We start from the raw sequence: 57,671 nt of genomic DNA on the forward strand, positions 1-57,671 counted from the left end.
ATTTATATATATTTTTTTTTATTTATTGATGAAATTAGGTGGCACCGCAGGAGATTAGATTTCTTGTCCTAATGTTTGTAGGATAAGGAATTTTTTTTATGTCCTGTGGTTTTTTTATTTTCATAAGGAGGGACCCGCATAAGCGGGAGGAATCCTTGTGAAGCACGCAGACGCCGCGCGAAGCGCCTTTCATGCGTCTGCTCATAATGGATTAATTGGCAAGGAGGATGAGACATGATAAGACCAGAACTTAGCGAGGCAAAGAAATATGCGGCAGACGGATATAGGATGGTTCCGGTGTGCTGCGAGATGTTATCGGATGTGATCACACCTATCAACTTACTCAGAAAGCTGAAAGCGGCAAATGAGCACTGTTACATACTTGAGAGCGTGGAGAATCAGGAGGTGTGGGGACGGTACACATTTCTTGGTTACAATCCGAAGCTTGATGTCACATGCATGAATGGGCACATACAGCTCAAGGATATAGATGGAAATGTGATAAAGAAAGCGGATGACATTCATCCTGAGGGATTCATAAGAGAGATACTTAAGGATTACAAGAGTCCGAAGATAGAAGGACTTCCAACATTTACAGGCGGGTTTGTCGGTTACTTCTCATATGATTATATAAAGTACAGTGAGAAGAAGCTTGTGATCGATGCCGATGACGATGAGGGATTTCAGGATCTGGATCTGATGTTATTTGACAAGGTCATAGCATTTGACAATTTCAAGTCAAAGCTGATCCTCATTGCAAATGCTGACACGTCCGATATAGAAACCGGATATGCAAAGGCACTTGCTGACATAGAAGATATGAAGAAGCTAATCCTCGATGGAGAGATGGCTGAGATAGAGCCGGTTAAGATGAAGAGTGATTTCAAGCCTCTGTTCAATAAAGAAAAATATTGCAGCATGGTCGAGAGGGCAAAGAAGTACATATTCGAGGGAGATATCTTCCAGGTGGTTCTGTCCAACAGACTTGAGGCTGAGATGGAGGGTTCACTGTTCAATACATACAGGGTTCTCAGAAGCACAAATCCTTCTCCGTATATGTTCTACTTCAGCGGCGACCAGATAGAGGTTGCGGGCGCATCACCTGAGACACTGGTAAAGCTTGAGAATGGCGTGCTCCACACATTTCCTCTTGCTGGAACGAGACCGAGGGGAAAGACAAAGGAAGAGGATATGAGACTTGAGGCCGGACTTATGGCGGATGAGAAGGAGCTGGCGGAGCACAACATGCTGGTGGATCTCGGAAGAAATGATCTTGGTAAGATAAGCAAGTTCGGAACTGTTGAGGTTGAGCAGTACATGAAGGTTCAGAGGTACTCACATGTAATGCATATCGGGTCAACGGTCAAAGGAGAGATCGATGACAGCAGGTATGATGAGCTGTCAGCCGTGGATGCGGTACTTCCAGCAGGAACCCTCTCGGGAGCACCGAAGATCAGAGCGTGTCAGATCATCAACGAGCTGGAGAACAACAAGAGAGGAATATATGGTGGAGCCATAGGATACATAGATTTCACAGGGAATCTTGATACATGTATAGCCATAAGGATCGCATACAAAAAGGGTGACAAGGTATTTGTCAGATCCGGAGCGGGAATCGTGGCGGACAGTGTTCCGGCAAATGAGTTCCAGGAATGTATCAACAAGGCAAAGGCAGTTACAACAGCACTCACAATGAGCGCTTTTCATGCGCATGCACAATACATATAAGGAGGACAAAATAAATGACAATACTTATAGACAATTACGACAGCTTCTCCTACAACCTGTATCAGCTTGTGGGGGCAATAAATCCGGATATAAAGGTCATAAGAAATGATGAGTTCACCTGTGAGGAGATTGAAGCGATGAATCCTGATCACATAATCATTTCACCGGGACCCGGAAGACCTTCGGATGCGGGAATGTGTGAGGAAGCGGTGAGATATTTTGCAGGAAAAGTACCAATCCTCGGCGTGTGTCTCGGACATCAGGCGATTTGTGAGACATATGGTGCGACAGTCACATATGCAAAGAAACTTATGCATGGAAAGATGTCGCTGGTTGATGTGGATCTGAACTGCAGATTGTTCAGGGGACTTCAGAGCAAGATACAGGTTGCCAGATATCATTCACTGGCAGCAGCAGATGAGAATTTCCCTGAATGTCTGGAGGTCACAGCCAGGACGGAGGATGGAGAGATCATGGCAGTAAAACACAGGAATTATGAGGTATATGGAGTTCAGTTCCATCCGGAGTCTATACTGACACCGAAGGGCAAGATAATGCTCAGAAATTTTTTAGAGATATAAAATGATATAAAATAAGGAGGATATGGCGATGATACAGGAAACTCTTAAGAAGGTAGCAGCAGGACAGGATCTTACATACGATGAGGCATATGCCAGCATGGATGAGATATTCAGTGGTCAGGTGCCGGGAGAGACAACGGCGGGATATCTCACAGCGCTTCACATGAAGGGCGAGACGCTTGACGAGATAACAGCCAGTGCAAATGGAATGAGAGACCATGCGGAGTCTCTTCCACATGACGGAATAGATGTTCTTGAGATCGTGGGAACAGGCGGAGATTGTGCGAATTCATTTAACATATCGACAACGAGTGGTATAGTTGCAGCGGCGGCCGGAGTACCGATCGCAAAGCACGGCAACAGAAGCGTATCAAGCAAGAGTGGAGCAGCGGATGTACTTGAGGCTCTTGGTGTAAATATCTCCATATCACCTGAAAAGATGGGCAAGGTTCTTGCTGAGTGCAACATGAGCTTTATGTTTGCCCAGGTTTATCACAAGGCGATGAAATATGCAGGTCCGGTCAGAAAGGCACTTGGAATACCGACAGTATTCAATATCCTTGGACCTCTCACCAACCCGGCAAAGGCTCAGATGCAGATCATGGGAGTATACAAGGAGGAGCTTGTTGATCAGATGGCTCCTGTACTTGTTGGTCTTGGTGTAAAACGGGGACTTGTCGTATACGGACAGGATTGTCTGGATGAGATATCCATGAGCGCACCTACAACAGTTGCAGAGATCAAAGATGGCGAGATTACAAAGTACGAGATCAAGCCAGAGAATTTCGGATTTGAGAGATGCAGCAAGGAGGATCTGGTGGGCGGCGATCCTGAGGAAAACGCGCAGATTACTCGCGATATCCTGTCAGGCAAGATCAAAGGAGCCAAGAGAAATGCAGTTGTACTGAACGCAGCAGCTTGTATCTACATCGCAGGCAAGGCAGATTCCATAGCGGATGGAATCAAGGTTGCAGAGGACGTGATCGACAGTGGCAAGGCTGCTGAGACGCTTGATGCATTTGTAAGACTGACAAATGAGTAGATAAGTTTCATCGCAGACTATGATAGAAAGTTGTATAGAGAGGTAAGAGATGATATTAGATGAGATAGCTGCAAAGACAAAGGAACGTGTGGCGGAGCAGAAGAAAAAAGTTCCTCTTGAGGAGATGAAGAGACAGGCACTTGATATAGTTGCCAAAGAGACGGATAACGGCAGCAGCCCATATAGTAAGTTCCCATTTAGAGATAATCTGGCAGCGGATGGAATATCGTTTATCTGTGAGGTCAAGAAGGCATCGCCTTCCAAGGGGCTTATCGCACCGGACTTTCCTTATGTTGAGATCGCAAAGGAATATGAGGCGGCTGGTGCTTCAGCCATATCGGTGCTCACTGAGCCGTTTTATTTCCAGGGAAGCAATCAGTTCCTGATGGATATAAAGAAGGAGGTAAATATACCGCTGCTGAGGAAGGATTTTACAGTTGACGAGTATATGATATATGAGGCAAAGGTCATAGGAGCCTCGGCGGTGCTTTTGATTTGCGCAATACTGGATGACGAGCAGCTTGCCTCATATCTTCGGCTTGCGCATGAACTTGGGATGTCGGCTCTGGTTGAGGCTCACGATGAGGATGAGGTCAGACGGGCGATAGCCTGCGGAGCCGGCATCATCGGAGTGAACAACAGAGATCTCAGAACATTTACGGTGGATATCATGAACAGCGTTCGTCTTAGAAAGCTGATACCGGATACGGTGCCAGCCACCCATATGGGGACGGAGGTACCTGTCACTGGTACAGGAGCTGCGGCTGACACTTTAGCACCCCAGAAGATGGTGTATGTGTCTGAGAGTGGAATCAAGGCAAAAGAGGACATAGACAGGCTCAAGGCAAATGGAACTGATGCGGTGCTCATAGGTGAGACATTTATGAGAAGTCCCGACAAGAAGAAGTTGTTTGCGGAACTTAGAGGCGAGTAACACATTATATAGAAGAAACACAATACAAAAGTGTAGAAATTACATTTGAAAATATATCTGAGAAGACAAAAACAGGAGGAAAAACATATGTCAAAAGGCAGATTTGGCGTTCACGGCGGCCAGTACATTCCAGAGACTCTGATGAATGCGATGCTGGAGCTGGAGGAGGCTTACAAGAAATATAAAGATGATCCGGAGTTCAACAGAGAACTCACAGAGATGCTCAACGAGTATGCGGGAAGACCTAGCAGACTTTACTATGCGGAGAGAATGACAAAGGATCTGGGCGGTGCAAAGATCTACCTTAAGAGAGAGGATCTGAACCACACAGGAGCACACAAGATCAACAACGTAATCGGACAGATGCTCCTTGCCAAGAGAATGGGCAAGACAAGAGTTATCGCGGAGACCGGTGCCGGACAGCACGGTGTTGCAACAGCTACAGTTGCAGCCATGATGGGCATGGAGTGTGAGATATACATGGGCGAGGAGGACACGATCAGACAGGCTCTCAACGTGTACAGAATGAGACTTCTGGGTGCAAAGGTTCATCCGGTAAAGACTGGAACAGCCACACTGAAGGATGCGGTATCTGAGGCATTCCGTGAGTGGACAAGCAGGATCGATGACACACACTATGTACTCGGCTCAGTCATGGGACCATATCCTTTCCCTGAGATCGTCCGTGATTTCCAGGCTGTGATCAGTAAAGAGATCAAGGCACAGCTCATGGAGAAGGAGGGAAGACTTCCTGATGTCGTCATGGCATGTGTGGGCGGTGGTTCAAATGCCATCGGAGCTTTCTACGATTTCATACCTGACGAGAGTGTCAGATTGATCGGCTGTGAGGCAGCAGGCAGAGGTGTTGATACATTTGAGACAGCGGCAACTATTGCGACTGGAAAGCTTGGTATATTCCACGGCATGAAGTCCTACTTCTGTCAGGATGAATTTGGCCAGATCGCACCTGTATATTCGATCTCAGCGGGACTTGACTACCCGGGAATCGGACCTGAGCACGCATATCTTCACGACATCGGACGTGCAGAGTATGTGGCGATCACAGATGACGAGGCAGTTGATGCATTTGAGTATCTGTCAAGGATCGAGGGAATCATCCCTGCGATAGAGAGCGCCCACGCTGTGGCTTATGCCATGAAGCTGGCACCTACAATGGACAAGGATAAGATAATAGTGATCAATGTATCAGGACGTGGCGACAAGGACGTTGCAGCCATCGCAAGATACAGAGGGGAGGATCTTCATGAGTAATATAGCAAAAGCATTTGAGCATGGAAAAGCATTTATACCATTTGTGACATGTGGCGATCCGTCGCTGGATGTGACAGAGGAGGTAGTATACGCAATGGTGGAGGCCGGTGCAGACCTTATAGAGCTGGGAATCCCATTCTCAGACCCGACAGCCGAGGGTCCGGTCATTCAGGGCGCAAATATAAGAGCGCTTGCAGGCGGCGTGACGACAGACAAGGTATTTGACCTTGTGAGAAAGCTACGCAAGAAAGTGACAATACCTATGGTGTTCATGACATATGCAAATGTCGTGTTCTCGTACGGTTCGGAGAGATTCATCAGCACATGCAAGGAGATTGGCATAGACGGTCTGATCCTTCCTGACATTCCTTACGAGGAGAAGGACGAGTTTGATGGAATCTGTAAGCAGTATGATGTGGATCTCATTTCACTCATCGCACCTACATCCCATGAGAGAATATCCATGATCGCAAATGATGCGAGTGGATTTGTATACTGCGTGTCATCACTCGGTGTAACCGGAACCAGAACCAAGATTACCACAGACATAGGAGCAATGGTCGATCTGGTGAAGAAGGCGAAGGACATCCCTTGCGCTGTAGGTTTCGGAATATCCACACCTGAGCAGGCAAAGCAGATGGCGGAAAAGTCAGACGGTGTCATCGTCGGTTCAGCCATCGTCAAGCTGTGTGCCCAGTACGGCAAGGACTGTGTGCCTTATGTGACAGATTATGTGAAGAGCATGAAGGATGCGATAAGGTAGGAAATTATAGATACTAATTGGGGTATGCATTTGTGGATGCATATTTAAGAGAGTCGGAGAAATCTGGCTCTCTTGTGTTTTATAGATATATTTATAAATATGTTGACACCACAATTAGTTTTTGATATAACATATACATCAGCGATTGCTGATATCCATAATGAAAATTGAATAAATCATATTTTAAGTAGAAGAGTTTGAAAACATGATGAGTAGCAAGTGCTACAAGTCTGCGATCATGACTCTTTTTTTGTTGCCTTTTGGGCATGGGGCAGATTTCAAATGAAAACTGAATATGCATCTGCCCGGTATCCGGGGCAGCAAAGAATACGGACACAGCGACTGTCGTCGGCTGAAAAATGACAGACCGGGGAGCGGGCACCATGGAGGTGTGAGCTGGTGAAGCTTCAGATAACACATTGACAACATTTTGTAGATTTATTTTAGGTTTATTTTTTCATTATGGAGGTAACGATTATGAGATATTCATTTACAGAAAAGACATCACACAGACAGCAGGAGACAGCATACATGCTTTACATGATCATCGGCAGCTATTTTCACAGATGCAGCTGCAGATCAAAGGCGTTGGAGGAGAATCTCTTCCTTTATTATAAAGAGCTTGGAGAACGCAGACAGATAGATAAAGAGAGACAGATCATCAGAGTCAGCGAGGGTGTGCTGAAAGACAATATGACAGATCTGGCGGAGATGAATGCTGAGGTGGTTATCTCAAGGGCAGATGATCTGTATATATTAAGATTTTACACAGGATTTGAGAGGGTCGTGGTGACTGTCGATGAGAAAGGCTGCTATGAGATAAGCCTGGGTAGGGATGAACTAGCGGCATAGAAGGTGTTGTGAGCAAACAGATGAAGTATAGTGGCAGTTGTTCAGGGGATAAATAAACTTGAGCAACTGCCGTGTTTTTACTTGATATGGGAACTAATGTTCGATATAATAGATGTAGGCTTTAGCCTAGAGTAGGAGACTTTTATGGATCATTTTGAATTGGTATCGGAATACAAGCCTACCGGAGATCAGCCGGAGGCTATTGAAAAATTGGTAAAGGGTTTTCAGGAAGGTAATCAGTTTGAGACGCTGCTGGGTGTAACCGGATCTGGTAAGACTTTTACCATGGCGAATGTCATACAGCAGCTGAATAAGCCCACGCTTATACTTGCACATAACAAGACTCTGGCGGCGCAGCTTTATGGGGAGATGAAGGAGTTTTTTCCGAACAATGCGGTGGAGTATTTTGTATCATACTACGATTATTATCAGCCGGAAGCATATGTGGCGTCTACGGATACTTATATTGCAAAGGATTCGTCTATCAATGACGATATTGACCGGATGAGACATAGCGCCACAGCAGCACTCATAGACAGAAAAGATGTCATAGTGGTTGCATCTGTGTCGTGTATATATGGTATCGGTGATCCGGACGAGTACAGGAATCAGATGCTGTCATTCAGAGTCGGAATGATAAAGGACAGAGATCAGGTCATCGATGAACTGACAGATATACAGTATGATAGGAATGACATGGATCTGCAGAGAGGTACGTTCAGAGTGCGCGGGGATGTACTTGAGATAATTCCTGTGTCAACATTTGACGATGGAATAAGGATAGAATTCTTCGGGGATGAGATAGACAGGATCACAGAGTTTGATCCGCTCACCGGAGAGGGAAAGAGAGATCTGACATATACATGCCTGTTTCCGGCATCCCACTATGTAGTTGGACAGGAGAAGATGGAGAAGGCGCTGAAGAGGATAGAGGCGGAGCTCAAGGACAGAGTTGCTTACTTCAAGTCAAAGGATAAACTCATCGAGGCACAGCGTATAGAGGAGAGAACTAACTTTGATATGGAGATGATGAGAGAGACTGGATTTTGCTCTGGTATAGAGAACTATTCCGGTCCGCTGGCTGGAAGATCAGCCGGAGAGACGCCGAGCACACTGCTGGATTTCTTTGATGATGACTTTCTTCTTATTATAGATGAGTCACATATGACGGTGCCTCAGGTCGGTGCGATGTATTCTGGAGACCGTTCCCGTAAAATGAATCTGGTGGACTATGGATTCAGATTGCCATCGGCACTTGACAACAGACCACTCAACTTCTCGGAATTTGAGCAGAAGCTTGATCAGGTCATGTTTGTATCAGCCACACCGGGCAAATACGAGGAGGAGCACCAGATGCTTATGGCTGAACAGATCATCAGACCTACAGGACTTCTTGATCCGCCGGTTGAGGTCAGACCGGTGGAAGGTCAGATAGATGATCTGCTGAAAGAGGTCCGCAAGGAGACCGAGCAGGGACACAAGGTACTTGTGACAACACTTACCAAGCGTATGGCTGAAGATCTCACCAGCTATATGAGGGACAATGATATAAAGGTAAAATATCTGCACTCGGATATAGACACCATGGAGAGAGTTGAGATAGTGAGAGATCTCCGCCTTGGAGTATTTGATGTGCTTGTTGGAATCAACCTTCTGAGAGAGGGTCTTGATATACCGGAGATCACACTGGTAGCCATACTTGACGCTGATAAGGAAGGTTTCCTGCGATCGGAGACATCACTCATCCAGACCATAGGAAGAGCAGCCCGAAATGTGGATGGACATGTCATCATGTATGCGGATACTATCACGGGCTCCATGAAGTATGCCCTCGATGAGACGAGCAGACGTCGTGAGATACAGCAGAAGTATAATGAGGAACATGGAATAACCCCTAAGACTATAGAGAAGAGCATAAGGGATCTCATAACCATAGAGGTGAAGAAGGAGGAACTTCCAGAGGAGGATAAGGACGCTGAGTCCATGACGAAGAAGGAGCTTCAGAAGGTTATCGCCAAGCTGACCAAGAAGATGAATATGGCGGCAGCAGACCTCAACTTTGAGGTGGCGGCAGAGATCAGGGATCAGCTCAAGGTGTATAAGGCGGCACTGAGAGATTATGATAAAGAATAGATGGATGCAGGGTAGATAATTAGGATATAACAAATATAAATAATAAAGAGAAAAGGTTAGATCAAGATGGAAGACAATAAGAATTATGAACGTGGTGAGCATCTGGAGAATATAACGGATGCGAGCATGAAAGATGATGATTATTTCAACGCCAGCAGGAATATTGACAGGAAGTATATTACTATTGAGGGCGCACGTGAAAATAATCTGAAGAATATCAATGTCAAGATTCCAAGGGACAAATTTGTTGTCGTGACAGGACTTTCGGGATCAGGTAAGTCTTCACTGGCATTTGACACGATATATGCGGAGGGACAGAGACGATACATGGAGTCGCTGTCCTCCTATGCGAGACAGTTCCTTGGACAGGCTGAGAAGCCGGACGTGGACAAGATAGAGGGACTTTCCCCTGCAATCTCCATAGATCAGAAGTCAACAAACAGAAATCCTCGATCCACAGTTGGCACTGTCACTGAGATATACGACTATTTCAGACTTCTCTATGCCAGAGTGGGAATACCACACTGCCCGAACTGTGGTAAGGTCATAAGCAGACAGACGGTTGACCAGATGGTGGATGAGATCATGAAACTACCTGAGAGGACAAAGTTCATGGTGCTTGCGCCTGTGGTCAGAGGCCGAAAGGGAGAGCATGTAAAGCTGCTGGAGAAGGCAAAGAAGAGCGGATTTGTCAGAGTGGTTGTCGATGGCAGCATGTATGAGCTGTCGGAGGAGATAAAGCTCGATAAGAACAAGAAGCACAGTATAGATATAGTTGTCGATCGTCTGGTTGTAAGACAGGATGTGGAGAGGCGACTCACAGATTCCATAGAGACCGCACTTCAGCTTGCAGAGGGGCTTATGAAGATTGAGGTGATCGGGGAGAGGGATGAGAATGGTGTTCAGAAGGAGAATACCATTATCAATTTCTCAGACAGCTTTTCATGCCCGGATTGCGGAATCAGCATAGATGAGATAGAGCCGAGAAGCTTTTCGTTCAACAATCCATTTGGCGCATGCCCGACATGTGCAGGTCTTGGCTTCAAGATGGAATTTGATCCGGATCTTATGATACCCGATCAGAGTTTGTCGATAAATGATGGAGCCATAGTGGTTCTGGGATGGCAGTCATGCAATGATGGCAAGAGCTATTCAAATGCAATACTCAAGGCACTCAGTGCGGAGTATGGATTCTCTCTTGATACGCCATTTCAGGATTATCCACAGGATATAAAAGATCTCTTATTATATGGAAAGAACTCTCGCCCGGTTAAGGTGCATTATAAGGGACAGCGCGGGGAGGGAGTGTATGATATAACATTTGAGGGACTCATAAAGAGTGTTGCCAGAAGATACAGGGAGACATCTGCGGAGTCCACAAAGGCCGAGTATGAGACATTCATGACGATAACTCCGTGTGAGGTCTGTGGTGGCAAGAGACTTAAGCCGACAGCCCTTGCTGTTACAGTTGGAGATAAGAATATTGCCGAACTTACAGAGCTTCCTATCACAGAACTTGCAAAGTTTATGAAGAATCTGGAACTCACTGACAGACAGAAGATGATAGGTGCGGCCATACTCAAGGAGATCAGGTCGAGACTGCATTTCCTTATAGATGTGGGACTTGACTATCTGTGTCTGAGTAGAGGTACAAGCACGCTCTCAGGTGGAGAGGCACAGAGAATAAGACTTGCCACGCAGATAGGTTCAGGTCTGGTCGGAGTTGCATATATTCTGGATGAGCCAAGTATCGGACTTCATCAGAGAGACAATGACAAGTTGATCGCAGCGCTCAAGAATCTGAGAGACCTTGGAAATACACTGATAGTTGTAGAGCACGACGAGGATACCATGAGGGCGGCGGATCACATCATAGATATAGGACCGGGAGCCGGTGCAAATGGTGGATATGTGGTAGCTGAGGGTACGGCTGAAGACATTATGAAATGTGAGAATTCTATCACCGGTGACTACTTAAGTGGCAGGAAGAAGATAGAGGTTCCGGATGTGAGGAGAAAGCCAACCGGATGGCTCACTGTCAAGAATGCTTATGAGAACAATCTCAAGCATATAGATGTGGACATACCACTTGGAATCATGACATGTGTGACGGGTGTGTCTGGTTCAGGAAAGAGTTCTCTGGTAAATGAGATCTTGTACAAGAAGCTGGCGAGAAGACTCAACAAGAGCAGGATTAAAGCAGGAAAGCACGACCATATCATTGGCTATGATGCTTTGGATAAGATTATCAATATAGACCAGTCACCTATAGGTAGAACGCCGAGATCCAATCCGGCTACTTATACAGGTACATTTGATCTGATAAGGGATTTGTTTGCTGGAACCAAGGATGCCAAGGCAAGAGGTTACGGCAAGGGAAGATTCAGCTTCAATGTATCCGGAGGACGATGCGAGGCATGTCGTGGAGACGGAATAATCAAGATAGAGATGCATTTCCTGCCAGATATATATGTGCCATGTGAGGTGTGTGGAGGAAAGAGATACAACAGAGAGACTTTGGAGGTCAAGTACAAGGGCAAGAGTATCAATGAAGTTCTCGATATGACAGTTGATGAGGCGTGCGAGTTCTTTGCAAATGTTCCAAGGATACTGAGGAAGATAGAGACTCTCCGTGATGTGGGACTCGGATATATCAAGCTGGGTCAGCCATCCACCACTCTGTCGGGCGGAGAGGCGCAGAGAATCAAGCTTGCAACAGAGCTTTCGAGACGAGGAACAGGAAAGACGATATATGTGCTTGATGAGCCAACCACGGGACTTCATTTTGCTGATGTGCACAGACTTGTGGATATACTCAGAAGGCTCAGCGAGGGCGGCAACACAGTTGTGGTTATCGAACATAATCTTGACGTTATCAAGACCGCAGATTATATTATTGACATGGGACCTGAAGGAGGCGCTGGCGGTGGAACGGTCATTGCCAGAGGAACTCCTGAGGAAGTTGCGAAGATACCTCAGTCCTATACAGGACAGTATCTGAAGAGGTATCTCGATATGTAAGGGATGTGTCGAATAATTACATCGGAGGTAGATGACGAACATGGATGAACAGAATAGAGTAGAAGATATTGACAGAGTTGATGGCGGGTCGACTTCTGAGCAGAATCTGGAGCAGGAAAAGGCTATGATGGCTGAGAATAGTCAGGCACAGAATGGTCAGGGTGTGCAGTCAGTTCAAGCACCATATAGTCAGGTAGCACAGCCAGCTCAGTCACTGTATCAGCAGATGCCACAGTATGGCCAGCCGGTGCAGCAGTCATACCAGCCACAGTCGCAGTACGGTCAGCCAGCCCAGCAGCCATATCAGCCACAGTCACAGTATATCCAGGGAGCACAGCCAATGCAGACACCATACCAGCAGATGCCGCAGTATGGCCAGCCAACCCAGCATCCATACCAGCCACAGTCGCAGTATGGCCAGCCAACCCAGCAGCCATACCAGCCACAGTCGCAGTACGGCCAGCCGGTACAGCCAACGCCATACAACAACCCTATGGGTTATATGGGATATGAGAACAGGCAGAACATACCTGATGATGTGAAGAAGGGATCCACACATGTACCTAATATGTTAAACCTGATCGGCATTATCATGGCTGTTGTATCAGTATTTATTCCTTATGCTTATATGGGGACAGATGCCAGAAGCATAGTTGGAGTGTTTGGGATAAATGTACTGTCAATGCTTGTTGTGGCGGTAGTTATCATAGCAGACGTGATCTGTGCATTTATCAACAAGGCAGGCTGTTATATAGCAGACCTTGTTATATCTATAGTTGTTGGCGGAATATTGATATTTGAATTTGTTCTGTCATTGATAGATCTTGGAAAGCTAGATGCAGCGGCAAATGCAAGACTCGGAGTCGGTGCATGGATCAGCGTGGCAGCGGCACTTTTCATGCTGATATCAGTTCCTATATGGTGGACAATCAGCAGAAAAAAGGATAAGGCAGAGAAGCAAGATTAGAATTTAGAAATTTATATTAGTGAAGATAAAAAATAATATAAAAGAAAAATAAGTAAGAATAAGAACCCCATCATGGCTTGTACAAGCTGTGATGGGGTTCCTTTAAGTTTACGTGAGCGATACTTGTCCGAAAGCTGTCGAACAGTTTATCGTTACATTTGTTAATTGTTCTGTTAAAGATCTGTTAATTAGTCGTTAGCCTTACCAACTGATCCGAAGAGTTCCATCTTCTCCTTAACAGTAGCCTTGATAGCCTCGAAACCAGGAGCGAGAAGCTTTCTAGGATCAAATCCCTTGCCCTCAAGATCCTTACCAGCCTCGATGTACTTTCTTGTAGCATCTGCGAATGATAACTGGCACTCTGTGTTAACGTTGATCTTTGAAACGCCAAGTGAAATAGCCTTCTTGATCATGTCAGCTGGGATACCTGTACCACCGTGAAGAACTAATGGCATAACGCCTGTCTTCTGCTGGATAGCATCAAGTGTCTCAAAGCTAAGTCCCTTCCAGTTAGCTGGGTACTTACCATGGATGTTACCGATACCAGCAGCAAGCATATCTACACCAAGATCAGCGATAGTCTTACACTCATCTGGATCAGCGCACTCGCCCATACCAATAACTCCGTCTTCCTCACCACCGATGGAACCAACCTCACACTCGATTGAGAGGCCAAGCTGATGAGCTACGTTAACGAGCTCTGTTGACTTAGCAAGGTTCTCCTCGAATGGATAGTGTGAACCATCAAACATGATAGAAGTGAAACCAGCCTTAACACACTTGTAGCATCCTTCGTATGTTCCGTGATCAAGGTGAAGAGCTACAGGAACTGTGATTCCAAGTGAATCATGCATAGCCTTAACCATTGCTGCAACTGTCTCAAATCCTGTCATATACTTTCCAGCGCCCTCTGAAACACCAAGGATAACAGGTGACTGAAGCTCCTGAGCTGTGAGGAGAACAGCCTTTGTCCACTCAAGGTTGTTGATGTTGAACTGACCTACTGCGTAGTGACCAGCCTTAGCTTTCTTTAACATTTCTGTTGCTGAAACTAACATTTGTAAAATCCTCCGTAAAATTATATTTGGATACAACGTACCCACTTACGCTGATTATACCCCATATAATAAGAAAATAAAAGAATTTTTAGCCAAAAGTTCAACATATAGTTAGTTTGAACTTATCGATAGAAATGAAAAAAATAAAACATTTATAAAGAATAGCCCGCCTTAATTGCATTGAAAAAAATTAAATGCTATGATTTGCCAGTAATAATGACAAAACTATCAAAGTGTAATGCATATAGAACATAATACGTTATGTGTATGCACACAGACGTGGCGCAAAGCACCTTACTATGCTTTTGCACAATATAATCTTAAAAAGGGAGGACGTAATGCTTCAGCTTAAGAACATCGTGAAGGATTACCATACTGGTGATGAAGTTGTTCAGGCGCTCAAGGGTGTATCTGTGAACTTCAGAAGAAATGAGTTCGTGTCCATACTTGGTCAGTCGGGTTGTGGAAAGACAACGCTTCTGAACATAGTGGGCGGACTGGATCAGTACACCAGTGGAGATCTGGTTATCAATGGCAAGTCGACAAAGGATTTCAAGTCAAGAGACTGGGATTCATATAGAAACAATTCAGTCGGATTCGTATTCCAGAGCTACAATCTGATACCGCACCAGTCGGTATTGTCAAATGTAGAGCTTGCTCTTACTTTGTCTGGAGTATCAAAGGCAGAGAGAAGAAAGAGAGCGAAGGAGGTTTTGGAGAAGGTTGGTCTGGGAAATCAGATTCACAAGAAACCAAACCAGATGTCCGGTGGACAGATGCAAAGAGTTGCCATCGCCAGAGCACTCATAAACGATCCGGATATTCTGTTGGCTGATGAGCCAACGGGTGCACTTGACACAGAGACAAGTGTTCAGATCATGGAACTGCTCAAGGAGATAGCCAAGGACAAGCTGGTTATTATGGTCACGCACAACCCGGAGTTGGCACAGCAGTATTCAACAAGAATCGTAAAGCTCCTCGATGGAAATATAATAGATGACTCCAATCCATTCTCAGATGAGGATGAAGCAAAGGAGGATGACGGAAGTTATGAACCTAGAAAGACATCCATGAGTATGTTCACAGCGTTCTCGCTGAGTCTGAACAACCTCATGACCAAGAAAGGAAGGACATTCTTAACAGCATTTGCCGGAAGTATAGGAATCATAGGAATAGCGCTTATCTTGTCGCTTTCATCCGGATTTCAGAAGTATATCAACGATGTGCAGGAGGAGACGCTTGCCACGTATCCGGTGCAGATAACGAAGAAAGCGATGGATTACGATGAGCTGCTCTCAAAGATGGTAGGTAACAACGAGGAGGATTCAGATCACAATCACGCTGGCGAGGACAAGGTATATTCGGGAGATATCATGGGAGACATGCTCGTGTCCATGGTGTCAGATGTGAAGGAGAACGACCTTGAGTCATTTAAGAATTATATAGAAGACGATGCAAACGGTTTCACCAAGTATACAAGTGATATAACATACACATATGATACACCATTATATGTGTTTAACGAGAACAGTGCAAATGGCGGTGTTGCCCAGGTAAATCCAAGCACCACAATGACAGATATGGGATTTGGAGGTATGGCGGAGGCACAGGAGTCAACGGCAGATTTCATGTCGGCATTCAGCTACGGTTCATCGTCAATGGACATGTGGACACAGATGCTTGACAACGACACTCTGCTCAAGCAGCAGTACGATGTGCTGGCAGGACACTGGCCTGAGAATAAGAACGAGGTTGTACTTGTCGTCGACAAGAACAATGAGATAAGTGATTTTACACTGTATACTCTTGGACTTAGGGATTCAAAGGAACTGAGCGATATGGTTTCAACCATACTTGCTGGCGGAGAGGCACCGGAGCTTGAGCAGATGGTGTTTACATACGATGACCTTCTTAATCTCAAGTTTAAGGTTGTGCTTCCGGGCGATCTGTACAAGAAGAATGATGATGGAACATACACAGATATGAGTTCTGATGCTGATTTTCTGAAGTCTGCTGTGGCCGGGGGCCTTGAAGTAAAGGTGTCGGCAGTAATCAGGGCTTCGGATAAAGCGTATGCAACTACCATGCAGCCGGGATATATAGGTTACACATCGGAGCTTGCCAATTACATAGTTTCAGAGAACGAGAAGACAGATGTGCTTAAGGCTCAGATGGATAATCCTGATACTGACATGTTCACAGGAATGCCATTTTCAGATGGCAAGGAACTGACAGCGGATGATGTGGATATGGATTCTGTTATGCAGCAGCTTATGGCTTCAGGTCAGGTTACTGAGGACATGCAGGCACAGATGGCGTCCATGACCAAGGATCAGCTCTTCGATATGCTCAAGGGTTACGGTTTCTTCCAGGAGTCAACATCTACTTATGAGGATAACATGTCAAAGCTTGGATATGCAGAGCTTGCAAAGCCGGCTTCCATCAACCTCTACTGTGCAGAATTTGCGGATAAGGACGAGATAACAAAGCTTATAGACAAGTACAACGAGGATTATCCTGACAAGGAGATCACATACACTGATTACATCGGAATCATGCTGTCATCGGTGACAAAGATCATCAACGCGATAACCTATGTACTCATTGCATTTGTGGCAATTTCATTGATAGTTTCATCCATCATGATCGGAATAATTACATATATCTCAGTTCTTGAGAGAACAAAGGAGATTGGTATTCTGCGAAGCATAGGAGCTTCAAAGAAGGATATCTCAAGAGTGTTCAATGCGGAGACATTTATCATAGGTCTCTTCTCAGGACTCATAGGAATCGGCGTGACGATGCTGATCAATATACCAATCAGTAAGGTGATAGAGAGTTATATCAACGTTGCCGGTGTATCGGCGCTTCCTTGGAAGGGTGGAGTGATGCTGGTAATCATCAGCGTTATACTGACATTGATCGGAGGACTTATCCCATCGAGAATTGCAGCTAAGAAGGATCCTGTTATAGCGCTCAGAAGTGAGTAATTATAAATTATCTGAATACAAAAAGAAAAGGCTGCCATCTCTGGCAGCCTCTTCTTTTTGTATTAAAAGGGAGTGACTGCAACTACATTATGTGAGGGGAGGGTGTTGCAGTCGTTTATGAAAAAGGGGATGTAAACAACTCGCTTACGCTCTCGCTGTTTACATTTAATAATATACTGAGAAAATGTGTTCTAATTTTGGAGAAGTTGTGTAGAAAATGTGTTTTTCGGGTAAAAATATGAAGATGCTGTAAGAAATTTAAAGGATATAAAAACAGCATAAGGCAGACATGGCTAGAAATTAGAAAGGTAAGTAAAGGTATGAGACAAAATGTGTATTGTCCTGTTTATTTTTGCTGATTATATAATGTATAATGGTAGAAATGTATTTAGGAGGATAAACAGATGGCAGGAAGTCATATAGCAATACCAACCATTCTTAAGATCGGAAAGGGAACCCTGAATGATCTGGGCAAATATATAAGTGCTTCCGGGATGAAGAATGCTGTTATTTATTTTGGAAATGGACTCATAGACATGTTTGGACAGCAGGTCATGGATTCTCTGAAGAAGGAAAATGTGACAGTTGTGGAGTACAGAGAGCTGGATTCCACCAATATAGAGGATATAATCAAGCTGGCATTTGATATAGATGCGAAGGCCCAGGTGATCGTGGGTATCGGCGGAGGAAAGGTTATTGATGTGGCAAAGTATGCGGCATATCTCAGAAAGCTTCCTTTTATAAGTATTCCGACATCGGCATCATCGGATGGTTTCTCAAGCGCCAGCGCATCACTTATGGTAAATGGACGGCGTACATCGGTGCCGGCAAGAATGGCATATGGAATCATAGCTGACACGGAGATCATCAAGTCTGCTCCAGAGAGATTCCTTTACTCGGGAATCGGAGATATGGTATCCAAGATCACATCCCTCTATGACTGGCTCTTCGAGTCTGAACTGGGATACTCTGAGATGAACGATTTTGCAGTTATGATAGCGAAGAAGGCGGTGAACAGCTTCGTCAGAACACCATTTGAGACGATCAAGGATGACCTCTTCCTGAAGGAGCTTCTCGATTCCCTTGCCATGAGCGGTGTTGCTAATGAGATTGCAGGCGGAAGCACACCGACATCCGGAAGTGAACACCTGATCTCACATGCACTTGACAAGATGCTTGAACAGCCACAGCTCCATGGAATCCAGGTGGGAATTGCCACATATATCATGGCGGTTGTCCAGGATCACAGATATGTCAGGGTAAATGCTATATTTGAGAAGACCGGTTTCTGGGATTATGTAGCTACACTTGATCTCAAGAGAGAAGATTTCGCAAAGGCGATAGACATGGCACCACAGATAAAGCCTCACAGACACACATACCTTCATGAGGAGAAGTACAGAGAACTTGCCAAGAAGGTTCTGTATGAGGACGAGGTACTTAAGAGAGTATTCGACTAAGAAAAAAGGTGTGAAGAATGGTACTGCAAGGTGGAAAAACAGTGTATCGTGTAAAACAATGAACAGTATGTGGATGCCAGCCGTGGGGGGCATTGTCAGGAGAGTATTATATGGAAGAAAACAATTTCGGCTATGGCTTTGAACATGATGACTATGGGAGATTTGAGCAGGATATTGACCAGGACACAGCATATGTGATCAGACCTGAGCAGATGGGCGGTGGAGCTTCCCCGCAGCCACAGATAAAGAGGACGATCCCTATAGTTACGATTGCATTGATAGTGGCAAATGTCATAGCTGGCATCATGTGCATCGGTGTGGACAATTACTCCAGAACCGGTGGACTCAACTATCAGTACGTGAAGCTGAATGGCGAGTATGGACGACTTATATCGGCGATGTTCCTGCATTCTGGCTTTGATCATCTCTTTGGCAATATGTTTGCACTATATATGTTTGGCTCCACGGTGGAGAGAAAACTTGGCTCCCTGAGGACGACTATCATATACTTTGTATCAGGAATTGTTGCCGGGATCATATCCATGAATGTGTATCATATGACTGATCCTGACAGAATGCATTTCTCTATAGGAGCATCAGGGGCGGTGTTCGGAATCATATGTGCTGCTGTGTTCCTGACATTCATGGGCAACAGGAAAGCAAGCAGAAAAGATATGATGATATCCATAGTTGTTGTGGTCATATATGCTCTGTATACAAATGAGAAGAATATAGATATCTATGCGCATGTGGGTGGTGCGATCGTGGGAGGAATCCTTGCATTTGCACTGAATATCAAGCGGTGGGAGAAGTTTAGGGAGAACAAATTCTGCAAGCTTTTGGCAGTCATACTCACATTGTCCATGTGCGTGACAGGTATCGGTGAGGCGGGGATCGGCAAAGATGCAGCAGATCTTCCGGATAAGAGGATAGATTATATAAAGGAACAGAAGATATTCCCAGATGGAGACACAACCTATGGGGATGGTCTGGATGCCTATTGCAGCGATGAACACTGGCAGGCATTTGTCGCGACGGACGGAAGTCAGATAGTGCAGTTTGAAGGGAATGCCACATATAAGGGGCAGCAGGTGACGGTCACAGTCCAGTTTCAGATAGAGGGTGACTGCGAGGGCTATCAGCCGGGATATGTCGGGCTGAATGATGTGGGACAGAACAGTGAGAGTGCCACGGAATTCATGTTGACAGTGTGTGGAAGATCGATAAATGAGCTGAAGTACGGAAGATAAATATCGTTGTGTGAACAAAAGTGTCATGGTATACTAAATCTGTGTGTCCATATGCGGATAGAGAAGATATGTGTCTCAGAATATGGGCAGATATATCAGGAAAAGTATATGGTATAAGATCTATTATAATCAGGAAAGTACAGAGATAGAGAAAACATGGCACTCAAATACGTGATGATAAATGACATAATTGAAGAACATAATGCAAGAATGCAGAATCTGAGGAAATATTACCCGTTTTTTGTTCTGGCTGAGACCACATTTGCGCAGTATAAGGAAGGTCGTTATGCACAGCTGGACATGGGTTATATAACCATGGCGATTCTGCGTTTTTTTATTCAGGAGAACAGCTTCAATGAGCGTGAAGTGTCATACGATGAATATGAGGAATTCATGGGGCAGCTCCTTGACCGTGATTTCGATGTGGAGATCGCGGGAGATGACAGGGCTGACCTGATAATGTATATATTTGACAAGATCAAGAACGACGGAAGAGCATTTGAATTCACGTTCTATGATCCAGGAAAGAAGCAGCGCAAGACGGGACGAGTGAAGCTGATAGACAGCCATATAGTGGATGGCAAGGTCCTGTATTTCATTACTGCGGATGGAATCGAATTCTATCTGGACACCAAGGAGATCAAGGACGAGAGCAAGATCAACGTGCAGCAGCTTCTTCTGGAAAAGATGATCGTTGGAGAGAACTTCCGTGGCGGTATCGAGGTCGTGCGCAGGATCAATAGCGAGGTGAACAGGCTGATCCGCGAGAAGGATGAGATAGTAAATCTTCTGTCCATCGACGTGTTCAAGGGCGCGGAGGAGTACGAGAATTATATGAAGACCGTCGGCAAATGGTTCGCTGACGAGCAGAAGCTCTTTGCCAAGAACAAAGCTCTGGTGGACAAAGCGATCACTAAGGCGAGCTATGATAATATGGGCAAGGGCAACCTGAAAGCTATGGAGGAGATAAGCCAGCTTGAGCTTGAACTCAAGAGGACCATCATCAAGCACGGAAGTCTGATAAGCAGCACAATGGAGCTGCAGAACATATCGGACAATATCATACACAAGGCGAAGCTTCAGAAGCTTAGACCTGCATTTGACTTTGCAGGACAGCTTCAGAGTATCATAAAAGAGGACAGACCGGATAAGATACTCACCATACTTGCGCCTCTCTTCGCTCCGAGGATCGTGAAAACGTTCAGCATGACATCCATAGATCACATGCTCACGCTGAAGTCCGAGGACAATGCGAAGACCACAAAGGTAAAGAAGGAGCAGCTTGATCCGAACTTCCGTTACGAAGATGAACTGCTCGATGAACAGATAAGTGCCAACTTCACAAAGCTGTTCCACGAACTCCTTGACCAGCTGAACAAATGGGGACATCTGAGTCTCAAGGAATTCAATGGAATACTTGAAGTTAAGTTTGGAAAAGAAATCTACGACAACAAAGATTACTATTCCTTCCTCACACACCTGGCTCAGAAGGACAGATACAGCGTGGATGAGATACTGGCAAAGCCGGACACTATGCTGGAGGGAATGCTGGTAGATCACATAGAGAGAATAAAAACTGGCAAAGGTATTGCTATTTTGCAGAATCAGACCGATGGTGATATGGGGCATGGCGGTTCTGGTCTCTCCCGTGAGATGTATGCACCGGAACTCACACTGGATGCGTTCAGAGGCATGACATTTACACTGGAATTCCATCCAGACGAAGAGATACAGATTGGCGAGGACATGTACGTTACGGGAATTCAGTTTAACAAAACCAGCTGAGAGTGATTGTACGGAGAATAGGAGAAAAAGATGGAAAGTAAGAATCTGGACAAGGCGATAGAGATATATTCCAAGTTAATATCAGGTGAGGAGATCTGCAAGAAGCATCCCGACAACGGCCCGCTGTACGATGAATTCTACGGCAATGCCGAGGTGTACGACATCGTCATGAATATGATGAAGAAGATGAACCTGTCACTGTACGAGTACAATGACAGCTTGTATATAACAGCCGGAGAGGGCAACAGGGTATTTGGCTATACGAATGACGACATGAAGAAGCTTCTGGGACTTCGTCTGAACAAGGAGCTCTATCTGTGTTACTTCATTATGTATATGACACTTCTCTATTTTTACAAGGATTCCTCCAGCTATCAGTTCAGGGAGTATGTGAAGTCAGAGAACATTATAGATGAGACAAGCAAATATCTTGCGGACATAACGAAGAAGCTTGATGTTCTGTCAACTGATGAGGTGGAGCAGGACAGCTTCAAGGCGATAGCGCTCCTGTGGGATGAGCTCCCGGCGGTGACGGGCAATCAGGAGGGCGACAGCGCCAGGGCGTCCAAGGCATCCCGGGCGGGTTATGTGAAGCTGGTGTTCAACTTCATGTCGGCCCAGCGGTTATTTGTGGAGAATGCGGACAGGTACTATCCGACAGACAGGATGAAAGCTTTGTCGGAGAACTATTTTGAGGAATACAGAGGACGGTTGTATCAGCTGCTTGGAGGTGAAGAAGAGGATGCCTAGTATCAACAGGATAAGGGTCAACAATGTAAAATATAACTTTGGTACACAGCAGTACGATGACTTCACCATGAGAATGTATGGCAAGAACACGCTGTATGATCTGGCAAATGGAGGAGGAAAGAGTATTCTCATGCTTCTGCTCCTTCAGAACCTGATACCGAACTGTACTCTGGATGAGAAGCAGCCTGTGGAGAAGCTTTTCCGTGCGGGCGGCGGCAACACAGTCATCCATTCGCTGATCGAGTGGAAGCTTGACGAGGCGGATATAAAGGATGGCTACAGATACATGACCACCGGATTCTGTGCCAGAAAGGCGAAGGATGCTGCGGATGCCGGGGAGGTACAGAAGGACACTGCATCCATAGAGTATTTTAATTACTGCATTTTCTACAGGGAATATAACAAGAATGACATAGTGAACCTTCCTTTGTCGGAGGGTAATGAGAGGATCACATTCAACGGTTTAAAGGCATATCTCAAGGATCTCGGACACAGGGATATGAGTCTGGAGGTCAGGGTATTTGACAAGAAGGGCGAGTACCAGAGATTTATAAGCGGCTATGGTCTCCACGAGAGCCACTGGGAAATCATACGTGGAATCAACAAGACAGAGGGGCACGTAAGAACGTATTTTGAGACAAATTACAGGACCACAAGGAAGGTAGTGGAGGATCTGCTCATAGAGGAGATCATAGAGAAGGCATTTGCCACAAAGACAGGACGAAACGGTGAGGAAGACACCATGGCAGAGACTCTTCTCGACATCAAGGACAAGCTGAACGTTCTGGCGCAGAGAAAGCGTGACATAGCCAACTATGACCACCAGATAGAATTGATAAATGTGCTCGAGGGCAAGGTGAACTCATGCATAGGTCTCTACGAGGACAACGACAGGATATGTAAGGGCCTGGCCGATGTGTATGCCACAGGAAGGGCGTGTACACAGGAGGGCGACACCCATATGGAGGAGCTTGCGAAGGCAAAGGCTGACGCCGGGGAGCAGATGGAACAGCAGAACAAGCGTCTGGCAAATCTCAGGGTCACCAGGGATTATCTGCGCCTTGAGGACATGAACCGCAAGATGGATGACACTGCCACGCAGATAGAGAACAATGAGAAGAAGCTTGCGGAGCTGAAAAACCAGATCGGCTACAAGGAGAGTGTAAATGACTACCTTGTATACAGGGAGAACAAGCGACAGTACGAAGAGAGCAGACTGATAGTCGACAATATAAGAAACAACATCGGATCATCCAGTGAGAAGATGGCGGTGTATGCGTACAACAGACGCATCCGTGATGAGAAGAAGCTTGCAGAGCTCATGGCGGCAAGGGAAGAGGCCCAGACCAGCTATGATCACGCACTTGAGGAGGCGGAGTACTGCAGAAAGGTCATGAGGGAGGGCGAGATCGCCCAGGCGGTGGCGGAGAATAATATCGCTGATGCCACAGCCAAGATTGATGAGATAAGTGCCCGAATAAGTGAGCTGGCTACATCAGTCAACCTGCTCGTAGTGGGTGATGTGAAGGATATGATGAACAAGGCTCAGGAGGAGTCTGACAGGATACTTGCTGAGATGACAGAGTTGGAGATAGCCATAGCAGATGGCAGGACAAAGCTGTACGATGACAGATACAGACTGACGACTGTGCAGGCTGAGTATGATGCGCTGGAGAGAAGCTGCGAGGATGCAAGGCTTGACGCCGAGGCGTACAGGCAGTCGGGAAGTCAGCTCGACAGCATCATGGCAGTATACTCTGTGGAGAATCCACAGGATATAACAGGTGTTATAAATGACAGGATTAGGGGCACCATAACAGAGACGATCAAGCGCCAGCAGGAGATCGACAGACTGACAAAGCTTGCGAAATGCTATGAGGATGGCAGACCATTTCCGCCGTCGGAGGGTGCTGAGACTGTGATAAACTACATCTCCACCAGACATGGGCTCATGGCCATGCATGGTGCGGATTATCTGTCGGCACTCCCGGGTGATACAAAGGAGGAGCTGCTTCAGGCAAATCCATACCTGCCGTACAGTGTTGTGACAAAGGGATTTGATAGTCTGGAGGACGATATAAATCTCGGTTCGATAGACACCGGCAGTGAATGTGTAATGGTGTACGATATGGATAAGCTTTCAGACTCAGCGATAGTTCCCGCCGAGAACATGCTTATCATAGGAAGAGACAGGAAATATTTCATGTCTAAGGACTCCATAGAGGACGCCAGAAAGGCAAATGCTGATAAGATATCAGGTCTCACGGAGGAGATCAGTCTGATAAATGAGAAGCTTGCGACTTATCAGGAGGATCTTGCATTTGTCACAAGGCTTGTGGATGCGAGATATACAGGTGCCGAGGACAGGGAGAGAGAGCTGAACCAGGCACTGCTCGATAAGAATGATGAGCTTGAGGAGCTTAAGACATCGATCAAGGTTACAGAGACGGAGCTTAAGAATAACACCGAGAGATATGGAGACCTGCAGCAGAGTCAGCAGAAGGAATCTGACAGAAGACAGACATTTGTCATGATAGAGCAGCTGTCGGATCTTGCAAGACCGGAGGAGCAGAGACTTGCCGAGTATAAGCAGAGGAAGTCTGACCTTGTGGCAAAGCTGTCAGGACTTCAGAGCGATGTGCTGAAGTGGTCGACGACGGTTGGAGAGACTGAGTCAAAGCTTGCGGGGCTTACAAGGAATATAGAGGATATCCAGTACAAGTGGACGGAGTATTTCGAACCGTATCTGCCGAAGTCTGAGAATGCGGGAGTTGCTGAAAATACAGATGGTGCAGGCGTGGCTGCTGCGGCATGGCAGGACGGAATACCGGAGGAATACAAGGAGACTTTGGACATTTCAGATGAACGGCTTGAACAGGAATTTATGGCTATGCTGGCGGTTTCAAAGGAGCATGCGCCGGATCTTGAGGACAAGAAGAAGCTCATGGATGCGCTGAAGAAGTCAATGGACAGAATACAGAAGACCATAGAGAAGAGAGGCTTTGACATGGCAGTATTTGCCGGGGCAGGAGAGCTCTATCCGACGTCTGAGGACAATCTCAGGGAGATGGACGATGAGCTGGCAAGGCTCACGTTGATAGAGGCGTCGCTGATGCAGCAGCAGAAGGCTGACCAGAAGGCGTATAGCAAGCTTGAGGGAAGCATAGAGTATGCGATAGAGAACATCAACCGCACATACGGCGATGGCAGCTATGTACGTGAGGAGATATCTGCAGCCGATGCCGATACAGCCATAGCCAATGGAGATGCGGTGCTTGCGGATATGAACCGCATATTCAAAGAAGCTGAGAAGGCGTACAGCGATTACTATAAGCAGTATGGTTTCATGGTGGATCTGTACAAGGATGTAAAGAGAATAGTCGATACAAATGACATAGATGTGTCCGGTGGAAATGTACTGGATGAAGACATGGATACCCTCAGACAGTTATTTGAGACAAGTCTTATGAAGTACGACAGGAGCATGAAAGCCCTTGACCGCGCAAAGAATGAAATCATGAGATTCAAGGGACAGACGGCGGATACGCTTGTGGAGATGGGTGTATTCGAGATGGCCAATACGATCAGACAGGATGTGCAGGTTCCGGATACCTACAGTCAGGCAAAGGAGCTTCTGGCAAATCTTCTTCAGATTATTGAGTTCATCAAGCTGGAGAAGGAGCGCGTCGAGAAGGGCATTGAGGATATGGTTGCCATAAAGGAGAACTTCGAGAATCAGTGTGTACAGAGATGTATGGATGTCAAGACTGAGCTTGAGAAGCTTCCAAAGCTGTCACGTATCACGGTGGGCGATGATGTGATCAAGATGGTCGATCTAACTATACCTTATGTGAAGGATGAATTTGTGAAGCAAAGGATGTCTGACTATATAGATGACATAGTGAAGGGTACGGATGCCTACGAAGACGAGAGAAAGAGGATCAAGTACATCCGTGACTGCCTCGGACTCAAGAAGCTGTTCGGCGTCATGGTCACAGATATGAACGCCATAAAGCTTAACCTCTACAAGAGGGAGAGGATAAAGGAACAGAGCCGTTATCTCAGATATGAGGAGGCTGTTGGAAGTACGGGACAGTCTCAGGGAATCTACATTCAGTTTCTGGTTGCTGTCATCAACTATATTGCCGGAATGTACAGTCTGGCACCTGAGGAGTCGATACAGTCCAAGACTATATTTATCGATAACCCATTTGGTGCTGCAAAAGATATATATATTTGGGAGCCTATATTTGCCATGCTGGCAGCTAATCATGTGCAGCTCATCGTACCTGCCCGTGGCGCGACACCGGCCATCACCGGACGCTTTGACGTGAACTATATCCTGGGACAGCAGATGGTGGGCGGAAAGCAGCAGACAGTCGTTGTGGACTACACCAGCAAGACAGATCAGGAGGAGCTTGAATATCAGGAACTTTCCTATGAGCAGGCAACCTTCGACTTCATCTAGGGGGATTCAGGTTATGAGTTTCACAGTTTGCCTGAGTGATGTGACATTAAAAATGCGGGATATAGACGTAAGATGATAACATTTAAAATTCTATAAGGGAGAATGTATTATAATGACTTGGAACAGGAAACAGCTTAAAAAGGGAGCGTGGAACACGGTATTTAAACGTGGACTTATGGCTTGGATGGCTATGGTCGCTGTGTGTTTTATTTTCTCTTATCTTGGGGTAGATGATTCTTCCCAGACAAAATTCGTGAAGGGAATAGATCAGGTGCTTGGACAGGAGACCGAGCATGAGGCTGACAATGTGACCATACTCAAGGAGTATGTAAAGAATATGCCGATGATTGAGCATATGTCGGAGAAAAAAGCCGAGACAGTAGCCCGTGCGATAGACTCGGTGACGGCGAAGCAGACCTGGATCATCAAGCTTTTAGGCGCCAACACGGCATATGTGGAGAGAAATCCCGGCGAGGTCATAGTGATGCTCCTGATATCTGCTCTTATCATGGCTGTTGTCCATTTCTTTATACAGAGTGCGGCGATAGTGGGCAAATGCCGTTATGCCATGGAGTGCAGATACAGTGACAAGGTGTCCGTCAACCGGATGTTTGCACCTTTCCACAGACATTATTTACTCAGACTTATGTGGGTCATGTTCTGTTACAATGTTGTTATGACACTCTGGTGGCTCACGATAATCGGTGGTGTGTACAAGTATTATCAGTATAGGATGGTTCCATATCTCCTGGCGGAGAATCCAAGACTCAAGTGGAGAGATGCGAAGAACATGTCAAGGGAGATGACGAGAGGCTATAAGTGGAAAATGTTCCTGACGGATCTGTCGTGCATCCACGTGTGGATGATCAAGGCTATACCGGTTGCAGGACTTCTGGTAGCATTACCGTTTCAGATGGAGCTTGATGTGGAGATGTACTTCTGGTTCAGACAGAATATAGGTGTGGAAAATTTTGTCGAGGAAGCATTCAATGCTGCACCATATAACAAAAAGGCTATCGAGGCTGCTTATCAGTCGGCAGGAGACGCGGGAGTTGCTGAGGTATGGACTAAACCGGCCTATATTCTCCAGGATGTCGCGGTCGAGGTGCCTGAGGGAATGAAGGTGAAGAGTGAATACAGTCTCAGGGACTTCATTTTCTTCTTCTTTGTGTTCTGTTTTATAGGATGGCTGTGGGAGGTCGTACTCTATATAGTTATGGATCATGTTCTTGTAAACCGTGGAACCATGTATGGACCGTGGCTGCCTGTGTACGGAGTCGGCGGCGTTGCTATCATATTCCTGCTTGACCGCTTCAAGGCAGATAAGGCAAAGCTGTTTGCTATGGCGATGGTGGTATGTGGAATCATAGAATTCATAGCAAGCTGGGCACTGGATTTCTTCTTTAATTCACAGTATTGGGACTACAAGAACGAGTTTCTTAATGTAAATGGAAGAATATGTCTGGTGGGACTTCTTGCATTTGGTTTGGGCAGCCTGTTTGGAGTGTATATAGCGGCACCGAAGCTCAGTGAATTTCTGAATTCCAAGAGCAAAAAAGTGCAGAACATTATATGTATCACATTGTCGGTATTGTTTATCATAGATCTGATATGCTGCGCCATATTCGGATTTAACAAGGGCGAAGGAGTTGGCGGCACATATTAGGAACCAATATGACGAAGTCATATAAAAAGGAGGAATCAATATGACGGATATACAGAATGGTAAAATGATTGATCCGGGGAAACAGTCCTGGAATATAAAGGCAGGAGTATTCAGCTCCTGTATGCTGCATATCATTGCGATGGCATGCATGCTCAGTGATCACATGTGGGCAACGTTGTTTCCGTATGTGGATATACTTACGTGCATAGGAAGAATAGCATTTCCGATATTTGCCTTCATGATAGTTGAGGGATTTTATCACACCAGTAATTTCCGCAGATATCTGTGCAGAATGCTGATATTTGCGGTGATATCTGAAGTTCCGTTTGATCTTGTGTCCGGAGACAGTGTACTGTATCTGTTTCATCAGAATGTACTTTGGACATTTCTCATAGGATTACTGCTGATAGCATTGATAGACAAAGTAAGGAAAAAGGGCAAGGTATGGCTGTGGATTCCGGTTGCGGTTGTTGTGGCTCTTGTGGGATATGTGATAGGAACGATCACAATGGTTGATTTCTATGGAGCGGGAGTCGTCATGGTTATAATGTTCTATCTGTTCCGGGGCAAGGAACCATGGAAATTGATAGCACAGATTGTGTGTATGTATTACATCAATGCACAGCTGCTTAGCGGATATTGTTATACGTTTAGTATAGCGGGACATAGCTTTGAGTTCCCGCAGCAGGCGTTTGCGCTCATCGCATTGCCGGTGATATGGCTATACAATGGAAAACTGGGATACCATAAGAAGTGGTTTAAATACTTCTGTTATGCATTTTATCCGGGACACTTGCTTGTATTGTACATAATCTGGCAGATGGTGATGTAGACATGGTATGAGCAGAGAATCGGTGATTTTTGCAGATATTTGAGAAAGGAAGAAATAGTATGAATGCAGCTCATAAGATAGTGGTTTTGGTTGGCAGTATATTTCTTACTGTCGGTGTTTTCGTGGGAATTATATTTGCGATTGTGGCGGAGCCTGGCAAATTCCCCCTGGCTATGCTGAGCCTTCCGGGAAGTTTCTTACTGATCGGTGGGGGAATGGATATAGTGGTGGCGATATTGGTCCACAACAAGAAGATGATAGTGAAAAAGGGCGTGAGGTATCCTGCAAAGATATATGGATACACGGAGAATACTTCTGTCAGGGTGAACAATACATATATGATGGACACGATCGTGCATTACTTTGACAGCTACCATGTTGAGCGGGAGGCTATAATACCAACGGGATTCACAAGGGGGGGCGGCATGTATCCGATAGGTCTGACGATAGATATATTTGAGTACAACGGCAAATACGGCTATGATCCGGATTCAGTAAGGGATGAGAGGCTTCCTGGTGAGGAAGAGCTCATGGACGACAAGCCGGTGGCACCGGATAAGCTGAGACTTGTGGCGGTCAGATGCCCGAATTGTGGTTCGAGTTTCCGTGCAGCGACTGGATATTCCAGCAAATGTCCTTATTGTGGAAATTACTTGAATGTGAATATGTAAGCCTGAAAAAGAGCGTGGGTGAGTCGAACCCACGCTCTAGCAAAAAGGAGATAATTTTATGCACAAACCTACGAAACAACAACAAAAAGATAAAAACAAGCCGTTATAGAAGATTCCACTAAAATGCCGAGAATGAGTCAAAACTGCCCAACTCAATATGCAATTTTACCCGTGTTAAGCGAAAAATACACTTGACATATAACTATTAACCAGTGTGAATTGGTAAAAATATCTATAAAAAAATCAATAAATCACAAAATTTTGCTAATTAATCCAAAAATATTCTATTCTTTCAAATCCCGTATCAACTTATAATGAGTACAGTCAATGAGGCAAGACGAAAAAATAAAACACACAAAGCCAAAGGATGTGTTAAGTTTCAGAAAACTTAACATGCAGCATCAGCCCTTGCCGAAGGCAATTACAAATGGGCTGATGTTCAAAGAACAGGAGGGAATGTAATATGAGAAAAAGAAGAATTTTAGCTGTAGCAGCAGCTGCAACACTTGCTTTATCAATGGTAGGATGTGGATCAGGCGGAAGCTCAAGTGGCGGAAGCTCAAGCAGTGGAGTAGCCAACAAGGACAAGCCACTTTGCTGGTTCAACCGTCAGCCATCTAACAGTTCAACAGGAGAGCTTGACAAGGACGCTCTTAGCTACAACAAGGACACATATTATGTAGGATTTGATGCTAATCAGGGTGCTGAGCTCCAGGGCCAGATGGTTCTTGATTACATCAAGGCAAATGCAGCAACGATCGATCGTAACGGTGATGGAGTCATCGGATATGTACTTGCAATCGGTGATATCGGACACAATGATTCAATCGCACGTACAAGAGGTGTTCGTTCAGCACTTGGCACAGGCGTTGATGCAAGCGGAGCAGTTGATTCAACACCAGCCGGAACAAACGTAGATGGTAAGGCAACAGTAGTACAGGATGCTAAGCTTGATGTTGATGGCAAGACATATACGATCAGAGAGCTTGCATCACAGGAGATGAAGAACTCTGCAGGAGCTACATGGGATGCAGCTACAGCTGGTAATGCAATAGGAACATGGACAGCATCATTTGGTGATCAGATCGATGTAGTTGTTTCAAATAACGATGGTATGGGAATGTCAATGTTCAATGCCTGGGCAAAGGACAACAAGGTTCCTACATTTGGATACGATGCTAACAGCGATGCAGTTGCAGCAATTGCAGAGGGCTACGGCGGAACAATTTCACAGCATGCAGATGTTCAGGCTTACCTGACACTGAGAGTTCTCCGTAACGCACTTGATGGTGTAGATGTTGATACTGGTATCGGTACAGCAGACGAGGCTGGAAACCAGCTTGAGGAAGGTGTTGACTACAGATACAGCGCAGACGAGAGATCATACTACGCACTGAACGTGGCAGTAACAGCAGACAACTATCAGGATTTCACAGATTCAACAAAGGTTTATGACAAGGTTTCAAAGCAGCTTGACTCAAGCAAGAGTCCAAGCAAGAAGGTATGGCTTGACATCTACAACGCTTCAGATAACTTCCTGAGCTCAACATACCAGCCACTTCTTCAGAACTACGATGACCTTCTTAACCTGAATGTAGATTACATCGGTGGTGATGGACAGACAGAGTCTAACATCACAAACCGTCTTGGTAACCCAGGCGAGTACGATGCATTTGCAATCAACATGGTTAAGACAGACAATGCAGCATCATACACATCAATTCTCTCTAAGTAATATAAGTTACCTGGATGATTGATCAATAGGAAATGATTTAACTCAGAGGGGTGTCAGACTAAACATTTGATACCCTTCTTTTACTAAGAGCATGTATCAAGTTTTCTATGAAAACTTGATATGTAGCATCAGCCCTCGCTGAAGGCGACTATTAATGGGCTGATGTTCAATGAAAGGAAGTAGAGATATGGCAGAAGATAAGAATAAATACATCTTATCGATTCAAGGCATGAGCAAATCATTCGGCAGAAACAAGGTCCTTAACCATATTAATTTGAATGTTAAACCTGGTTCGATCATGGGACTTATGGGTGAGAATGGTGCCGGTAAATCGACAATGATGAAGTGTCTCTTCGGAACCTATCAGAAGGACGAAGGCACAATAATATTAGATGGAAAAGAAGTAAATTTCTCTGGCCCTAAGGATGCACTCGAGAATGGAGTTGCGATGGTTCATCAGGAATTAAATCAGTGTCTTGAGAGAAGCGTTGTTGACAACCTGTTCCTTGGACGTTATCCAAAGAACTCTCTTGGAGTCATCGATGAGGGCCGTATGAAGAAGGAAGCTTCAGACTTGTTCAGAAAGCTGGGGATAACGGTCAATCTTACACAGCCGATGAAGAGAATGTCAGTTTCCCAGAGACAGATGTGTGAGATCGCAAAGGCTATCTCGTACAATTCCAAGGTAATCGTACTTGATGAGCCTACATCATCACTGACAGCACCTGAGGTTGCAAAGCTTTTCAAGATGATGAGACAGCTCAAGGAGCAGGGAATTTCCCTGATCTACATCTCACATAAGATGGATGAGATATTCGAGATCTGTGATCAGATATCAGTTCTCCGAGACGGTAGTCTGGTCATGACAAAGGACAGCAAGGACACCAACATGAACGAGCTTATATCAGCCATGGTTGGTCGTTCACTTGATAACAGATTCCCACCGGTCGACAATACGCCGGGTGAGACGATCCTCTCAGTACAGGGACTCTCCACAAAGTATGCACCGAAGCTCCAGAACATCACATTTGATGTGAAGAAGGGTGAGATATTCGGTCTCTATGGTCTGGTTGGCGCAGGTCGTACAGAGCTCCTGGAAACTATATTTGGTATTCGTACAAGAGCAGCAGGAAATGTAATGTATGGTGGCAAGATCATGAACTTCACCGGTCCAAAGGATGCTATGGATCACGGATTTGCCCTCATCACTGAGGAGAGAAAGGCAAATGGTCTCTTCCTCAAGGCAGATATCACCTTCAATACCACCATTGCAAATATGAACCACTACAAGAGCGGCGTGGCACTGTCACATGACAGCATGGTTCGTGCCACAGCTGAGGAGATCAAGGTCATGCACACCAAGTGTATGGGACCTGACGATATGATCGCCAACCTGTCCGGTGGTAATCAGCAGAAGGTTATCTTCGGAAAATGGCTTGAGCGTTCACCAAATGTATTCATGATGGATGATCCTACAAGAGGTATCGATGTAGGAGCCAAGTATGAAATATATGAACTTATAATCAACATGGCAAAGCAGGGCAAGACTATCATAGTTGTCTCCTCTGAGATGCCGGAGATCCTGGGTATCACAAACCGTATAGGTGTTATGTCAAATGGACACCTTGCCGGAATTGTAAATACCAAGGAGACTAATCAGGAAGAATTGTTAAGACTTAGTGCTAAATATTTGTAATAGAGAGGAGCATGGATATGGCAGATAAAAATATGATCCTTTCGGCTGATGCAGAGGAAAAACTCCTCAAGCCGATTGATGAATATGTTGGAAAGATACAGGCTCAGATCGATGAACTTCGAGTTGATGGATCTGACAAGGTTCGTAGTTTGAAGAACCATATAGCTATCGCAAAGGAAGATAAGAATTTATCAAAGGAAGAAAAGGATAGCATAATCGCAAAGGATAAGGCAGCCCTGGAGAAGGCAAAGGCAGTTGAGGCAGCCAATAAGGATAAGGTTGCAAAGCTTATCGCTGACGCAGAGGGATACCTTAAGGAGCATTATGACAGCGAGTACTACAGCAAAGTAGTGGCAAGCTGCGAGACTGAGAAGGCAGCAGAAAATGAGTCCTATGAGAGAGTAAAGGCAACACTCAAGACAGAGCATGAACAGACACTTGCAAAACTCTCTGATCCGGAAGAGATCAAGGACGAGAAATATGTATACAAGAACAAGCTCTTTGATGCACAGATGACACATGAGTCAAGACTTCAGGAGATTAAGGACAGAAAGCATGATGCATTTTCACACAAGTATCATCTGATAGATCTCCTTAGAATGTCCAAGTACACATTCATGCAGAGCAGAGCACAGAAATTTGAGAATTACAAGTACACATTCAACACAACACAGTTCCTTTACAAGAACGGTCTGTATATAGTAATCGTGTTGATATTCATTGCACTTTGTATCATCACTCCAATTGTGAAGAACACACAGCTCCTCACAGTTACCAATATACTGAACATACTTCAGCAGGCATCACCTAGAATGTTCCTGGCACTCGGCGTTGCGGGACTTATCCTCCTGACCGGTACCGATCTTTCGATTGGACGTATGGTTGGTATGGGTATGGTTACAGCTACCATTATCATGCACAATGGTGCAAATACAGGTGGTGTGTTTGGACACATATTTGATTTCTCAAGTATGCCGGTTGTAGGAAAAGCATTATTTGCACTTGTTGCATGTATTATCCTCACAACAGTATTTTCAAGTATTGCAGGTTTCTTCATGGCGAAGTACAAGATGCATCCGTTCATTTCAACAATGGCGAACATGCTGATCATCTTCGGACTTGTAACATATGCGACAAAGGGTGTTTCGTTTGGTGCTATTGATTCAGCAATACCAAATATGTTCATCCCAACAATAGGAAACTTCCCAACTATTATCATTTGGGCAGTAGTTGCAATCGTAGTAGTATGGTTCATCTGGAACAAGACTACATTTGGTAAGAATCTGTACGCTGTAGGTGGAAACCCAGAGGCAGCAGCAGTTTCAGGTATATCAGTTTTCAAGGTAACACTTGGTGCATTCATCCTTGCCGGTATCCTTTACGGATTCGGATCATGGCTTGAGTGTAACAGAATGGTTGGTTCAGGTAGTGCAGCTTATGGACAGGGCTGGGATATGGACGCTATAGCAGCCTGCGTTGTTGGTGGTGTTTCATTCACAGGTGGTATCGGTAAGATCTCCGGTGTTGTAACTGGTGTTCTTATCTTCACATCACTTACCTACTCACTTACCATTCTTGGTATTGATACAAACCTTCAGTTCATATTCGAAGGTATCATCATCCTTGCCGCTGTAACTCTTGACTGTCTCAAGTATGTACAGAAGAAGTAAGGAACAACAAATTTAACTCTCACAAAACCTTTATATAAAAAGCCGCTCGGATCGTCTACAGGATGGATTGAGCGGTTTTTTTCATAAGGAGGGGCCCGCATAAGCGGGAGGATTCCTTGTGAAGTGCACGAAGTGCACGCATGACGCAAGGCATGTGGATTGGCGGAAGCCTTCCTGCATCTATGCCACTTTTTTATGCATGCCACCTAATTACGCAGCCGCTTCCTTCGCTCCAATGATTTTATCTGCATGCGGCGCCGCGCGCGATAAGGGCGTTTGCGCGCTCTGCCTTAGCAAAAATCATTGAAGCTCAGTCGCGTCTAGCTATCGATTAGGTGGCATGCATAAAAGTGGCAGGCGCATGCAAGGAAGGCTGGGATGTGGAGATATTTATATATTGTAAAATCTTGGGCGAGTGTTCCGCTTCCTTCGTTCTATTTTCCTGTAAGGGCTATATGGGGAGAGAAAAGTTACAATTTTTTCCTACAGCAGCTATTTTTGTTGGAGATAGGGAAAATATTCCAGATTACGGGAGGGCAAGATGTTCAGCCGGAAACAAGCTGGATCCTAAGCTGGAAACAGGCAAGGTTTCGAGTCACGGACAGGTGAGGAAAATTTCTTGACGGTATAGATGAAGAAATAATAATAAAAGTACAGATATTCTCTGCGGTATTTGATATAATTACACTGCTGGAAAAGACCGGTGAACCGGGTGGCATTTGATATATAGAAAGGATTTCTGTTAGATGGATAAATACAAGGTTATCCTTGTCGATGACGAGGAAGAGGTTATAGATGTTATAGAGAGAAAGATCCACTGGGATATGCTTGGGTTTGATGTTGTGGGAAGTGCCAACAATGGTGTGAAGGCTCTTGAACTGGTGGAGAAATTGCAGCCGGATGTGGTCATAACGGACATCAAGATGCCGTATATGGACGGCCTTGAGCTGTCCAGGCGGCTCAACAATGATTATCAGAATATACACATCATCATATTCACAGGGTTTGATGAGTTTGAGTATGCCAAGGAGGCGGTGCACCTTGAGATAGAGGAGTACATGCTCAAGCCTATAAATGCTTTAGAACTCTCGGATTGTCTGAAGAGGGTCAAGAACTCTCTGGACAAGGAGAGGGAGGAAAAACTGAATGTAGAAAAGCTTGCAAATTATTTCAATGAATCTCTGCCTGTTCTTCAGACAAATCTGTTTGTATCACTGATAGAGGGCAGAGTGAGCGAGTCGGATTATGAGAAATTTCTTGTAGCATACCAGATTGATATGAAGGGACCGCTTTATTGCTGCGCGGTTTTTCATACATCGGAGCATCACGTTCCAGATGGAATGAATCCGCTTCTGTTGTCAATGTCGGTGGAACAGCAGATCAAGGACAGAATTGCTGATACATGGAAATGCAAGGTATTTACATATCTGGGCAACTCAGTGCTCATCATCGAAATAGCCTCAGAGGATGCCATGGCAGAGCTGACGGATGCCTGCGACAGATTCTGCAGATGGGCTTACCGAGTCATGGGTGCCGTGGTGACTGCTGGTATTGGCAGAGTGTGTGACAGTCTCCTGAATATCAATAATTCATATGAGGGTGCCAGGGAAGCGGTATCATACAGGGTCTTATACGGAACCCAGAGGGCTATAAATATTGCTGAGATCGCACCGAAGGAGCAGAAGGCCGCAGTACAGTATGAAGATGCAAATATGCATGAACTTATCAAGTCAATATATCTTGGCAAAAGAGATGCCATTGAGGGAGCGGTACATGATGAGATAGAGAAGCTGCACAGATCTGCACAGACCATGAACAGGTACAAGCTGACGCTCATGGAGATGGTAGGAACGTTCTACAGATTCTGCGCAAATAATTTTATAGATTTTGATAATTTTTCAGGTGGGATCAGCAACCCATACGAGAAGGTTCCTGAGATGGATGAAGTTACCCTCACAGCATGGCTCATAGACACATCGATGGCGATCGGCGAGGAATTGAAAAATGCCAGAAATAACACGTCCAGAAGAATGGTAACGGATGCCCAGAATATGGTAGTTGACAGGTATATGGAGCCCGATCTGTCGCTGGATACGGTGTGCTCAGAGCTTGGTGTGTCCAATTCGTATTTTTCATCAGTGTTCAAGAAGGAGACAGGCAAGTCATTTATCTCGTATCTGACGGATTACAGGATGGATCACGCAGCCAATCTCATACTTGAGACAAATGAGAAGAGCTATAAGATAGCAGAGCAGGTGGGATATCAGGATGCAAATTATTTCAGCTATGTGTTCAAGAAGAGATTTGGAATGTCGCCATCAAAGTACAGAACTGAACATACGGGGAATAAGTAGAGCAGAGAAAGTATAAGGGGAGTAGAATTGTTTTGAAGATTAGAGAGAAAAAGGATGCTCAGGGCAAAATGCAGAAAAATAAATATTCTCTGCGCACGAGGCTGCGAGGCTGGTTTCATCATGGCAGATTTATAGGATTTGACATACAGTCAATAATAATGGCGGTGCTCACAGGACTGACGATAACCACAACTGTTGTTATGGGATTTCTTATTTACAATAGATTCAAGCTTGCGATAAAGCAGACTGCAGTGTCAAATGCAGAAAGCATGATAGAGAGTACTGTGGATAAAGTGGATACAGACCTGGCAGGCATCAGACAGATATCTAATGGAGTGAATTATAACATTATCCAGGAATATGACATCTCCAGTCAGGAGTTCAGCAGACAGTTCAGCCTTTTATATGAGGTGAATGTTGACAAAGTGCAGAGTATGGCGTTGTACGACAATTCCGGGAAGCTTGTTGCTGCGGAGCCGGTTGCAGTGCAGAAGGATAAGGTTAATGTCGAGGAACAGGAATGGTACAAGAATGCATCTGAAGATATAGAGAATATGCACTTTTCTACACCTCATATACAAGATCTGTTTCAAGATGGCGCCAACAGGTATTATTGGGTCATATCCCTCAGCCGTTCTGTTGATATCAATGATGGAGATAAGCCAGTAAACGGTGTGCTTCTGATAGATATGAAGTATTCCGTGATCGAGGAGGCTCTTTCAAGGATCAATGATTCTTCAAGTGAGACTTATTATTATCTGTGCAACCGTGACGGAGATATCATATACCATCCGCGAAGAGCAGAGATAGACAGAGGCTTTTTCACAGAGGAAAGTACAGAGGCAGCGGTATACGATGACGGTACATATGAGATCAAGATGACGGGTGGCACAGAAAATGTTGTTGTCAGCAGCATAGCCTACACTGGATGGAAGATCATAGGAGTTGTCCCGGAAAGTGTTCAGACTGCCAGCATCAATCAGTACAGATATTACATCATAACTACGGTTGTGATATTGCTTATGATGCTCTTGTGGGTGAACAGGATCATAACAAAGAAAATCTCAAAGCCTATACTTAAGCTGAATGAATCAGTAAAGTCATATGAGACAGGTGGAACCACGGATATATATATTGGAGGATCTTCCGAGATAAGACATCTGGGATATTCGGTCAAGAAATCCTATGAGCAGATAGAGATTCTGATGCAGGAGATAATCAGACAGCAGAATGAGCGGAGAAAGAGTGAGATGGATGCGCTCCAGAGTCAGATCAATCCGCATTTCCTGTATAATACACTGGAGTCCATAACATGGATGGTGGAGGCGAACAGAAATACAGATGCAGTATTTATGATATCTGAGCTTGCAAAGCTGCTGAGGATAAGTCTGTCAAAGGGCAGAACTGTCATAAGGATAGCGGACGAGATCCAGCACAGCACGAGTTACATGAACATACAGAAGGTAAGATATAAAGAAAGATTTGCTACAGAATTTATCATAGACGAAGAGATAAATGACTATTGTACAGTTAAACTTATCGTGCAGCCGATCCTGGAAAATGCAATATACTATGGTGTGGGCAACATGGATGAGGACGATGGCGGCAAGATAACTGTCCGCGGTGAGAAGAAGGGCAATGACATCTACATTTCAGTTGAGGATAATGGCATGGGTATGTCGGAGGATGTTGTCCGGAACATCCTTGTGGACAACAATAAGGTGCCAAAGCATGGCTCCGGAGTGGGTGTTATCAATGTTCACTCCAGGATAAAGCTGATGTTTGGCAGCGAATATGGATTAAAGGTGTACAGTGAGCCGGACGAGGGAACAAAGGTTGTCATTCACATTCCAGCCATTCCTTATACGGAGGAGAACAGAGAGAGACTTGAGAGGCAGGATTTTGGAAGGGGGATGGTCACAGATGAAGAAGAGTAAGATAACCTTTCTGATCGCGGAGCTGTTTCTGGTGGTTATAGCCGGATTCTTTATACATCAGATATTCCGGGAAAATGTGCCTCAGAAAAGAGTAGCGGTCATACTTTCAAATTCCGGTGATAAGAGGTGGGATGGACTTATAAATGGACTAAAACAATCAGCAAATGTCAATGATGTCCATCTTATCATATGCAACACCGATGATATCGAGTCAGCCCAGGATGAGAAGGAGCTAATAGATGAACAGCTTGAAAATGATGTAGATGCATTCATAATTTGTCCTGCACCGGGCGAGGATACATCGGATATGCTGGGACAGCTTGGCGATGTACCATTTGTACTTATAACCCAGGATGCATACAGTGAAGATGGCGCCTCGGGATTTGTCACAATAAAACCTGATAACTACAAGATAGGATATACCCTTGGAGAACAGATCAGGGCAAATGATGCGGACGGACTCCGTGGCAAAAGCATAGGCATTATAACCGGATATTCCCAGACAGAGGGAAGTGTGAGCGGAAAAGCAGGACTTATGGATGCGATAGAAGGAACCGGATGCGAGGTGAGCTGGGTGTACAGCCGATGTGGCAATCAGAACATATGTGACATTGTGGATATTCTGGGAAAGGTGGACTACATGGTTGTGATGGACACATATGCGATCGATGAGATAGGAGAGAATGCGGATAACGGTATGTACAATGGCGCCCAGATATATGGAATGGGGACCAGCGTAAAATCTGTGGCGCTGCTTGATGCGGGCAAGATAAAGTGCCTTGTTATTCCGGATGGATACGGTGTTGGCTATGCCAGTGTGACAGAGGTAGTAAAGGGTCTGAACAGCAGATTGTATACGATGAAGAGTCGGGAGGAGGGCATAAAGATAATATACAGTGACGATTTGTTCTCCGATGATGTAGAGAGGTTTTTATATTCATATGAGTAGACAGAAACGAAGAAAAATATATGTGCTTTTGCTGGCAGCTGCGATGATAGTCTCGCTTATGGGCTGCGGCAGCAGCAATAAAAAATCAAACAAAACCATGAGAGTCGGGGTGGTCACTTATACAGCAGATGATCCATTCATAAATGCCATGATTGAAAAGGTGAAATCTCAGCTTAAGACTATGGAGACCACAAACATGAATGTGATAGTATCGGTGAGAAGTGGTGATAATGATCAGCGTGAGCAGGATGAGATAGTTGATGAGATGATAGATGCAGGCTGCGATGTGCTGTGTGTAAATCTTGTAGACAGAACCGCACCGGCAAATATTATCAAGTCAGCAAGGCAGAGTGATATACCAGTGATCTTTTTCAACAGAGAGCCGGTGCGTGATGACCTGATGCAGTGGGAAAAGCTCTACTATGTTGGCTGTGACGCAAAAGAATCCGGTGATATGCAGGGGGAGATTGCGGCAAATTATATAAAGAAGCACAGCGAAGTGGATCGCAACGGTGATGGCAAGATACAGTATGTTCTTCTGGAGGGGGAGGCCGGACATCAGGATGCCATAAGCAGAACCGACTGTTCGGTGAAGACCATCATGGATAAGGGAGTGGATCTTGAGAAGCTCAGTTATCAGTTTGCAGACTGGAACAGAGGTCAGGCGGAGAACAGAATGACTCAGCTTATAAGTCAGTATGGCAGTCAGATAGAGCTTGTCATATCCAACAATGATGAGATGGCACTGGGCGCAGTTGAGGCGTACGATAACTCAAGTATAAGCCGGGACAAATGGCCTGTGATCTTTGGAATAGACGGACTTGATGATGCTCTCCAGGCGATAAAGCAGGGAAACATGCAGGGAACAGTTTACAATGACAAGGAGGCCCAGGCGGGAGAGATAGCGCGGTTGGCAGTTGATCTCTTCAAGGGAAACAGCCTTGATGGTCATAATCTTGACGAGGGCAAATATTACGTGTCGCCTTACTGGAAGGTCGATGTTGACAGCGTGGATGATTTCCTGCTCAGATAAGTACAGGAGCGTTAAAATAAGAGCCTGAAATAATGAACTAAAATAGCTGACTAAAGTTACAAACTGATACATGAGTAAACAATCGTGAATTAAAAGCATATATAATTGGAGAAGATCTGTCTGGAAAAATTATCAAGAATTGATGTAGAGATACAGATCCAATTATATATTCGGGAAGGATGCATATGGAAAATAGCTGGATAGAAGAATTTTACGGAGAGACGGATGCAGATAAGAGACTTGAACTGCTGGAAAATAACAGCACGGATATGGATGGTGACAGCGCCGGTTCGTCTACTGTCTTCCGTCAGAGATTGTGGACGGCGAGATATGGCAAGAGAAAGCCGAAGAATGATGCATTTGTGGGCTGCCTTATGGAGCTCAAATACATATCGGAGGGCGGTTCTGTTGACATCGGAGGTCAGAAAAAGAAACAGGCTGTGGAGATTATAAGCAAGCTCTGCCTGTTCGACGCAGACAGAAGAAGTGTCGAGGAACAGGAGATACTGCTATATGAACTCAAGAATGCGTTTCTCAAGTTCATCGAGGTGAGCAGAGGCGGCAGAGGTTTCACATCCATAGCATTTGGTATGGGGCAGCTCTCGGATGAGGGCGTGGCGAAGAAGATCGCAGATCAGATAAGCTCCATCGCATTTGACGCGCCGCACATGCTGCACATGGACAAGGAATTTGCCATACTTCAGAGCGCAGCACTGGCGGCATTCAGGCAGGAGTATCCGAACAGGGAGCATTTCTTAAGAAAATGATAGCATACTTATCCATTGTACCTGTTTTGGCGTTATCTCATGAATGTATGGATTCGAAGATAGAATAAGTATCATCAGAATCCTTGGTGTTCATAAATATCACTTCATCCCTTGTCTTTATCATGATGATGGGATAACTGTCTGCGTATACATACAGCTCACATTTGCCGTAGGTGCTGCTCTTGAAATGGCCGATCAGGTATTCATCGGTGGCACCTCCGTTTGTGCGAACAAAATCATCGTCTGGCAGTTCATTCAGAAGCTGAACCTCCTCGATGTCATCAAAATATATCTCCGATGAGTATATGGCAGCAGACACTGTGAGTTTGTTGGAGTCAAGATGAGTGTCAATATGCACGTTTATGAATGGCACAAGCACGCCTATCGTCCAGACAATGCAGGCGGTGATAAGGATATATGTAAGTCCTGTAAAAATCTTTGCGCTCCTGGTGGCATAGTTAAATGTATAATTTCCACTTTGCAATCTGTTCTGAACCAGCACATGCGGGTCGGAAGGATTGTAGTAATATCCGGTTTTCCAGTATTCGTCGTCATCCACGTAGAGAGGCTGGGTGTCGGCGGCCAAGAGTTCACGTTTTCTGCTTTGTGCCATGAGGAGAGGTGCAAACAATCCGATGGCAGCAAGAGTCTGGACAAATATATAGACATAGAGTGCGGAGCTGCACAGCGAGACATCTACAAGCGCACCCTTGAAATTTAGGATATCAGAAAGCGAAATTTGCCGGGACTTACTGGCTGATGATATGCAATGAATCAGGGTGTCAATAGTGATATATACCCATGCGACAGCATTTGTTGCCGAAAGAATCAGCATTGCTAGTCCCTTGTATATCTTCATGGTTCTGTTGACGGTCTGGTTGAGCTGGGTATCCGAGCTGTACACAGTTCGCTCGTGCCGGTTTACATATATGTGGAATATCATGGATGTAAGTGACATCAGGACGGAGCAGAGTCCCATTATTATCATTGTGGTTGATATGACCGCACTTTTCCCTATCACAAATGGCACTAGGCAAATGAGCTCTACAAGGATTATTATTCCATGATAATTGAAACTGATCTCACTTTTGCCGATCTGGGTTGACACATTTGTATCAATGTAACGTTTTCTTCTTTGATCAGGGACCACCCAATCATTTTTCATCTTTAGGGCATACATTTTCCTGTGCGCAGAGTTGTTTGCATATGTTATAAGGAAACAGAATGCGATCATCCAGACAGTGTATGCCAGTATGAATATAATGATCTCCCAGAATACGACAAAGCACAGGGCTGTTCCAAGGATGAGATTTATCCAGATAATCCGGTTCATCTTACGTCTGGCAGCAGCAACAATATTCAGGACGGTTTCGTCTTCAATGTGTTCCTTTGGAATGTGGACACCCAGGAGCATTCCTTCGGTATACGAATAATTACTTGTATATACGAACTTCATTATGAGCAGTATGAAGAAGTTCATAAACAGGAAGATGATAAATAATGCTATGCTCATAAGCGGCTCCTTTCTAGTAATTTAAGTGGATATTTGGATTGGAGAAGACTTCATTTTGGAATATACTTCATCGCACAACTTGAGAAAATCTTCCCGGTTCATCCCGGTTATGCTTGCCTCGGCGGACAGAAGTTCCAACTCTGACTCCAGCTTGTCACGGAACTCGGCGTCCATATTGATATTTTCTGATACAAATGCTCCAAGCCTTCTGTCAGTTCTGATATATCCCTCATTTTTTAGTATCTGGTATGTCTTATTCACAGTCATTGTGTTCACGCCGGCATCCGCCGCAAGCTGTCTTACAGTGGGAAGCTTTTCGCCTGGCTGTATCTCGCCTTTGCCGATTCCCTTTACTATCTGATTGCGCAGCTGTACGTATATGGGTGTGTCACTGCTCATGTCAAGCTCTATGATCATGTGGTGGCCCTCCTTCTTGTATTATCTGTATTATAATATATAATACAGATTCCGCAATAAGTCAACTATGAAAAACCGCCGTATAAATAAAAATCATCCGTGAGCAAGTTGATTACCCACAGATGATCCTTATATCTTGTGAAATTTTATTTTTGTGTAGCTGATTTTTGCAGTTCCAATAATCGTTCATTTGAAATGGGTTTATCATGTTATGTGTAATTCCGAAATTGATCTTTGCAGTACTTCACTGCGATTATCACAAAATAATTCAAATTAATATGGAGACGGTAGAGGTGTGTTGCCGCTCAGGTTTTGCTATAGTATAATTATAAAAAATATGGCTATAAATTCATGCAACTATCCTCTATTGGTTTCTTTACTTTTCATAGAAACAAGAGGAGGAAGGTTTGTATGGGAGAAAAGGATATAACAGAAAAGATACTGGCAGATTATAATGATGTATTTGCAGATATAGTAAATGTATTGTTGTTCGGTGGAAAAACAATTGTTGACGAGGTGTTAAAGCTCATGAGCGTATTGACGCAGGACGAAAGATTTGAACAGGCGCAGGCTAACGGAAATAAAGGAGGTTTAAAAAATATGTGTGAAGTACTTGATAGGGCGGAAGCCAGAGGAGAAGAGAGAGGAATATCTATAGGCGAGGCGCGAGGAGAATTAAAGGGTGCAGTGAGGGCATATTTGGATGTGAAGGTTCCTATAGAAGAGATAGCGAAGAAACTGAACATATCAGTGGAGGAAGTCCAGAAGATAGCCGACACACTATAGGAGATGAAAAACATGCAGGTACACACACTTATATCTTCGGAAAATGGTCCGATCATCCTCTGGGTCATGTACCCACACAGGGGAGATGAACTGGAGCACACAGCGGATTCTATCAGAGAACTGGTGGGAGAAGAACATTTTACACTTGTTGCGATACAGATAGATGACTGGAACAGGGATCTCTCACCGTGGAGATCGGATGAGGTCGATGGATCATTTGCCGGAGAGGCGGGACGGACACTGGATTATATAGAACAGCAGGTCGTACCGCAGTTGGATATTCAAAGCCAGGCGAACAGACCTCTTTATATCATGGGATATTCGCTTGCCGGGCTTTTTGCACTTTGGGCAATGTATCAGACTGATATATTTGACGGGTGTGCCACATGTTCAGGTTCAATGTGGTATCCGGGATTTGTGGAATATGTAAACAGCCAGCCAACACTTGCGAATAAACGTATATACATCAGCCTCGGCGGTAAGGAATCGAGAACGTCAGACAGACTTATGGCAACTGTGGCGGATCGGACAAAGGAGATTTGCGACCTGCTGAAGAAGGACAACGATGTGATATATGAGATAAATCCAGGTGGACATTTTGCCGATTCCGGGAAGAGGCTGGCGAAGGCTGTGAAGTGGATAGAGAAGGCAAAAGGATAACAAAAAGCACAGGAGAGCACATATATACAATCGTTCACTGGCAGAACGATACGAGGCATAACATATACCGGATAGATATATATTTTTATCGGAATAGATGATAATATATGGGGCAGACATATGGAGTAGATAGATTAATGGCAGACACGATCCGGTAAGTATATGCAGTGAAAAATCAGACCGTGGTAAGCCGGAAAGAAGGGCAACATGGGTAAACAGACAAAGAAAAAGAAAAGCACAGGAGCGGCAAAGGAGATATTTGCAAAGCCCCCAGGAAGGCTCGGCAAATGGAATGTGATAGCATTTGCAGTGCTTGTTGTGGGAGAGCTTATATACTATTATGCGGCAACACCGGCGATCAACATACAGAGTACAAGTTTCTGGGTATGGATGGTCATTTCAGTTGCGCTTGTTGGCTTTTGTACGCTTGATTTCACGGTGGAGAGTAATGATACCAGAAGTGTTGCAACGAAAGCAACGAAACCGGCAGCATGGATAGTAGTAATAATGATAGCGGTCGGACTCATTATGGTGGCGGCGTCATCCAAACTGTTTTGTGCATCAAAGTATGCAAGTCTCATCAATATAGAGGATGGAGATTTCCAGACAGATATCCCGGAGAGCAGGCAGATAAATGACATTGCGCTGATGGATACAAGCACAGCGAGGATCATAGGTGAGAGAGCCGTCGGTTCACTCTCGGATGTGGTCAGCCAGTACGAGGTCAGCGGCAATTACAGCACTATAGATTATAATGGCGCGCCGATGAAGGTTGCAGCACTCAACTATGCGGGATTCATCAAATATATGAACAACAGGAAGAACGGAATCCCGGGTTATGTTCTTGTGGATCCTGTAAAGAATGAGGCACACTATATACAGACTGAAAAGCCTATAGTGTATTCACCTTCAGCGTATTTCAACAAGAACCTGTACAGACATGTCCAGATGGCTTATCCGACATATATATTTGAAGGTTTCTATCTGGAGCTCAGTGACGATGGCAATCCATATTACATCTGTCCGGTTCTTGAGTCGCATGCAGGACTCTTCGGTGCAAAGGATGTAAAGGGCGTGGTTATATGCGATCCGTGTACGGGCGATACAGAGTACCATGAAGTCAGTGATGTTCCACACTGGGTGGACCGTGTATATGATGGAGACCTGGTGTGCCAGAAATACGACTGGTACGGCGAGCTCTCAGGCGGCTACTGGAACAGCGTATTTGGCAATAAGGGTTGCAAGAGGACTACGGATGATTATGGTTACAAGGTTATGGACGGCGATGTGTGGGTATATACAGGTGTCACATCGGTAAATGGTGACGAGTCCAACATAGGATTTGCCATGATGAATCTCCGGACAGGAGAGAGCAAATATTACAAAGTAGCAGGTGCAGAGGAATACTCAGCCATGTCATCGGCAGAGGGACAGGTACAGCATCTTGGTTATAAGGCATCCTTCCCATCACTCATCAATATCAGCGGAATACCAACCTACATCATGGTCTTAAAGGACAACGGTGGCCTGGTAAAGATGTATGCGCTTGTCGATGTGGAGAAGTACAATATTGTAGCTACAGGCACTACCCAGAAGGACGCACTTGCGGCATACAACAAGCTGCTGGCAGAGAACGGACTTAAGAGTACGCAGAGCATGACGGACGATATACCAAACAGACAGATCACGGTAGCTGATATCAAATATATCAACATGGATGAGACGACATATGTGTATATCACGGATGAAAATGGCAATGTATACAAGCAGGATTTCTCAGAGAACGAGGAACTGATATTTATACAGAGCGGGGATAAAATAAAAGTATTTTATCAGGAATCAGACAACGGAATAAATGACATAATATCTGTTGAGAGATAGATTTATTCACTAAATAAAGGCTCTCCCTGTGATAAACAGGGGGAGCTTTTTGCATGATAATGTGGTATTATAGAAATATCTTATTGAGAATAAATCTATATAACTGATTAATTATGATTGACAAGGAGGTTATTATCATGGATAAAAAGGCGATCTACAGTTTATCATACGGGATTTTCATGTTGTCCACAAAGCTGGGCGACAAGGCAAATGGCTGCATCATCAACACCTGTATACAGGTGGCGAACAATCCAACGCGGGTTGCGATATCGGTTCTCAACACGAATTACACATGTGATCTGCTAAAGGAGAGTGGTGTGTTTGCCCTCAGTGTACTTGACGAGCAGTGTACATTTGACTCGATAAAGCACTTCGGTTTCCAGTCGGGAAGAGACGTGGACAAAACCTCCGGAATAAAGATGCCGGAGGATGTCAACGGAATCCCTTACATGGGCTGGTATGCCTGTGCGGTTATCAGTGGCAAGGTAGTTGAGAGCCATGATCTCGGAACGCACACGTTGTTCATCGCGGAGGTGGTTGATGCAAAGATGCTGTCAGACAAGGCTCCTCTCACATATGCTGATTATCAGGCACATGTAAAGCCAAAGGCAGACAAGCCTCCTAAGACAGATAAGAAGATAGTGGGATGGCGCTGCAAGATATGTAACTATGTATATGAGGGAAGTGAGCTCCCTGCAGATTACGTATGTCCCCTGTGTGGACACGGAGCAGACGACTTTGAACCTATATATGAGTAATGTAAGATATGCCGTTATCGGCAAGAAATGACCGATTTCAAATTTTGAAAAAGTTGATTTCTTGCCGGTAACGGCATATACTATCTATATACAAAACACTGTGCAGATGATAAAAGCCCATTGCGTAAAAGGAGGGATTTTCATGGGTTATATTTCAGTTGCAGAGACTGCAAAAAAATGGAATGTGTCAGAACGAACCGTTAGGAATTACTGCGCTCATGATAAGATTCCTGGGGCTTTTCTGACGGGAAAGACGTGGAATATACCGGATTCTGCGCAGAAACCAATGCGTCAATCTGCGGGAGAAGAGAACCGGGATCTGCTGACTGTGCTGAGAGAAGAGAAAAAAAATGGAATTAAAGGTGGCATTTATCATAAGATACAGGTGGATCTCACTTACAATTCCAATCATATAGAGGGCAGCAGGCTCAGTCATGATCAGACACGGTATATATATGAGACAAATACTATAGGCGTGAGTGATCAGGCGATAAATGTTGACGATATAGTCGAGACGACCAATCATTTCAGGTGTATAGATCTGGTGATCGATGATGCAAAGAACTTATTAAGTGAGAAAATGATAAAGGAGCTGCATTTGATTCTAAAGAATGGAACTCAGGACTCACGAAAAGAATGGTTTGCGGTGGGAGATTACAAGAAAGTTCCGAATGAGGTGGGCGGTCATGATACGGCTTTGCCGGAAGAAGTTCCAGAGAAAATGAAAAATCTCCTTGCAAGATACCGCAAGCTCAATGAAAAGACACTAGATGATATTCTGGATTTTCACCATGAATTTGAAAGTATTCATCCGTTTCAAGATGGCAATGGCAGGGTTGGCAGGCTGATATTGTTCAAGGAGTGTCTGAAATATGATATAATTCCATTTATCATAGATGAAGATCTCAAATGGTATTACTATAGAGGACTTTCAGAATGGAATAGAGAAAGAGGATATCTGCGGGATACCTGCCTTACTGCGCAGGATAAGTTTAAAAAGTACCTGGACTATTTCAGGATACAGCACAGAGATTAAAATAATGGAGGAAATTATGGACAGAGAAAGAATGATGAAGAACGTAGCAGAGATATTCAGCCGCGGTGCGGTGGAGAAGAATCTTCCGGCATGGGTAAATATGCGCCACGCCTGGAAAGCAAGTGATGCGGCGAGAGACAGAGGGCTTGAATATCCGGCAAATGTTGTACAGATAAAGAATCTGGATTACAAAAAGGAGCTTGATGAGGTCCGTTTCAATGAGCTGATTGAAACATGGGACAAAGGTGTAGAGAGGAACATTATATTCTTTGCCGATTCCGGGGATGCCGCAGACGTGGATTCTGCAAGCTATACATCTAACAGCTACATGGATATCTGCGTTCCAATATCGTATATGACAGATGAAAACAGAAAATATCCGGTGATAGTGAGCGTGCATGGCGGAGGTTGGTTCTATGGTGACAAGGAACTGTACAGCCACTATTGCTGCCTTCTTGCGGAGCACGGGTACGTGGTGGTGAACTTTAACTATAGATTGTCACCGCAGAACAAATATCCTGCGGCCATAGAGGATGTGGCGTATCTCATTCGGTATATCCATGAGAATGCGCAGACACTTGGAATAGACATTGATAATTTCTATATGGTCGGTGATTCGGCGGGGGCACAGCTCACGGCAAATTATTGCATCATAGCATCAAACAGCGATTACAGGGCAAAGCTTGATTTCTTCACATATGATCTACTGCCTAAGAAGGTATGCCTTAACTGTGGTGCATACAAGATGGCAGAGAGAAATGACAATATATCCGCATGGTATCTGAGAAATGATGTGGATGATGACCAGAATAGTGACGGAAAAACAAGTTCACACGACAAAGCTGAAAAATGTGAAAGTAAGAAAATAAGCCAGGCATATGCTGTGACTGAGGAACAATACAAGTTGTTTATGGATCAGCTTGATTATATAAATACTGATTTCCCGGAGGCGTACCTCATGTACAGTGTAAATGATGATCTGGCATCACATACAAAAGCGTTGGATGAGGTGCTGAACAAAGTTGGAGTTGCACATATCACAAAAGCGTATGGACAGAACAATCCTGACAGCGGCCATATATTCCATATGAATATGTACAATCCAGAGGGAATACTCTGTAACGAGGATGAGTGTGCATTTATGAAATAAAAAAACTGTTTGACAACACGACATCAGAATGCTATCCTAAAAATCAGATAAAGGCAAAGACAGGAAGGAGTACTTAAGTCACTGTCACTTCAGAGAGTAGGCGTTTGGTGCGAGCCTATAGGACACCTTAAGGAAGCAGTCCCCGAGCTGTGACCGCGAAAGTTTTCCGGGTAGTGGTCAACGGAAGGTTCCACGTTATAGGAACAACGATAGTGATGGCTGTCGGCTGAGAGCAGGAATAAGTTCCTGAATTTAGGTGGTAACACGGACAAGAAAGTTCGCCCTAAGCATATTATAAGTATGCTTAGGGCTTTTATTTTGCGTTTTCAGGGTGACAAGCGGCTGCGATGCGCGAGCTTGCTCGCGGGCATCGGCAGACAATTGTCACCCGCGCGCGACATGAAACACGAAGCCCGGTAGGGCGGAGTGTGAATGTCGTGCAGAGATTACGGGAGCATCGAAGATGCGCAGTAATCTCGAAGAAAACGCAAGTTAAAACCAACAATCAGCAAACACAGACAACAAGGGATTAAGAGATATAAAGGAGTGTGTATCATGAGAAAATTCGAAAAATCATCAAAGCTTGACAATGTGTGTTACGACATAAGAGGTCCTGTTATGGACGAGGCAAACAGAATGGTGGCTGAAGGGGTAAATGTCCTCAAACTGAACATAGGAAATCCTGCACCGCACGGACTTATGGCACCTGATGAAGTTGTAAGGGATATGGCATATAACCTCAGAGATACCGAGGGATATTCGGATTCAAAGGGACTTTTCTCTGCAAGAAAGGCGATCATGCAGTATTGCCAGCTGAAGAATATTCCAAATGTGGGAATCGATGACATATATACAGGAAATGGAGTCAGCGAACTTATCACCATGTCCATGCAGGGACTGCTTGATTCGGGAGATGAGATACTTGTCCCGATGCCTGACTATCCGTTGTGGACGGCTTCTGTTAACCTGGCAGGAGGAACAGCGGTTCATTATCTTTGTGATGAGCAGTCCAACTGGTATCCGGATATAGAAGATATCAAGAAAAAGATAACATCAAGAACAAAAGGAATCGTAGTCATCAACCCTAACAACCCTACAGGAGCTCTCTATCCAAAGGAGGTTCTTGAGCAGATAGTTCAGGTTGCAAGGGAGAATGAGCTTATCCTTTTTGCTGATGAGATATATGACAGACTTGTCATGGACGATAAGGAGCATGTAGCTCTTGCATCTCTGGCACCAGATCTTTTCACCATAAGCTTTAACGGACTGAGCAAGTCCCACCGAGTTGCAGGTTACAGAGTTGGCTGGATGTGTCTGTGTGGAAACAAGAGCAATGTGAAGGGATACATAGAGGGACTTAACCTCCTGTCATCCATGAGACTTTGCTCGAATGTTCCTGCTCAGAGTATAGTTCAGACCTGTCTTGGAGGCTACCAGAGTGCAGATGAGCTGCTCTTGCCGGGAGGAAGGATCTATGATCAGAGGGAGTATATATACAAAGCACTCTGCGATATACCGGGAATAAGTGTGGTTAAGCCGGAGGCAGCGTTCTACATATTCCCGAAACTTGACAAGGAGAAGTTCAACATCACAAATGATGAACAGTTCGCTCTTGATCTTCTGAGAGATAAGCACATCCTCGTCACATGCGGAACGGGATTTAACTGGAAGGATCCGGATCACTTCAGGATAGTATATCTTCCAAATATGGAGATACTCAAGGAGGCAACCGCAAAGCTGGCTGATTTCCTGAGTTATTATCACCAGTAAAATATCAGGCACTAATATAAAATGTCAAATAACAGGAGTCTCATATGTAGGGCTCCTGTTATTTTTTTGAAGAAGATTTAAGATTCCCATATATTGCGGAATATATGTATATAAGTTTATTATAAAAGCAGGGACAACATGGGGGATAATTTAAGATAGGGGGGACATATGAAAACAAACTTATTTCTGATAACAAAATACTGGAGATATCATAAAAAGCAGTTTGCGAGCATGCTTACCTCGATAGTGATATTAACGGCTTTCCTGTTGATTGCACTTTTGATGGAGAGAACAGAATGTAGACGGCAGTATGATGACAAGCTGCGGGGAAGTAGTAAGACATTTTATCTGTATAGCAATCTTGGCAGTGATGCCTATGAGGAGATGTCAGAAGACAAAAGGGTCAGCATGATCGGGCGTACGGCTATATGTGGAAAGCTGGGAAATGACAAAACACAGTATACATATGGTACATATATTGACGATGCGGCAGAGGATCTTGAATATGTAAAGCTTTCGGCGGGAAGATTCCCTGAAAAAACCGGGGAGGCAGCAGTGTACGATTATGTGTTGGAGGATATGTTTTTTACTGTTGATCCTGACTCGTATGTTGGAAAGGAAGTAACATTTGACAGTTATGATTTGGATGATACATATCTGTTGAGAACAGGTAGACATGTGGGACAGATTACGTTTACTATCACAGGTGTATTGTGTACAGACAGCAGAAGAGATCTTAAGGAGAACAGAGTAGACTGGGGATCTGACCTTTCGGAAGTACAGATGCCAACTATATATCTGTGGCGGGATGACTGTGATTTGGATGAGAATACATTCGTATATACTGCTGTCTCACTGTATGGTGATGACGAGATAACAGAGCAGTCGGAGAGCGCTATGGAAGAGTTTGCGCAGGATTATTATGACAAAACTGGAATATGGCCAAGATCCGGCCGCAGCAGATCGGCTGCAGAAGATATCTGCAACATTACCCTTGGAAACGAGAAGCTTAACAGCGAAAGTTATCTGTCGGACTCTGTCCAGGGAATACTATATTTCAGTGTTATTGCTGTGATCTTGTCGGCTATATCCCTGTTTGGCGTGATGATAACTGTTATGAGCGAGAGGCAGAAATCCCTGGATATCGTGAGAGATATAGGAGCCAGCCGGATGAAAGTGGCTTGGATACATATATTGGAATGGGGAATCCTGCTGGTTTCAGGAGTGATATGCGGTGGAGTCGTTGGAATCACTGTATATGAGGCCATACTCGAGATTCAAAGTCGTTTTCTGAGGCTGCCTAAATTGCGCGGTTATACAGTGGAGTGGTGTGTACAGCAGATTACAGAAAATCCATTTGTAATCTCTGTTGTGTGTGCAACAGGTACATTTACTCTTGGATATTTACTTTTTTATATATACCTTCATATAAAATCAAGAAGACTTATAAGAAGAGATCGTGTGAGATCATTCGGGAGAATCAAATCGGTGGTTTCCGGTATTCCATTTGCAAATATAATGCAGATGTTGTCTGTTGCCCTGATCCTGTTTGCGGCGGTGATGTGCTACGCATTCTGCTCTATGGACGGCAAGGGAAAAGGATATTTTCACAATGATGATCTGGACAGAGACACATATTATACATATGGACAATTGGATATGGAAACCAGTGATGTAGATATATGCCTTTATGATCAGGGGTCGGGGATTACTGGTGGAGTATTGCTTACAGATACAGGACTTACTGAGGATGGGCGCAAGAGCATTGCGGATATGAACGAAGTAAAGTCAATAGAGAGTTTCTCCACAAACGATGGCTTTGATATATTTTATGATAGAAATGACGAGGATATTCCGGATGGATTGTGGCAGGCGGAGGTCCAGTTTCCTGAAGATACAGAAGAATTCTATCATGCAGACGATAGATTTTATTTCAATGTTCCAGCGATATGGCTGGATGATAACGGAATGAGAAAGCTGGATAAATATGTAAAAGAGGGGTCAATAGGTACCCATAAAAATGGTGTGGCGTGTGTTGAATATGAATATGACGGAATGACCGCGGAGTCGCCATATAAGATAGGCGATGTAATGCATACAATGACAGTGAACGGAAAAGGCGAATACAAGGAGACTGTTGAAATCGTGGATGCGATAATTGTGATTCCGGAGACCACAAAGGAGAGCGATCCGATATTGTATGCAGGTCTTGGCAGAGCTTCACAGTATGGATATGCAATAGTGGCCTCACAGGACACAGCAGTCAGTATTGGGATGTTTAAGACATGTTATGACGTTACATATATATCTCTAAGCAACAGGGGAGATATTGATAGAGTTGTATCCAGGTTTGCTGACATATTGGACTCTTCAATGGAACTCAGGATACGAACGATAGATGAGTGTGATAAGGAGTATCGTGAGGCATATATATCACAGTATGCGAGCACAATATGTCTGTTCTTTATTCTTCTTATCATGGCGGCATGGGGATATTGGGAACTTGTCACCATGCGTTACCAGAATGGCAGGCGGAACGTGGCGATCATGCGGGCTCTTGGAATGGAGAAGCACTCATGGAACATGACGTTTATATGGCATAACATAAGAAATGCCCTGGTATCATGTGCTGTCGGAGCCGGTATGGTGTATGGCATGAGATGGCTTTTGCGCTACAAGTACGAACAGGCGCTAAACATGTTCAACTGGCCGGAGACAGATTTATGGAACGTCGATGCAGATGTTATAAAAGAGGTAACGAGACTCCAGCATGTATTTCTATTCGACAGCGAGATATTTGTTGTCCCTGTGGGAAGAGCGTTGGTACTGATAGGAACATTCCTTGTTGTGATTTCGACGATTATTACGGTGCTGGTCATTCATAAGAAGAAATCGGAAGAGATAATTGATGATCTGGCTGAAAAAGAGTAAGGGGGACGATGCATATGATTCAGATAAAGGATTTAAATAAGACGTATGGTGAAGGAACAAATGCTGTTCATGCACTTCGCAACTGTAACGTGGAATTTGAGTATGGAAAATTTACGGCGATTATAGGAACATCAGGCAGTGGAAAGTCAACATTGCTACATCTGATGGGCGGACTGGATACAAAGGCAGAAGGAGAGATATTCTATGATGATGAAGATATACTCAGATATTCAGATGCACAGCTTGCAAAATTCCGCAGAAAAAATATAGGTTTCGTATTCCAGTTCTTCAATCTGGTGCCAGAGCTGACAGCAAAGGAAAATATATTCCTGCCAATGATGATAGATAAGGTTAAGGTAGATGAGGAGTACTTTGATAAGCTTACTGAAAAACTTGGAATTTCAGAGAGACTGACACATTATCCGTCACAGTTGTCCGGTGGACAGCAGCAGAGGGTTGCGATAGCCAGAGCGCTCATACACAAACCAAAAGTGTTGCTCTGCGATGAACCTACCGGAAATCTGGACTCTCAATCAGGAAAAGAAGTCCTGAGACTGCTTAGAGAACTGCAGAGTGAAGATGGACAGACTATAATTATGGTTACTCACGATGGAAATATAGCAGATCAGGCCGATCGTATCGTAAGGATAGAAGATGGACAGATGAAATGTGTATAATATTCACGCAATTATATACATAAAAGACAATTTGATGATAAAACGCAACAACAATGACAATAAAATTGATAAATTGTCAAAAAATATGTTGACGATTTGCCTTGCATCATGTATAATAAAGGTACATTAAAGAACGGCCATTTGAAAAAGATACAGATGGCACACCATAGATTGTCACCCGTGACACGTAACATGTACGAAGTTATCTCAGAGATTTATAGAATCGTGAAAAAGACTTTACACATGGTGCGCAGGAAACAGAGATCCGTGGTACAAGTTCACGAAAGGAGGAGGTTCCGTTGGAGACAATTGAAGAACATTTTTATCATGATGGTAACTCAGAACTGGGAAGTTGTTTCCACACGAGATGCCTTTAAGATAAATCTTGAATCAGTCCACATGTAGATGCTGTATATAGCATGATTGAAGTGCCAGGACGCAGGTATTTGATACCAGATTTGATCCATCGTGATTGTTCAAAACACAAGATATGAGTGGTGTTTCAAGGGCATCAGGTCATATCACATACCGCAAGACCAGTGCTTATAAGAGGTTGGTACATATACAAGTTCATGCAGTGCATGTTATGAGTAGATGCAATTCGTACCCTGATAGTTTATATTCCGGTAAGTTTAATCTCTAGGCACAACGAATTTTTTCATAGATATTTATAATATAGTGGAAGAATCAATGGCATGTGTGGAAGCATTCAGATATTTTGATTAGATACTTCAATATTTGAAAAATGAATAAACTAATATAAAGCCAGTTGGTATTATGCCAGCTGGCTTTTTTATGTATTAATTACAACGTGTGTTAAACCACTGATTGCCCGCTCTGCGAGCTGTAACAATCCGTGCGGTAACAAGAAACTAATATTAATTGCAAATAACTTAAATTATTGACTAATATGGCGTGCAAAAGCAATAAAAAACAACTTAAATATTCGGTAATTAATGACATGTTCAACAATTAAAAAATGAGTTAATATAAGTATATGTATAAATATTAATCACGAATTAGGCTGTTCGTGGTGAGTAAAGTGGAGGAATATCACAAAAAAGAAAGGGTAAGGAAATATGGTGAGATTTAGAACAAGACTTGTTGCTGTGACATGTGCAGTTGCAATGGTTGGCTCATTCTGGGGAAGTGCAGGGGCAATAGTCTCAGCTGATGCAGCAGAGCCGTCTGCGGAAATGGCGTGGAGCATCACTACAGACAAACTGGTATTTGACACTGGCGCAGATGCCAAGTGGACAGATAAAATTTATGCCAGCAATGATGAAGGTACATACCCAGAGTTAGGCAGGATCGATGATGTGTCTGTGGGTAAAAAGGCTGTGCTCACGGCAAATGTAACACTTAATGGAGATTTTTCAGGATTGGATGGTGCGGAGGCTGCTGACGGAACGTATAATGCGATCCAGCTTTCCTGTGCAATCAAGACTGGCGATGGATGGACATACACCAAGTCTGATGATTATCCATTCCTTAAAGCGGAAAATTTTACAGATGGCAAGACACAGGTGTCATTTGCATTTGATGTGGAGGATACAGGAGCTGCGAACGAGATAATATTCCAGTACAATTCAAACTCTGCATATACTGGAACAATATCAATATCTGATGTAGAGATTCAGAGTGATGATTCAGGAGAAGAGCCAGGTGGCGGATCATCAGCAACAGGAAATGTGACAGGTGTGGCAGCACCTTCGATCACAGACAATA

The 57,671-nt window shown here is 44.5% G+C and carries 41 protein-coding genes and 1 other annotated feature (1 of these 42 running past the window's edge); of the genes, 38 read left to right on the forward strand and 3 right to left on the reverse strand.

The window, feature by feature from the left end; genetic code table 11:
- The first annotated feature begins 234 nt into the window (after window positions 1-234).
- The 10 genes from DWW60_RS10060 (at window position 235) to DWW60_RS10105 (ending at window position 13,293) form a co-directional block, all read left to right on the forward strand.
- On the forward strand, window positions 235-1,728 hold the full coding sequence (locus tag DWW60_RS10060) for an anthranilate synthase component I family protein (protein ID WP_117875299.1): 1,494 nt from the start codon (window positions 235-237) through the stop codon (window positions 1,726-1,728).
- A gap of 14 nt (window positions 1,729-1,742) precedes the next feature.
- Complete coding sequence (locus tag DWW60_RS10065; RefSeq protein WP_055145999.1) at window positions 1,743-2,309, forward strand: anthranilate synthase component II; 567 nt, start codon at window positions 1,743-1,745, stop codon at window positions 2,307-2,309.
- Window positions 2,310-2,337: 28 nt separating this feature from the next.
- A complete protein-coding gene (trpD, locus tag DWW60_RS10070; RefSeq protein ID WP_015534413.1) occupies window positions 2,338-3,351 on the forward strand; it encodes an anthranilate phosphoribosyltransferase in 1,014 nt (337 codons plus the stop codon).
- 49 nt (window positions 3,352-3,400) lie between these two features.
- Window positions 3,401-4,285: an indole-3-glycerol phosphate synthase TrpC gene (trpC, locus tag DWW60_RS10075; protein WP_117875300.1), complete on the forward strand. Its 885-nt coding sequence runs from the start codon at window positions 3,401-3,403 to the stop codon at window positions 4,283-4,285.
- A gap of 87 nt (window positions 4,286-4,372) precedes the next feature.
- The gene (gene trpB / locus DWW60_RS10080; protein WP_055280369.1) at window positions 4,373-5,557 is read left to right on the forward strand and encodes a tryptophan synthase subunit beta; all 1,185 of its coding nucleotides are present in this window, start codon (window positions 4,373-4,375) and stop codon (window positions 5,555-5,557) included.
- Complete coding sequence (gene trpA, locus DWW60_RS10085) at window positions 5,550-6,320, forward strand: tryptophan synthase subunit alpha (protein WP_015534410.1); 771 nt, start codon at window positions 5,550-5,552, stop codon at window positions 6,318-6,320. Before trpB ends, trpA begins: the two co-directional genes overlap by 8 nt.
- A gap of 477 nt (window positions 6,321-6,797) precedes the next feature.
- Window positions 6,798-7,172 (forward strand): hypothetical protein, encoded by a 375-nt coding sequence (locus DWW60_RS10090; RefSeq protein WP_055272009.1) that lies wholly within the window; start codon window positions 6,798-6,800, stop codon window positions 7,170-7,172.
- 144 nt (window positions 7,173-7,316) lie between these two features.
- Entirely contained in the window at window positions 7,317-9,305 is a 1,989-nt protein-coding gene (uvrB, locus tag DWW60_RS10095; RefSeq protein ID WP_055272008.1) for an excinuclease ABC subunit UvrB, read from the forward strand.
- 126 nt (window positions 9,306-9,431) lie between these two features.
- Window positions 9,432-12,326, forward strand: coding sequence for an excinuclease ABC subunit UvrA (uvrA, locus tag DWW60_RS10100; protein ID WP_117875342.1), 2,895 nt, complete (start codon window positions 9,432-9,434; stop codon window positions 12,324-12,326).
- Between the two features lie 40 nt (window positions 12,327-12,366).
- Window positions 12,367-13,293, forward strand: a complete 927-nt coding sequence (locus DWW60_RS10105) for a hypothetical protein (RefSeq protein WP_147341856.1) — start codon at window positions 12,367-12,369, stop codon at window positions 13,291-13,293.
- Window positions 13,294-13,481: 188 nt separating this feature from the next.
- Here the strand turns inward: DWW60_RS10105 and fba are convergent, their stop codons facing one another.
- Complete coding sequence (gene fba, locus DWW60_RS10110; protein ID WP_015534405.1) at window positions 13,482-14,351, reverse strand: class II fructose-1,6-bisphosphate aldolase; 870 nt, start codon at window positions 14,349-14,351, stop codon at window positions 13,482-13,484.
- A gap of 338 nt (window positions 14,352-14,689) precedes the next feature.
- Between fba and DWW60_RS10115 the strand changes: the two genes are divergently transcribed.
- The 18 genes from DWW60_RS10115 (at window position 14,690) to DWW60_RS10200 (ending at window position 42,364) form a co-directional block, all read left to right on the forward strand.
- Window positions 14,690-17,341, forward strand: a complete 2,652-nt coding sequence (locus tag DWW60_RS10115) for an ABC transporter ATP-binding protein/permease (RefSeq protein ID WP_117875302.1) — start codon at window positions 14,690-14,692, stop codon at window positions 17,339-17,341.
- A 404-nt stretch (window positions 17,342-17,745) separates the two neighbouring features.
- Window positions 17,746-18,801 carry an iron-containing alcohol dehydrogenase family protein gene (locus tag DWW60_RS10120; protein ID WP_022217410.1) on the forward strand — a complete coding sequence of 352 codons (1,056 nt, stop codon included), beginning with the start codon at window positions 17,746-17,748 and terminating at the stop codon, window positions 18,799-18,801.
- A gap of 110 nt (window positions 18,802-18,911) precedes the next feature.
- Window positions 18,912-20,051 carry a rhomboid family intramembrane serine protease gene (locus DWW60_RS10125; RefSeq protein ID WP_117875303.1) on the forward strand — a complete coding sequence of 380 codons (1,140 nt, stop codon included), beginning with the start codon at window positions 18,912-18,914 and terminating at the stop codon, window positions 20,049-20,051.
- 156 nt (window positions 20,052-20,207) lie between these two features.
- The gene (locus tag DWW60_RS10130) at window positions 20,208-21,836 is read left to right on the forward strand and encodes a hypothetical protein (protein ID WP_117875304.1); all 1,629 of its coding nucleotides are present in this window, start codon (window positions 20,208-20,210) and stop codon (window positions 21,834-21,836) included.
- A 30-nt stretch (window positions 21,837-21,866) separates the two neighbouring features.
- Entirely contained in the window at window positions 21,867-22,586 is a 720-nt protein-coding gene (locus tag DWW60_RS10135) for a DUF6063 family protein (protein ID WP_004852816.1), read from the forward strand.
- Complete coding sequence (locus DWW60_RS10140; RefSeq protein WP_243002948.1) at window positions 22,528-27,054, forward strand: hypothetical protein; 4,527 nt, start codon at window positions 22,528-22,530, stop codon at window positions 27,052-27,054. The genes DWW60_RS10135 and DWW60_RS10140 overlap by 59 nt, the downstream gene beginning before the upstream one ends.
- 112 nt (window positions 27,055-27,166) lie before the next feature.
- Window positions 27,167-28,720, forward strand: a complete 1,554-nt coding sequence (locus tag DWW60_RS10145) for a DUF975 family protein (RefSeq protein WP_015534398.1) — start codon at window positions 27,167-27,169, stop codon at window positions 28,718-28,720.
- A gap of 40 nt (window positions 28,721-28,760) precedes the next feature.
- Window positions 28,761-29,552 carry a TraX family protein gene (locus DWW60_RS10150; RefSeq protein ID WP_117875306.1) on the forward strand — a complete coding sequence of 264 codons (792 nt, stop codon included), beginning with the start codon at window positions 28,761-28,763 and terminating at the stop codon, window positions 29,550-29,552.
- Between the two features lie 59 nt (window positions 29,553-29,611).
- Window positions 29,612-30,223: a zinc-ribbon domain-containing protein gene (locus tag DWW60_RS10155; RefSeq protein WP_117875307.1), complete on the forward strand. Its 612-nt coding sequence runs from the start codon at window positions 29,612-29,614 to the stop codon at window positions 30,221-30,223.
- 463 nt (window positions 30,224-30,686) lie between these two features.
- On the forward strand, window positions 30,687-31,958 hold the full coding sequence (locus DWW60_RS10160) for a substrate-binding domain-containing protein (protein WP_022217414.1): 1,272 nt from the start codon (window positions 30,687-30,689) through the stop codon (window positions 31,956-31,958).
- Between the two features lie 187 nt (window positions 31,959-32,145).
- The gene (locus tag DWW60_RS10165; RefSeq protein ID WP_015534393.1) at window positions 32,146-33,654 is read left to right on the forward strand and encodes a sugar ABC transporter ATP-binding protein; all 1,509 of its coding nucleotides are present in this window, start codon (window positions 32,146-32,148) and stop codon (window positions 33,652-33,654) included.
- A gap of 17 nt (window positions 33,655-33,671) precedes the next feature.
- The gene (locus tag DWW60_RS10170) at window positions 33,672-35,324 is read left to right on the forward strand and encodes a galactose/methyl galactoside ABC transporter permease MglC (protein WP_022217415.1); all 1,653 of its coding nucleotides are present in this window, start codon (window positions 33,672-33,674) and stop codon (window positions 35,322-35,324) included.
- Between the two features lie 380 nt (window positions 35,325-35,704).
- Window positions 35,705-35,947 (forward strand): hypothetical protein, encoded by a 243-nt coding sequence (locus tag DWW60_RS10175; protein ID WP_147341857.1) that lies wholly within the window; start codon window positions 35,705-35,707, stop codon window positions 35,945-35,947.
- Between the two features lie 123 nt (window positions 35,948-36,070).
- A complete protein-coding gene (locus DWW60_RS10180; RefSeq protein WP_117875309.1) occupies window positions 36,071-37,678 on the forward strand; it encodes a response regulator in 1,608 nt (535 codons plus the stop codon).
- Window positions 37,679-37,710: 32 nt separating this feature from the next.
- The gene (locus DWW60_RS10185) at window positions 37,711-39,615 is read left to right on the forward strand and encodes a cache domain-containing sensor histidine kinase (protein WP_330377921.1); all 1,905 of its coding nucleotides are present in this window, start codon (window positions 37,711-37,713) and stop codon (window positions 39,613-39,615) included.
- The gene (locus DWW60_RS10190; RefSeq protein WP_015534391.1) at window positions 39,602-40,564 is read left to right on the forward strand and encodes a substrate-binding domain-containing protein; all 963 of its coding nucleotides are present in this window, start codon (window positions 39,602-39,604) and stop codon (window positions 40,562-40,564) included. Before DWW60_RS10185 ends, DWW60_RS10190 begins: the two co-directional genes overlap by 14 nt.
- On the forward strand, window positions 40,557-41,597 hold the full coding sequence (locus DWW60_RS10195; protein WP_022217418.1) for a galactose ABC transporter substrate-binding protein: 1,041 nt from the start codon (window positions 40,557-40,559) through the stop codon (window positions 41,595-41,597). The genes DWW60_RS10190 and DWW60_RS10195 overlap by 8 nt, the downstream gene beginning before the upstream one ends.
- Window positions 41,598-41,782: 185 nt before the next feature.
- Window positions 41,783-42,364 carry a DUF6553 family protein gene (locus DWW60_RS10200; protein ID WP_015534389.1) on the forward strand — a complete coding sequence of 194 codons (582 nt, stop codon included), beginning with the start codon at window positions 41,783-41,785 and terminating at the stop codon, window positions 42,362-42,364.
- Window positions 42,365-42,401: 37 nt separating this feature from the next.
- On the opposite strand, the gene DWW60_RS10205 is transcribed toward DWW60_RS10200, so the two are convergent.
- Together DWW60_RS10205 and DWW60_RS10210 are read right to left on the reverse strand one after the other, a co-directional pair.
- Window positions 42,402-43,877: a PH domain-containing protein gene (locus DWW60_RS10205; protein WP_117875310.1), complete on the reverse strand. Its 1,476-nt coding sequence runs from the start codon at window positions 43,875-43,877 to the stop codon at window positions 42,402-42,404.
- A 21-nt stretch (window positions 43,878-43,898) separates the two neighbouring features.
- Entirely contained in the window at window positions 43,899-44,294 is a 396-nt protein-coding gene (locus tag DWW60_RS10210; RefSeq protein ID WP_117875311.1) for a GntR family transcriptional regulator, read from the reverse strand.
- Window positions 44,295-44,705: 411 nt separating this feature from the next.
- Between DWW60_RS10210 and DWW60_RS10215 the strand changes: the two genes are divergently transcribed.
- From DWW60_RS10215 to DWW60_RS10260, 10 genes are all read left to right on the forward strand, one after another.
- Complete coding sequence (locus tag DWW60_RS10215) at window positions 44,706-45,080, forward strand: hypothetical protein (RefSeq protein ID WP_022217422.1); 375 nt, start codon at window positions 44,706-44,708, stop codon at window positions 45,078-45,080.
- Between the two features lie 12 nt (window positions 45,081-45,092).
- Window positions 45,093-45,740 (forward strand): alpha/beta hydrolase, encoded by a 648-nt coding sequence (locus DWW60_RS10220; RefSeq protein WP_158565906.1) that lies wholly within the window; start codon window positions 45,093-45,095, stop codon window positions 45,738-45,740.
- A gap of 207 nt (window positions 45,741-45,947) precedes the next feature.
- On the forward strand, window positions 45,948-47,621 hold the full coding sequence (locus DWW60_RS10225) for a hypothetical protein (RefSeq protein ID WP_117875313.1): 1,674 nt from the start codon (window positions 45,948-45,950) through the stop codon (window positions 47,619-47,621).
- Window positions 47,622-47,758: 137 nt separating this feature from the next.
- Window positions 47,759-48,379, forward strand: coding sequence for a flavin reductase (locus DWW60_RS10230; protein WP_117875314.1), 621 nt, complete (start codon window positions 47,759-47,761; stop codon window positions 48,377-48,379).
- 142 nt (window positions 48,380-48,521) lie between these two features.
- Entirely contained in the window at window positions 48,522-49,415 is an 894-nt protein-coding gene (locus DWW60_RS10235) for a Fic family protein (RefSeq protein ID WP_117875315.1), read from the forward strand.
- Window positions 49,416-49,431: 16 nt separating this feature from the next.
- A complete protein-coding gene (locus tag DWW60_RS10240; protein WP_117875316.1) occupies window positions 49,432-50,565 on the forward strand; it encodes an alpha/beta hydrolase in 1,134 nt (377 codons plus the stop codon).
- Window positions 50,566-50,612: 47 nt separating this feature from the next.
- Window positions 50,613-50,854, forward strand: a binding site (T-box leader).
- 266 nt (window positions 50,855-51,120) lie between these two features.
- Entirely contained in the window at window positions 51,121-52,335 is a 1,215-nt protein-coding gene (locus tag DWW60_RS10245; protein ID WP_015534380.1) for an aminotransferase class I/II-fold pyridoxal phosphate-dependent enzyme, read from the forward strand.
- 168 nt (window positions 52,336-52,503) lie between these two features.
- Entirely contained in the window at window positions 52,504-55,266 is a 2,763-nt protein-coding gene (locus DWW60_RS10250; RefSeq protein ID WP_117875317.1) for an FtsX-like permease family protein, read from the forward strand.
- 8 nt (window positions 55,267-55,274) lie between these two features.
- On the forward strand, window positions 55,275-55,943 hold the full coding sequence (locus DWW60_RS10255; RefSeq protein WP_055280349.1) for an ABC transporter ATP-binding protein: 669 nt from the start codon (window positions 55,275-55,277) through the stop codon (window positions 55,941-55,943).
- 1,079 nt (window positions 55,944-57,022) lie between these two features.
- Window positions 57,023-57,671, forward strand: partial view of a glycosyl hydrolase gene (locus tag DWW60_RS10260; protein WP_117875318.1) — the start only. The gene runs 3,983 nt beyond the window's last position; 649 of the gene's 4,632 nt are visible here — the first part of the coding sequence; its start codon is at window positions 57,023-57,025; its stop codon lies beyond the right edge, outside the window.

The organism is Coprococcus sp. AF16-22 (genome assembly GCF_003461545.1).
Lineage (GTDB): Bacteria > Bacillota > Clostridia > Lachnospirales > Lachnospiraceae > Coprococcus > Coprococcus aceti.

Coding starts and splice junctions, on each gene's coding strand:
- DWW60_RS10060 (WP_117875299.1), top strand. CDS start 235: ATGATAAGACCAGAACTTAGCGAGGCAAAGAAATATGCGGCAGACGGA.
- DWW60_RS10065 (WP_055145999.1), top strand. CDS start 1,743: ATGACAATACTTATAGACAATTACGACAGCTTCTCCTACAACCTGTAT.
- trpD (WP_015534413.1), top strand. CDS start 2,338: ATGATACAGGAAACTCTTAAGAAGGTAGCAGCAGGACAGGATCTTACA.
- trpC (WP_117875300.1), top strand. CDS start 3,401: ATGATATTAGATGAGATAGCTGCAAAGACAAAGGAACGTGTGGCGGAG.
- trpB (WP_055280369.1), top strand. CDS start 4,373: ATGTCAAAAGGCAGATTTGGCGTTCACGGCGGCCAGTACATTCCAGAG.
- trpA (WP_015534410.1), top strand. CDS start 5,550: ATGAGTAATATAGCAAAAGCATTTGAGCATGGAAAAGCATTTATACCA.
- DWW60_RS10090 (WP_055272009.1), top strand. CDS start 6,798: ATGAGATATTCATTTACAGAAAAGACATCACACAGACAGCAGGAGACA.
- uvrB (WP_055272008.1), top strand. CDS start 7,317: ATGGATCATTTTGAATTGGTATCGGAATACAAGCCTACCGGAGATCAG.
- uvrA (WP_117875342.1), top strand. CDS start 9,432: ATGAAAGATGATGATTATTTCAACGCCAGCAGGAATATTGACAGGAAG.
- DWW60_RS10105 (WP_147341856.1), top strand. CDS start 12,367: ATGGATGAACAGAATAGAGTAGAAGATATTGACAGAGTTGATGGCGGG.
- fba (WP_015534405.1), bottom strand. CDS start 14,351: ATGTTAGTTTCAGCAACAGAAATGTTAAAGAAAGCTAAGGCTGGTCAC.
- DWW60_RS10115 (WP_117875302.1), top strand. CDS start 14,690: ATGCTTCAGCTTAAGAACATCGTGAAGGATTACCATACTGGTGATGAA.
- DWW60_RS10120 (WP_022217410.1), top strand. CDS start 17,746: ATGGCAGGAAGTCATATAGCAATACCAACCATTCTTAAGATCGGAAAG.
- DWW60_RS10125 (WP_117875303.1), top strand. CDS start 18,912: ATGGAAGAAAACAATTTCGGCTATGGCTTTGAACATGATGACTATGGG.
- DWW60_RS10130 (WP_117875304.1), top strand. CDS start 20,208: ATGGCACTCAAATACGTGATGATAAATGACATAATTGAAGAACATAAT.
- DWW60_RS10135 (WP_004852816.1), top strand. CDS start 21,867: ATGGAAAGTAAGAATCTGGACAAGGCGATAGAGATATATTCCAAGTTA.
- DWW60_RS10145 (WP_015534398.1), top strand. CDS start 27,167: ATGACTTGGAACAGGAAACAGCTTAAAAAGGGAGCGTGGAACACGGTA.
- DWW60_RS10150 (WP_117875306.1), top strand. CDS start 28,761: ATGACGGATATACAGAATGGTAAAATGATTGATCCGGGGAAACAGTCC.
- DWW60_RS10155 (WP_117875307.1), top strand. CDS start 29,612: ATGAATGCAGCTCATAAGATAGTGGTTTTGGTTGGCAGTATATTTCTT.
- DWW60_RS10160 (WP_022217414.1), top strand. CDS start 30,687: ATGAGAAAAAGAAGAATTTTAGCTGTAGCAGCAGCTGCAACACTTGCT.
- DWW60_RS10165 (WP_015534393.1), top strand. CDS start 32,146: ATGGCAGAAGATAAGAATAAATACATCTTATCGATTCAAGGCATGAGC.
- DWW60_RS10170 (WP_022217415.1), top strand. CDS start 33,672: ATGGCAGATAAAAATATGATCCTTTCGGCTGATGCAGAGGAAAAACTC.
- DWW60_RS10180 (WP_117875309.1), top strand. CDS start 36,071: ATGGATAAATACAAGGTTATCCTTGTCGATGACGAGGAAGAGGTTATA.
- DWW60_RS10190 (WP_015534391.1), top strand. CDS start 39,602: ATGAAGAAGAGTAAGATAACCTTTCTGATCGCGGAGCTGTTTCTGGTG.
- DWW60_RS10195 (WP_022217418.1), top strand. CDS start 40,557: ATGAGTAGACAGAAACGAAGAAAAATATATGTGCTTTTGCTGGCAGCT.
- DWW60_RS10200 (WP_015534389.1), top strand. CDS start 41,783: ATGGAAAATAGCTGGATAGAAGAATTTTACGGAGAGACGGATGCAGAT.
- DWW60_RS10205 (WP_117875310.1), bottom strand. CDS start 43,877: ATGAGCATAGCATTATTTATCATCTTCCTGTTTATGAACTTCTTCATA.
- DWW60_RS10210 (WP_117875311.1), bottom strand. CDS start 44,294: ATGATCATAGAGCTTGACATGAGCAGTGACACACCCATATACGTACAG.
- DWW60_RS10215 (WP_022217422.1), top strand. CDS start 44,706: ATGGGAGAAAAGGATATAACAGAAAAGATACTGGCAGATTATAATGAT.
- DWW60_RS10220 (WP_158565906.1), top strand. CDS start 45,093: ATGCAGGTACACACACTTATATCTTCGGAAAATGGTCCGATCATCCTC.
- DWW60_RS10225 (WP_117875313.1), top strand. CDS start 45,948: ATGGGTAAACAGACAAAGAAAAAGAAAAGCACAGGAGCGGCAAAGGAG.
- DWW60_RS10230 (WP_117875314.1), top strand. CDS start 47,759: ATGGATAAAAAGGCGATCTACAGTTTATCATACGGGATTTTCATGTTG.
- DWW60_RS10235 (WP_117875315.1), top strand. CDS start 48,522: ATGGGTTATATTTCAGTTGCAGAGACTGCAAAAAAATGGAATGTGTCA.
- DWW60_RS10240 (WP_117875316.1), top strand. CDS start 49,432: ATGGACAGAGAAAGAATGATGAAGAACGTAGCAGAGATATTCAGCCGC.
- DWW60_RS10245 (WP_015534380.1), top strand. CDS start 51,121: ATGAGAAAATTCGAAAAATCATCAAAGCTTGACAATGTGTGTTACGAC.
- DWW60_RS10250 (WP_117875317.1), top strand. CDS start 52,504: ATGAAAACAAACTTATTTCTGATAACAAAATACTGGAGATATCATAAA.
- DWW60_RS10255 (WP_055280349.1), top strand. CDS start 55,275: ATGCATATGATTCAGATAAAGGATTTAAATAAGACGTATGGTGAAGGA.